The sequence below is a fragment of the Rhizobium sp. EC-SD404 genome (genome assembly GCF_902498825.1).
Lineage (GTDB): Bacteria > Pseudomonadota > Alphaproteobacteria > Rhizobiales > Rhizobiaceae > Georhizobium.
Genome location: NZ_LR701459.1, coordinates 863,159 through 920,829 on the forward strand (window position 1 = coordinate 863,159; position 57,671 = coordinate 920,829).

A 57,671-nucleotide genomic window follows, 5' to 3' on the forward strand; every position below is an offset into this window, starting at 1 on the left:
CGCAAAATGTTCGGCCCGTCCATCTGGGTGATCTTCTCGATCCATGGGAAGAACTTCTTGGGATCCATGGAGCCGGCGCGCAGCGAAACGGACTGAACCGTCGCATCGTGGATGTCCGACGCCTCGCCATGGTGGTGATCGTGACCATGATGGTCATGTCCGTGATGGTCATGCCCATGGTGATCATGATCGTGGTGGGCATGGTCGTGGTCGCAGTCCGGGCCGCAGAGGTGATCATGTTCGTGATCATGGTCCTGCTGGTCGAGGAAGTGCGGGTCGTTCTCAAGCGCGCGCTGCAGATCGAACGCGCCCCGATTGAGCACATGGGCGATGTCGATCTTGGCGCGCTCGGCGCGGTGAATGCGTGCCGACGGATTGATGGCGCGCACAGTCGCCTCGATCTTGCGCAGTTCAGTCTCGTCGACGAGGTCGGTCTTGTTGAGGATGACGACGTCGGCGAACGCGATCTGGTCTTCCGCTTCCCGCGAATCCTTCAGGCGCAGCGGCAGGTGCTTGGCGTCGACGAGTGCGACGACGGCGTCGAGCTGAGTCTTGGAGCGCACGTCCTCGTCCATGAAGAACGTCTGGGCGACCGGGGCCGGGTCGGCCAGGCCGGTCGTTTCCACAATGATCGCGTCGAAGCGACCGGGACGGCGCATCAGGCCTTCCACGACACGGATCAGGTCGCCGCGCACGGTGCAGCAGACGCAACCATTGTTCATCTCGTAAATCTCTTCGTCGCTCTCGACGATGAGGTCGTTGTCGATGCCGATCTCGCCGAACTCGTTGACGATGACGGCGTATTTTTGACCATGGTTCTCGGACAGGATGCGGTTGAGAAGCGTGGTCTTGCCTGCCCCGAGATAGCCCGTCAGCACCGTGACGGGGATCGGCTTGGCGGCAGTGGAGGTGGCAGGGTTCGAGACGGATTGCGTCGCAGCGTCGCTCATGGCGGGAACCTTTCATTCGTTGACCGGGATATAGGCCTTCGACGCGGGCTCTGCCAAGGGTACCCGGACGGAAGTGCTGCTTGCCCACCTTTCCTTTCCATCTCCGCCGTCTATCTCCCGATCGTCTGAACAAGGAGTACGACGACTTGCCGGAATTGGTGGCGACGAGAGAGACCGGGCTGAAGCGCCTGGCGGAGTTCGTTGACGGAGCCGGCGAACCATACGCCCGCGATCGCAATACCGATTTCGGCGATCCCGCACGCAATACCGTCTCCATGCTCTCCCCTTATATCCGGCACCGGCTGGTCTCGGAGGAAGAGATCATTGCAGCCGTACTCGAGCGGCATTCGCCGCATGCCGCCGAAAAATTCATCCAGGAAGTCTACTGGCGCACCTATTTCAAGGGCTGGCTGGAACAGCGCCCGCAAGTCTGGCGCGACTATGAAAAATCCCGCGACCAGGCGTTTGCCGCGCTCGAGACCAACCGGGGCCTGACGAAGGCTTATGGAGAAGCTGTCGCGGGCAGCACCGGGATCGATGCTTTCGATGCCTTCGCGCGCGAGTTGGTGGAGACGGGCTACCTCCACAACCACGCCCGCATGTGGTTTGCATCGATCTGGATCTTCACGCTGCGGCTGCCGTGGGAACTCGGTGCCGATTTCTTCATGCGCCATCTGATGGACGGTGATCCAGCCTCGAACACGCTCTCCTGGCGCTGGGTCGCCGGCTTACACACACGCGGCAAGAATTATCTGGCCACGCGCGAAAATATCAGGCGATACACCGATGGCCGGTTCGATCCGAAGGGACTCAACGAACAGGCCCCGCCGCTCGATGGACCGGAGCCCCCAAAGCCATCGAAGCTTCCGGAGGGCGAACGCCCCGCCGCCATACCGAGCGTTCTTGTCATCCATGACGATGATTGCCTCGCCCCGCCGGTAGGAGATCTGCCGAGCAAGATCGTCGAAATCATCGCAATCGATGCATCGGCCGGGCGGTCGCGCGGGGAAAAGGGTGTCCATGCAGCAGCCTTCACCCGGAACGCTCTCGCCGATGCCGTCGCTCTGCATGGGGCTGGAAACACCGCTGCCGTCGAGAATGAAATCGACCCTGTTCTTGCTCGTATCGAACGGGCGGGCGTGAAACAGGTTATTGCCCTGCACGCACCTGTCGGGCCAGCCAATGATGTCCTGAATCGCTTGGAGAGCGAACTTCGGCGGCTCGAGATCAGCCTCGTCCGCGCGATCCGCACGTATGACCGGGACGCCTGGCCGCACGCCACGAAGGGGTTCTTCGCGATGAAGAAGGCCATCCCCGATCTGCTCGCGCTGATGGTCGAGCGCAGCGCTTGATCCTCAGGTGAGGCGGGCGACGTCGAAACGGTGCACGTCTTCCAGAAGCTCGATGAACTGGGCTGCCGCGTGGTCGATGATCCGCTGGCCGGCCGCAGCATCGGCGCTCGCGGCATCGCCGACGACGCCCTGGCTGTTCAGGTCGCTCGCCTTCCAGCCAAAGGCATGCGGGCCGTAGGCACGCAGGTGTCGCATCGTGTCGACGAGCTCGCGCTGGAAGGAGGGAAAGTTTTCCGCGCGCTCCATGACGACGCTTTCCGGCTTCAAGGCCAGGATCATCGAAGTCTCGACCAATCCACCATGGATATCGAAGGACTTTTCGGCGGGCGAGATCACACCTTCCGGCAGGACAAAGCGTGTCCAACTCGTCGCCACCGCGAGCATGTTGAAGCGCACGCGGGCTTCCGTCGCGATCACTGTCATCAGCGGTGCGTTGCCGCCATGGGCATTGAGCATCACGAATTTGCGGATGCCTGCATCGTTGAGGTCGGCGGCGATGCCGAGCCAGCGCTCGATGGCCTCCTGGTATCCGAGCGTACGCGTGCCCGCCATGTCCATGTGCTCGATAGAATAACCGACCGGCTCGACGGGAAGCATGGTGACCGGAAGTTCGTCGGGCAAAAGGGCGACCACGCGCCGAGCAAGGCCGTCTGCAATGATCGTGTCGGTCTCGAACGGCAGATGCGGGCCGTGTTGCTCGTGCGCCCCGAGCGGCAGCACTGCGACCCAGTCGGCCCGGTCTGCAGGGCCCGTCGTTCGGCCCTCGACGTCGCGCATGTCGGCGCTCAGGAAGCGTTCGGGAATGGCCCCAGGAATGCCCACAGGAATGCCCATTGTCTCGCCTTCGCGCCTTGATAACATAAGCCGGCAAAAGAATGCCTGCTCGCTTGCCCTGCAATAAAGGGCCAAAGGGAGAGGATGCAAGCGGCTGAGGGGAGATCGCTGGAGATGGCGAAGAAGGACAAGCCTGAAAAGGGCAAGAAGAAGCGCGACCAGGAGGCAGTGGCCGATGGCACCCTGTCGAGCACATTGATCCAGACGGCACGCGCCATGCGCACCTTGCTCGCCCGCGATCTCGTCGACCATGGTCTCTATGCCGGCCAGGAAATGGTGATCCTGTCGCTGGCAGAAGCCGACGGCAAATCGCCCGGCGTCATCGCCGCGGAACTCGGCGTGCGGGCACCGACCATCACCAAGACGGTCAACCGGCTGATGGCTCAAGGATTTGTGGAAAAGCGCGGAAATGGAAGCGACGGTCGCCGCACGGAAATCGCCTTGACCACGCGGGGCCACGAGACGCTGGCGTCGATCAAGCATGCCACGGCGAGCGTCGAACAGGCTCTTTTGTCAGGGTTGAGCGGCAAGGAGACCCGCCAATTGGCAAGGCTTCTGAAGAAACTGGAGGAGAACCTATCCGAGAACTCTGCTTTGGAGTCTTGAACGCCGAGGTGGTGCAACGCCATTGTCGACACGCTTTCAATCTGTTTATTTAAATCCTTTAAAACTGTTCGCAGGGGTGGAGACCGGTTGGCCCAGAAGATCAAACTCTCGACGATCGCGGAATCGCTGGGCGTATCGACGGCAACCGTATCACTCGCCTTGCGCGACAGCCCCTTGGTGGCCGACACGACGCGAGAAAAGATCAAGGATCAGGCGCGCGCGCTGGGCTACATCTACAATCGCCGGGCGGCGAGCCTGCGCACATCGCGCTCCGGTATCATCGGCGTCGTCGTCCACGACATCATGAACCCGTTCTATGCGGAAATCCTGCGCGCCATCGAAAGCGAGCTCGATCGCAACCGTCAGACATTTATCCTGTCCAACCACTACGACTCGGTCGAAAAGCAGCGCACGTTTCTGGAAACGCTGCTGCAGCTCGGCAGCGACGGCGTGATCATGTCGCCCGCGATCGGAACCCCGCGCGACGATCTGCTGCTCGCCGAAAACAACGGCATGCCGACGATCCTCATCGCTCGCTCGGTGCCCGATATCAACGTGCCGACGTTCCGCGGCGATGATGCCTACGGGATCGCTCTCGCCACCAACCATCTCATCGGCCTTGGCCACCGCGTGATCGCCATGATCGGCGGCACCGACCAGACGTCGACCGGACGTGATCGCTACCAGGGCTATGTCGATGCGCTGAAAAAGGCGGGCATCGAGGTCGACCCCCAACTGCGCATCCCAGGTCCGCGCACGAAGCAGGGCGGCTTCGAAGCAGCGGTCAACTTTCTGTCCATGGCGCAGAAGCCGACGGCCGCCGTTTGCTGGAACGATCTCGTCGCCATCGGCCTGATGAACGGCATCCAGCGCGCCGGTCTGGTTCCGGGGCGCGATATCTCGGTGACGGGCTACGACGATCTCGAGGAGGCATCGATCGCGACGCCGGCGCTGACGACCGTCTGGAACGGCCAGTCCGAGGTCGGCCGCATGGCGGCGCGCGCACTGCTCGACAAGCTCGCCGGCAGCCATGCCGAAGATTATCTCCACCTGATCAAGCCAGAGATGCGCATCCGGCAATCGACGGCTCCTCTCCACCCACGTTGACATTAGACAAGAAGGAACCTGGTCCATGACACGGTCCGCCCATCGCATCCTCGTGCCCTCGCACATGCTCGATCACCTGAAGGCGCGCGTTTCCGAGCGGTTCGATGTCGTCTATGCCGACAAGCTCGATGGGATCTCGGACGAAGAAGCGGCAAGCCTCGACGGTTTCGCAGGCTGGGGCCGGATCGACCGCAAACTGATCGACCGGATGACGAATTTGAAGATCATCGCATCCTATGGCGTCGGCTACGACACGATCGATGCCGCCTATGCCGCGGAAAAGGGGATCGTCGTCACCCACACGCCGGACGTGCTGTCCGAAGAGGTTGCCGACGTGACGATCGGGCTCCTCATCAACACGCTGCGCGAACTGCCGCGCGCGGAAGCATATCTCCGCGAAGGTCGCTGGGCGAAGGAGGGCGCGTTTCACCTTTCGCCGCTCACTCTGCGCGGCCGCCATGTCGGCATCTACGGCCTCGGACGTATCGGTCTCGAAATCGCCAAGCGGCTCGAAGGCTTCGGTGTCGAGATCAGCTATCACGCCCGCTCGCAAAAGACGGGTGTGCGCTACGGCTACGCACCGACGCTGAAGGTCCTGGCCGAAGCCGTCGACACGCTGGTGATCGCGGTGCCCGGCGGGCCGGAAACGGAAAAGTCCGTGGATGCGGAGATTTTGAAGGCGCTCGGCGAAAAGGGCGTCGTCATCAATATCGGCCGCGGCTCGGTGATCGATGAGGATGCGTTGATCGCGGCGCTTCAAAACAAGACGATCGCTGCCGCCGGCCTCGACGTCTTCGCACATGAGCCGAAGGTGCCGGACGCCTTGCTGCAGCTGCCGAACGTGTCGGCCCTGCCGCACATCGCTTCGGGCTCGGTCGCGACGCGCAACGCCATGGCCGATCTCGTCGCCGACAATCTGATTGCCTGGTTCGATGAAAACAGAGCGCTTACGCCGGTGCCGGAGTGCGCCGACATCGCTGCCCGTGCGTCAGGGAAAAGCGCCTAAAGCGTTTCCAGGTGAAGTGGCAACCGGTTCACCGTTCGGAAACGCGACAAAACGACTATGCCGAGGCCTTGAGCCGGGGCGTGCCGGAAAGCCGCGCGCGCACCGCTTCCCCGAAGGCACGGAAGATCGCGCCGGAAGGTTGGTCCGTGCGGAACCAGTACTCCGGATGCCACTGCACGCCGACCGCGAACGCCTTTGCATCAATGACCGATACGGCCTCGATCGTGCCGTCGTCGGCGACTGCCTCGACGGTCAGTCGGGGCGCCAGTGCGCTGATCGCCTGCCGGTGCAGCGAATTGACGGAAACGGCACCGGCACCGACGATGTCGGCAAGGCATGAGCCTTCCTTCACCTGCACCGGGTGGCGCACAGCGAAAGCCTCGTCCGCAATGTCCGTCACCGGCTTGCGATGGTCCATGCGCTCCGGCAGCGTTTGAATTTCGGTGGCCAGCGTGCCGCCGAGCGCGACGTTGAGTTCCTGGATGCCCCGGCAGATCGCGAGCAGCGGCAGGCCGCGCTCGATGGCACCACGGATGAGCGCCAAGCTGACCGTGTCGCGCGCCGGATCGAAGGGGCCGTGCTCAGGCGTTTCCTTCTCGCCATAGAGGCTCGGATGAACATTGGTGCGCGAGCCGGTGATCAGAACGCCATCGACGCGATCGAGCACGGCGTCCACATCGATCAGCGCATCGAGCGCGGGCACGATGAGCGGGATCACGCCGGCGCCTTCTGCCGCCGCCGAGATGTACTGGTTCGGCGAAGCATGCCAGTCATAGCCTTCGAAATGGCGGTTATCGGCCGGCACGGCAACGATGGGCATCATGATGCTGATATGACTCGCTGAAAATTCGGATGATCGACGATTGGCGCGAATTTTTCTTTGGCGCAAGAGCCTTGTCCGGGCAAGCATAACGGGTACAACGAAAGCCACGCGCGCAAGGCCAGTTCGGCCGTTTTTGAATTCGGAGAAGACATGGAACGGCGCCGGTTCATCCAGATTGCAGCGCTGACGGGCGGCGTCGGCCTTGCCGCCCCGGCGATTGCGCAGACGCAGCCGCCTGTGCGCTGGCGCTGTGCATCCGGGTTCCCGGCAACGCTCGAAACGCTTTTCGGCGCCGCCCAGATGTTGGCCGATGCGGTTGCCGAAGCCACGGGCGGTCGTTTCGAAATCACCGTCGAAGAAGCCGGTTCACCGGCGCTCGAGCAACTGGATGCCCTCTCGGCTGGTTCGGTGGAGATGCTCCATACCGCGCCGCATTATTTCTCCGAGCGCGACACGGCCTTCGCCTTCGGCTCCGGTTTGCCCTTCGGCCTCAACCAACGCCTGACCAATGCATGGCTGCTCGAAGGCGGCGGGCTGGATATCTTCAATGCCTATCTCGGTGCAACGTCCATCGTGGCGTATCCAGCCGGCAACACCGGTGCGCAGATGGGCGGTTGGTTCAATCGCGAGATCAATGCGCTGGACGACCTCGCGGGCATCCGCTTCCGAATCGGCGGTTTCGGCCGGCGCATCGTCCAGGACATTGGCGTCATTCCGCAGGATACACCGCCGGAAGGACTGGTCGCGGCGTTCGAAGCCAATGAGATCGATGCCGCGGAATTTGCCGGTCCCGCCGAGGATACCGTGCTCGGCCTGCCGCGCGTGGCGCGCTATCTCTATTACCCGGGATGGTGGGAGGGCGGCGTTGCGCTCATGGCGATGATGAACCTCGATGCATTCAATGCCCTGCCAGCCGAATACCAGACGGCCCTTCGCCACGCTTCCGCAATGGTCAACACGCGGGTGATGGCCCGCTACGACATCATCAACCCGCCGGCGCTTGCAGCGCTCGAAAATGCCGGCACGATCGTCAGGCCCTACAGCAACGACATCATGGACGCCTGTTTCTCCGCGTCCGAACAGGCGTACCGCACGTTTTCGCGCGAGAACGAAGCCTTTGCGGAACTCTGGGAGAGCTATTCCGCCTATCGCCGCACCGCCTATTCATGGATGCGGCGATCGGATTACGCGTTCGACACCTACATGATGATCCTCGACCGCGGCGGCCGCCTCTGATGGCCGATAACGATCTGTCCGCTTCGTCGCGTCTGCAGGCCGCGCGCCTGTTCGACCTCTCCGGCCGCGTCGCCATCGTCACCGGCGGGACGAGCGGGCTCGGTCGCGACATCGCGGCAGCGTTTCTTGCCAACGGCGCGAGGGTGCTGGTGGCCGGCCGGCATGCAGCCGAGGTGGACAGCGCAACCTGCGCGCTTGGCGCCTGCGGAAGCGTGCTCGAAGTTGTTGGCGCGGACATCACGCACGCGGATGACGTCGCAGCCATATTTGACCGCTGCGGAGCCCGCTTCGGCCCGGCCACGATTCTCGTTAACGCCGCCGGGATCGGCTTGCGCAAACCGGCGCTGGAGACGGCGTCGTCGGACTGGACGGATATCGCAGCCATCAACACGCAGGCGACCTTCGCGGTGAGCCAGGAGGCCGCGCGTCGCATGATCGATGCCGGCACCGGCGGTTCGATCATCGGCCTGTCGAGCTTCCTTGCCGACAAGGCGGTGCGCAACACGGTCGCCTATGCAGCGTCCAAGGCAGCGCTCGAGCAGATGACCCGTTGCCTCGCGCTGGAATGGGCGCGTCACCGAATCCGCGTCAATGCGATAGCGCCCGGGTGGTTTCCCACACCCATGACGGAGCCGTTTCTCGGCGGCCGTGCCGGTGCCGTGCTCGCTGAAACGAATCCCATGCGGCGGCTCGGGCAGAACACGGATCTCGCCGGAGCGGCGCTCCTCCTTGCATCCGATGCCGGCAGCTACATCACCGGAACGACGATCACGGTCGATGGGGGCCAATCCCTCGCTTGAAAATTGTTGCTTGTCGCAGCGGTGTTGCATCCCGTTTCTGTCGGGTGCCGATCGCGTCACGACAGGAAGTTGCACCGCTGCAACGCACAATCGAAAGCGTTTGACCCCCGGCCTTCTAGCTTCACAATGCGGGACCAAGGCGCGTCGCAGGAGGGCGGCACGCTGGGGAGGATGTGAATGACGCTGCATGACGTGTCGCTCGACGACAAATACGACCTGAACAAATCCCGCATATTCGTCACCGGAACCCAGGCCATCGTCCGGGTTCTCCTGACCCGCAAGGAACTCGACCGGCGCGCCGGGCTGAACACGGGCGGGTTCGTCTCGGGCTATCGCGGATCGCCGCTTGGTGGGCTCGATCAGCAGTTGTTCGGCGCAAACCGTCTTTTGCAGGCAAACGACATCGTCTTTCAGCCGGGCCTGAACGAAGAGCTTGCCGCCACGGCAATTTGGGGAACGCAGCAGACCGAACTCGACGGGTTCGGCAAGCATGATGGCGTCTTCTCCCTCTGGTACGGCAAGGGACCGGGTGTCGATCGCTCCGGCGACGTGTTCCGGCACGCAAATCTCGCCGGCTCGTCGCGCCACGGCGGCGTTCTGGCGCTCATGGGCGACGACCATACCGCCGAAAGCTCGACCAACGCGCACCAGACTGAATTTCAGTTCGTCGACACGATGATCCCGATCCTCAATCCGGCCGGCGTGCAGGAAATGATCGACTACGGTGTCATCGGCTTTGCGCTGTCCCGCTTCGCCGGTACCTGGACGGCGCTGAAATGCGTGAAGGACAACGTGGAGTCCACCGCCTCCGTCGAAGCCGGTCTCGACCGCTTCGAGGTGGTGATTCCCGAATTCGACATGCCGCTGGGCGGCCTGAACATCCGCAGCAACGATCTCGACTTCCTCGGCCAGGAAGAGCGGATGCACCAGTACAAGCGCGCCGCCGCTGCAGCGTTCATCCGCGCCAACCGACTGAACCGCGTCGTCTTCTCCGGCGGACGGGACGCCAGCCTCGGTATCGTGACCGTCGGCAAATCCTATCTCGACGTGCGCCAGGCGCTTGCCGATCTCGGCATCGACGAGCGCGAGGCGGATCGGCTCGGCATTCGCCTCATGAAGGTTGCCGCACCTTGGCCGTTCGACCGCGAGGACATCGTCGACTTTGCTCAAGGGCTGAAAACCCTGATCGTCGTGGAAGAGAAGCGCTCCCTGATCGAAAGCCAGATCCGCGAAGCGCTTTATGGCACCGCCCATCAGCCGGAAATCGTCGGCAAGAAGGACGAGCGCGGAGACTGGCTTCTGCCCATCAAGGGTGCACTCGATCCCAACGACATCGCGATTGCGATTGGCGAGCGCGTGCAGAGCACGATCGGTTTCAATGAAGCGGTCGCGGGCCGCTTGTCGCGCCTCAAGCAGATGCAGGCGATGCTCGCAGAGACGGGCGATGTCGCGGTGCGGCGTCCGCATTTTTGTTCCGGTTGTCCGCACAATTCCTCCACCAAGGTCCCGGAAGGGTCCGTTGCGGCAGCGGGGATCGGGTGTCACTTCATGGCCCTCTGGATGGACCGCGACACGGTGGGCTTTACGCAGATGGGTGGGGAGGGCGCGCAATGGGTTGGCCAGGCGCCGTTCACGAAGCGCGGCCATATTTTCCAGAATCTGGGCGATGGCACCTACAACCATTCCGGCGTGCTGGCGCTGCGCTTCGCTGTCGCCGCAAAGCCGAACATCACCTACAAGATCCTCTATAACGACGCCGTCGCGATGACCGGGGGCCAGGCGCATGAAGGCGGCCTGAGCGTCGATGCCATCGCCCGGCAGGTGCGCGCCGAAGGCGTCGAGCGCATCGCCGTCGTCACCGACGAACCCTACAAATACCCGCCGTCGGTGAAATTCCCTGACGGCACAACGATCGACCACCGGGGCGACCTCGATCGCGTGCAGCGCGAGCTTGCAGCCATTCCAGGCGTGACCGTGCTCCTCTACGACCAGACCTGCGCGGCAGAAAAGCGCCGCCGTCGCAAGCGCGGGCTCTATCCCGATCCGGACAAGCGGGTGATCATCAACGAACTGGTCTGCGAAGGCTGCGGCGATTGCGGCGTTAAGTCCAACTGCGTTTCCGTCCAGCCGGTCGAGACGCCGTTCGGGCGCAAGCGCCGGATCGACCAGTCGAACTGCAACAAGGATTTTTCCTGCCTCGACGGCTTTTGCCCTTCCTTCGTGACCGTTCACGGAGCGAAGCTGAAAAAGGCTGAGGGCGGAGCGAAGGCGCTCGGTGATCCCTTGGCCAACGTTCCCGAGCCAAGTCTTGCACCGCTCGATGATCATGGCTGGGCGGGCATCGTGACCGGCATCGGCGGAACCGGCGTCGTCACCATCGGCGCGATCCTCGGCATGGCCGCCCATCTGGAAGGCAAGGGTTGCGGCATGATCGACATGGCCGGGCTGGCGCAAAAGGGCGGCGCCGTCTTTAGCCATGTCCGCATCGCGCAGACTCCCGAAGCCATTTCGGCAATCCGGGTTTCAGCCGGCAAGGCCGACCTCGTTCTCGGCTGCGATCTGGTCGTGACCGGTTCGCGCAAGGTGCTCGCAGCAATCAGCGAGAACCGCACCCATGTCGTCGCCAACACCGCCGAGGTCATGCCGGGCGATTTCACCAGGGATGCCGACTTCAGTCTGCCGACAGAGCGGCTGAAACGTGCCATCAAGCAGGCGGCCGGCGACGCGCATTCCATCCTTGTCGACGCGAGCGCCGCGGCCGATGCGCTGTTCGCCAACGGCCTTGCAACCAACATGCTGATGCTTGGCCTCGCCTACCAGCGCGGCGGTATCCCGCTTTCCGCGGAAGCATTGGAAAAGGCTATCGCGCTGAACGGTCAGGCGGTGGAGATGAACGTTGCCGCGTTCCGTTGGGGCAGGGCGCTTGCCCATGACCCGGCGCTGGCCGCCCGATTGGGCGCTGGTGCAAAACCCGAGATCCACGATGATCTCGCGTCCGATATCGCGCGGCGGGAGCTCTTCCTGGTCGACTATCAAAACCAGGCCTACGCGGCACGCTTCCGCCGACGGATCGACCAAGTCGCGGCTGCGGAAACGGCAATCGCCGGCGCGCCCGGGCAGGTCACCCGCCAGGCCGCCGCATCGCTGTTCCGGCTGATGGCGATCAAGGACGAGTACGAGGTCGCACGCCTTTACACCGACACGAGTTTCGAGCGGCAACTCGCCGGGCAGTTCGCAAGCTACGAACGGCTGGAGTTTCATCTGGCGCCACCGCTGCTGCCCGGTCCGAAAACCGGCGACGGACATCCGGCGAAGCGCAGCTTCGGCCCGTGGATGATGTCGGCATTCCGGGTGCTTGCCGGTCTGCGTCGCGTTCGTGGATCGGTGGTGGATGTTTTCGGTTGGACGAGCGAACGCAAGGTCGAACGCAAAATGCTTTCGGACTTCGAGGCGGAGATCGAGCACGTCGCAACGACCCTGACCCGGTTGAACCTGTCGGCGGCGGCGGAACTTCTGGCGTGGCCGCAGGCTGTGCGCGGCTATGGGCACGTGCGGGAGGAGAACATTCGAAAGGCTATTCCACGCGCGGCATCCCTGCGCACGGCTTTCGACCGATCAGGTGAAGCGTTTCCGCTCGCCGCGGAGTAAAGATATGTCAGGCCCACACAAGGTGTCCTGCGCTAATGCTAAGAATGAGAAGCCCCCAATTCTCGCGGGGATTGCGCAAGCGTTCCTTAAGCCTTGGCTGTTAGAGATTGCGAATGTGGAACGCTGAACGGCCTAAAACGGCACAGAGCGAAGAGCGATTGCCCACGGACGTCTATCTCTCGTTCGTGCGTTCGCTATACGGAAATCGCTCGACCACCGTTGCAGGCATCGCAACGCATATCATCGTGTCGCTGGCGATCTACACCAAGGTCGGCGATCCGATGTTCATCGCTTTCGCGGCGATGTTCGCCGTGGTCGGTGCCGGCCGCGTTGCGCTGATGCGTGTGTTTGACACGATCGATTTTACCGGCGCGGACCACGCCTTCATCTGGAAATGGGAATTCCGCTCGATTGTCGGCACCGCGATCGTGTCGCTCGTGATCGGATCGATGTCCGCCTACAGCTCGTTTGTTGTACGAGAATACTTCGCGGAGATAGCGTCCATCGCGATTTCGATGGCTGGAATGATTTCGGTGGTCGGCCGGAACTATGGCTCACGCATCACCGTGAACCTCATTTCGATACTGCTTTTCGGCCCGATGGCCGTCGGTCTCTTCATGACCGGAGATCCATACAGAGCGCTGCTTGCTGTACTGGTCATACCGCTCGTTCTGACGACGCGGTCCATGGCGAACGGCGTGCGCGACTTCCTTTATCAAACTGTCCTCGGCAAGCGCGCCGTTCTTGTCATGGCCGAACGGCTGGACATGGCGCTGAACAATATGTCCCATGGACTGGTGATGCTCGACGAGGACCGTCGCATCGTTCTTGCCAACAAGAAGGTCGCAAGGCTCTTCAATCTGGCGGGTCCGGAAGTCGTCCATGACCGCAAGCTGGCCGTCGTTTTCCGTCACGCCGTAAGAAGCGGAGCGATCACGCGCGAACTGTCCAGCCAGATTTTGAACAGCATAGATGAGCTTTTCAACGGCCACCGGTCACGCTGTCTGATTAAAGTTTCCGACGATCTTTATCTCGAATTTTCCGCCCGGCGTCGCTCCGGCGGCGACGGCGTCGTCTTGATCTTCGAAAACGTCACTGCCCGTATCAAGGCCGACGAGAAGATCAACTATCTGGCACGCTACGACAGCCTCACCGGTCTTCCAAACCGCTATCACTTCGCCGATCTCGTGCGCGACCAACTCGCCGGCATGGACGGGTCCGACATGGTGGCGCTGGTCGTCATCGACATCGACGACTTCAAGCATGTCAACGACACGCTCGGACATGTCGCCGGCGACCGGTTGTTGTGCGAATTGTCTTCGCGCCTGAAAATGGTGGAGCCGCATCGGATCATTTCCTCGCGCTTCGGCGGCGATGAATTCGTCCTGTTGATCCGCGACGCTGATACCGCAACGGACGTATCGCGCGTGATGGGAGCGATCTTCGATGCTCTGTCGGGCATCTACATCGTCCAGGGCAACAAACTGTTCGCCAGCGTCAGTGCCGGCCTCGTACTCGCACGCCGCTCGGGTTTCGTGCTCGACGAACTGCAGATCAAGGCCGATCTTGCGCTGCATGAGTCCAAGAAGCGCGACAAGAACACTTGGACCGTGTTCGCCGAATCGATGGACGAGAAATATCGTCTCCGTCAGATTTTGAAGAAGGATTTGCGGTTGGCGATCGAGCAGCGCTCCTTGACGCTCGTCTACCAACCGATGTTCAGTGCCGACGGTCTGCGGCTCGCGCGCTGTGAGGCGCTCTCGCGCTGGCAGCACCAGACGCTGGGCGCGATTTCGCCGGGCGACTACATCCCATTGGCCGAGGAGATGGGCATCGTCCCGCTCATCACCGATTTCATGCTGCACACTGCCTGCCGCGACGCCGCGAGCTGGCCAGGTGAACTCGGTGTCTCGGTCAACCTCTCTGCGCTCGACCTGCGCAACCGCGACATCGTGCGTCTCGTCACCGATGCCCTCGAATCATCTGGTCTAGCGCCAGAGCGGCTCGAGGTGGAAGTTACCGAAAGCGCCTTCGTGGAAGACGCGGTTGCAGCCCGCGATATCCTCAACGAACTCCGCATGCTCGGCGTCACCATCGCCATCGACGATTTCGGCACGGGCTATTCCAATCTCTCCTACTTGAACAGCCTGCCGGTCACGAAGGTCAAGATCGATCGGTCCTTCGTGCGCGACGTGACCAAGAGTTCGAAGAACTTCAAGCTTTTGAGCGGCATCGTCTATCTCGCCCGCGAGATGGATCTCGAGGTCACGGTCGAGGGCGTCGAGACCGAAGAACAGTTGCGCATGGTCTGCGCAACGGGCCATGTCGACCTCATCCAGGGCTTCATTTTCGGCAAGCCACTGCCCCAGAGCAGTATCCGCGAACTCGCAGCGAAATCCGTGTCTGACAAGAAGTTGTCCCCCGCTGCAACGTCCGCAACCAACGCTGTAACGTCCACGCGTATCGGTCGCTAAGGCATTCCAGGTTGAGAAACCCGTCCGACGACAGTGTCGTCCGCCGCGTGCCGTTAACCATAATTATTTATGAATGAGCAGGAGCTACTACTCTCACGTTGCACATATCCGTATTTTGATTAAGATTTTAAGCGAATGCGGATCATGTGAGGTTGCAATGATCGACGATATCCATTCGCGGATGCAGATGGCGACACATTATTTGGATTTGATGGATCGGATTGAGTATCGTCGCGTCGAGACCACCGAAGATCTTGAGACAGTTGGCGCACTGCGAGCCAAGGCTTATCAGGCCCACAACCTGACTACGCACAATGGGTCGATGATTGATGATCTCGACTATAAAGAAAACGCATATATATTTACTGTTTACTACGAAGAGCGACTTATATCGACGATAAGACTGCATCACATGACGGCTGATCAACGTGACAGCACGTCGATCAAATTGTTTCCCGATGTTCTCAATCCGTTGCTCGACCAAGGCATGACGTTCATCGATCCTGTGCGGCATGCCAGCGATCCTGAACTGATGGGTGAGCTGCCTCTGCCGTTCCTTACTCTTCGCCTTGGTGCAATGGCGACTGAGTATTTCGATACCAACTATTGCTTGGCGCCGGTCAGGCGTGCGCACTCCGCATTTTATCGTAGGTTCTTCGGTGCTACCCAACTTGCGGAAGAACGCAAACTTGAGGGCATTCACGACCCAATCGGTTTGTTCGCGGGAAGGCTTGTATCCAGCAACACCAGGCTAATGGATCGCTACCCGTTTTTTCGCTCAACCCCACGCGAGCGGGAGCTCCTATTCGCACCTGCCGAAAAGCTTGGCGTCACGCCGCTGACAGTGCGACCAACGGCGCGTTTCGCCCTCGCTCGAGCAAAGCGGCCTGTGGCCGCGTAAGTCACGCACCCAATCCTTGCGTTCTCTTGCCCCATCATGCCGAAGAGGGGGACGTGGCTGCATGGCGCATTGCTCTTCGATCACGCATTGTGTATGCCGTGCCCGATAAGCCTGATGGAGAGTTAGACCCATGTCCGAAGAAAAGTCCGGCCCGCTCGAAATGGGCGCCGAGATGGATTACTCCGAGCACGATCGCACCTATTCGTTTTTCCTGTCAGCCACCAAATGGGGCACCGTCTTCTGTGTGGCGCTCCTCATCGCAATGGCCTTCGGTTTCTTCACCACGGCCGGCTTCTTCTCAGCCACGATACTCTTCATCATCCTGAACGTCGGCGCGTTTTTCCTGCTGCGCTAGGTCGGGTCGCAATAGCCGCCAGTCGAAGCGGCGTTAGTTGAGCGTTCGAAGGCATCGGCGGGGACCGTGGGTGCTTCTTGCGTGATCGAGAGGGAGATTCGAGTGGCCAAGCTGCTGTTTATCGCGAAGGAAAAGGCATCCGGCGAAAGCCGCGTAGCCGGCTCGCCTGATACCGTAAAGAAACTGGTCGCCGCCGGCCTCGAGGTCGTCGTCGAAGCCGATGCCGGCAGCCAGTCACGTATTCCCGATGCAGAGTTCGAAAAGGCCGGCGCCACGATCGGCACCGCTGCCGATGCGGCGCGCGCCGATGTCGTCCTCAAGGTGCGTCGTCCCGATGCCGAGGAAGCCGCCGGCTACAAGTCGGGCGCCGTCGTCATCGCCATCATGGACCCTTACGGCCATGATGATCTGATCGCCGATCTCGGCTCCAAAGGCCTGACGACCTTCGCCATGGAACTGATGCCGCGCATCACCCGCGCCCAGTCCATGGACGTCTTGTCGTCGCAGGCCAACCTTGCCGGTTACCAGGCCGTTATCGATGCCGCGTCCGCCTTCGATCGCGCCATGCCGATGATGATGACCGCCGCCGGCACCGTTCCGGCCGCAAAGGTCTTCGTCATGGGGGCAGGGGTCGCCGGGCTTCAGGCGATCGCGACCGCCAAGCGCTTGGGTGCTGCCGTTTCGGCAACCGATGTGCGCCCGGCTTCCAAGGAGCAGGTCGCATCGCTCGGCGGCAAGTTCATCGCGGTCGAGGACGAAGAGTTCAAGGCAGCGGAAACCGCCGGCGGATATGCCAAGGAAATGTCCAAGGACTACCAGGCCAAGCAGGCAGCGCTCGTCGCCGAGCACATCGCCAAGCAGGACATCGTCATCACGACGGCGCTGATCCCGGGTCGTCCGGCGCCGCGCCTCGTGACCGCAGACATGATCGCATCGATGCGGCCGGGTTCGATCCTGGTCGATCTCGCGGTCGAGCGCGGCGGCAACGTCGAGGGCGCGGTTGCAGGTGAAGTCGTCGACAAGAACGGCGTGCGCATCATCGGCTACAACAACGTGCCGGGCCGCATCGCAGCCAGCGCATCGCTTCTCTACGCCAAGAACCTCCTCACGTTCCTCCAGACGATGATCAAGGACGGCGACGTCTCGATCAACTTCGACGACGAACTCGTGAAGGCCACCGCGCTGACGCATGGTGGCAAGGTCATTCATCCGAATTTCGGTGGCGGCACGCCATCGCCCACGCCGGCACCAGCACCGCAGGCAACCGAGGCGGATGCCGCGACGAACAAGGGAGACGCTTGATATGGCCACTCCAGCACTCGAACAGGCGCTCGACGAGCTCGACCGGGCCGCTCAGGGCGTTCGCGATGCGGCCGGCTCTGGCGTCCTCGACGCTGCGGGCGCCGCGGCGCATGGCGCGACCGGCGGCGCGATCGATCCCTTCGTCTTCCAGCTCGCCGTTTTCCTGCTCGCGATTTTCGTCGGCTACTACGTGGTCTGGTCGGTGACGCCTGCGCTTCACACGCCCCTGATGTCCGTCACCAATGCGATTTCCTCGGTCATCGTGGTCGGCGCATTGCTCGCCGTCGGCATTTCGACCAGCGGCATCGCAACGGGCTTCGGCTTCGTCGCGCTGATCCTGGCGTCGGTCAACATCTTCGGTGGCTTCCTCGTCACCCAGCGCATGCTGGCCATGTACAAGAAAAAAGAGAAGTGAGGGGCTGATCCATGTCTGAGAGTTTCGCAGCCCTTCTCTATCTCGTGTCCGCAGTGCTGTTCATCCTGGCACTGCGCGGCCTTTCTCATCCGACGACCAGCCGTCAGGGCAATACGTTCGGCATGGTGGGCATGGGCCTCGCCATCCTGACGACGCTCGTTCTGGCGGCCCCATCCTTCGGCGGGTTCATGCTGATCGTGCTCGGCCTCGCCATCGGCGGCGGTGCCGGTGCCGTGATCGCTCAGCGCATTCCGATGACGGCGATGCCGCAGCTGGTTGCTGCGTTCCATTCGTTGGTGGGTCTCGCGGCCGTTCTCGTTGCCGCCGCAGCACTTTACGCACCGGAATCCTTCGGCATCGGTCTCGTCGGCTCGATCGGCGCCACGGCCCTGATCGAAATGTCGCTCGGCGTCGCGATCGGCGCGATCACCTTCACCGGCTCGATCATCGCCTTTCTCAAGCTTGACGGGCGCATGTCCGGCAAGCCGATCATGCTGCCCGGCCGCCATGTCATCAATGCCGGTCTTGCTGCGACGATCCTGATCCTGATCGCCATCCTTGTCGGCACCGAAAGCCATTTCGTCTTCTGGCTGATCGTCATCGCGTCGCTGGCGCTCGGCGTGCTCATCATCATTCCGATCGGCGGCGCCGACATGCCCGTCGTCGTGTCGATGCTGAACTCCTACTCCGGCTGGGCCGCAGCCGGCATCGGCTTCACGCTCGGCAACCTCGCCCTGATCGTGACCGGCGCTCTCGTCGGCTCCTCGGGTGCGATCCTGTCCTACATAATGTGTAAGGGCATGAACCGATCCTTCGTGTCGGTCATTCTCGGCGGGTTCGGCGGTGAACAGGTCGCCGGCGGTAGCGACGATATCGACCGCACCACCAAGCAGGGTTCGGCCGACGACGCCGCCTTCCTGATGGCGAATGCGGGCAAGGTCATCATCGTGCCGGGCTACGGCATGGCGGTTGCTCAGGCACAGCACGCGCTGCGCGAACTGGCCGACTCGCTGAAGGAAAAGGGCGTCGAGGTGAAGTACGCGATCCATCCGGTCGCCGGCCGCATGCCCGGGCACATGAACGTGCTCCTGGCCGAAGCCAACGTTCCCTATGACGAAGTCTTCGAACTCGAGGATATCAACTCGGAATTCGCACAGGCGGACGTCGCCTACGTCATCGGCGCGAACGACGTGACGAACCCGGCTGCACGCGACGACCCGTCTTCGCCGATCTTCGGCATGCCGATCCTCGACGTCGACAAGGCCAAGACCTGTCTCTTCGTCAAGCGCTCGCTCGGCTCCGGCTATGCAGGCATCGACAACACGCTGTTCTACAAGGATGGCACGATGATGCTGCTGGCCGACGCCAAGAAGATGACGGAAGACATCGTCAAGGCACTGCACGAACACTGAGCCGCCAGTCGGCTCAACCAAAGAAAAGGCCCGCCCGGGATGTCCGGGCGGGCCTTTTCATTTGATCGAAGAGAAAGCTGCGAGGCTGCAGCTTGGGAGCTGCGTCAGATGCCCCGCGTCCGGCTGAGGCCGTCCTTTGCCGGCTGATAGTTCGGGTCGAGCTGGGCGGCGCGCGCGTAGGAACGGGCGGCGCGGTCGTTCTCGCCACGCTGTTCGTAGATCAGCGCCTGGTTGGCCCAGGACTCCGCAACGTTCTCGTCGAGCTGGATCGCGCGGTTGAAGTCCGTGAAGGCGTTGTCCTGGTCGCCGACCGCGAAATAGGACAGGCCGCGGCCATTGTAGGGCTCCGGTGAGCGCGGCGAGATCGAGATCGACCGCGAGAAATCCTCGATCGCTTCGACGTGACTGCCGCGGCGCTGCTGGATGAGACCGCGATTGTGATAGGCGCGGGCGTCGGTGGAGTTGAGCTGGATGGCGCGGTTGTAGTCGGCGTAGGCCTCGTTCAGCATGCCGGCTTGGCGATAGATGTTGCCGCGCCCGACATAGGCGGCGTCGTAGTTCGGATTGATCTGGACCGCGGCATTGTAGTCGGCGATGGCCTGTTCGCGATTGCCGAGATTGCGGTGGATCAAGGCCCGGTTTGCATAGGCCTGATAAAAGCGGGGATTGAGTGCAAGCGCCTGATCGAAATCGGCAATGGCCAGTTCGAACTGCCCACCACGGCCGTAGGCCGAGCCACGGACGTTGTAGGCTTCAGGATCCCGCGGATTGTTCTGGATGACCTGCGTCAGCGAAGCGATGTTCTGCTCGCTGCCCTGCGCGGCGTCGAGACGGATCATATCCGCGTTCGGCATGCCGGCCGACTGGCAGCTCGCGAGAACGATTGCGCTGAGAAGCGTGCCAGCGAGGGCGGCTCGTCGGCGCCCGGCGCGGGATTGAAACGAGAGTGAAGCGATGGCCAATGTCAGGATCCCTTGTCGATCGTTGGAGCCGGCAATCGAATCGCCGCGTTGATCAGCTAGCGAAGAAGCCCGGCAACATTACGGTCTGTTGGCAAAAAGAAAAGGCGGGTGCGAATATTCGCGCCCGCCCATCAAAATCTTTATCCCGGCAAAAAGATCCGGGCGTGCCGAAGCACTTTATCCGCGTGTCGGAGCGGCACGGCCGCCGAGCAGGCCTTCGCGCTGAGCGCGCTTGCGAGCAAGCTTGCGCACGCGGCGAACGGCTTCAGCCTTTTCGCGGGCACGCTTCTGCGACGGCTTCTCGTAGAAGTCGCGCATTTTCATTTCACGGAAGATGCCTTCGCGCTGCATCTTCTTCTTCAGCGCTCGCAGCGCCTGATCGACATTGTTATCGCGGACAAGAACCTGCACGTTAATCCCGTTCCTTCGTTCTATTTCGGTGGCTGACGATACTGCACGTCGTCGCATGACATTTCGTTCGTGCAGCGAGCCACCGAACGATCGGCGTGGTAACTAGCAGAAAGAATTTCGGCCGTCCAGTTGGAAAAGCACCGAAATACAGGCGTTCCGTCACTTTTCACGGCACGCCTGAAAGGCGGTACCTGCCATGAATTTGCGCGATCGACCTTCCCGCTTTACGCGTCGTTCAAGGTCGCAAAAGGACCATTGTCGACCTTTCCAATTTGACATGGCTTGGATAGGTCCAGTGCTTACGATGCGCCACAGGCCGAGGAGCATGCATGCGCAAATATTCCATCTTCGCGATCGCCCGGGAAGCCATGCGTGGCCACAAGGGTTGGGACAAGCAGTGGTCGTCGCCCGAGCCGCGTTCGTCCTATGACGTCGTGATCGTAGGTGCCGGCGGGCATGGTCTGGGTACGGCCTATTACCTAGCCAAGGAACATGGCATCAAGAACATCGCCGTGATCGAGAAGGGCTGGCTCGGCGGCGGCAACACCGGCCGCAACACGACGATCATCCGCTCGAACTACCTTTATGACGAAAGCGCCGGTCTTTATAACCACGCGCTGAACCTGTGGGAGACGCTGTCGCAGGAGCTGAACTACAACGTCATGTATTCTGCCCGCGGCGTCATGATGCTGCAGCACAATGTCCATGACGTGCAGTCGGCCAAGCGCCACATCCATGCCAACCGGCTTAACGGCATCGACAATGAATGGCTCGAGCCCGATGCGGCAAAGGCTTTCTGCCCTCCGCTCAATATCTCAAGCAATGCGCGCTATCCCGTCATGGGCGCCGCCCTGCAGCGCCGCGGCGGCGTTGCCCGGCACGATGCGGTCGCCTGGGGCTATGCGCGCGCCGCAGCCGATATGGGTGTCCACATCATCCAGAATTGCGAAGTGACGGGCATCCGTCGCGGCGCGAACGGAGACGTGACCGGCGTCGACACCGCGCGCGGCTTCATCGGTGCGAAAAAGGTCGGTGTCGTTGCCGCCGGCCATACCTCGGTGCTGATGGATATGGCCGGCATCCGCATGCCGCTCGAAAGCTTCCCGCTGCAAGCGCTGGTATCCGAGCCGGTGAAGCCGATCTTCCCCTGCGTCGTCATGTCGAACACAGTGCACGCCTATATCTCCCAGTCCGACAAGGGCGAACTGGTCATCGGGGCCGGGACCGACCAGTACACGTCCTATTCCCAGACGGGCGGGCTTCACATCATCCAGCACACTCTCGACGCGATCTGCGAGATGTTTCCGATTTTCAGCCGCATGAAAATGCTGCGCTCCTGGGGCGGCATCGTCGACGTCACGCCGGATCGTTCGCCGATCCTTGCCAAGACGCCGGTCAAGGGCCTCTACGTCAATTGCGGCTGGGGGACGGGTGGCTTCAAGGCGACGCCGGGCTCGGCCCATGTCTTTGCCCACACGATTGCCAACGACGCACCGCACAAGATCAACGAGGGCTTCACGCTCGAGCGGTTCCGCACCGGCCGGTTGATCGACGAGGCCGCCGCTGCGGCTGTCGCACACTGAGACGAGAGGCCTGAGACAGAAATGCTGCTGATCAACTGCCCCTATTGCGACGAAGACCGCCCGGAGATCGAGTTCCGCCATGCCGGTGAGGCCCATATCGTGCGCTCCGACAAGATGGCCGATCTTACGCCTGAGGAATTCGAGCGGTACTTCTTCGTGCGCGATAACCGGAAGGGCGATGTCGCCGAGCGTTGGCGCCATATCCACGGCTGCGGGCGCTTCTTCAATGCCGTGCGCAACACCGTCACCGATCGCTTCCTCATGACCTACAAGGCTGGCGAGCCGCGGCCCGTGCTTCCCGATCCGCAGGCGAAGGCAGCAGCCACGGAAGGAAGCGGCCAATGAGCGGCAACGCGTATCAGGGCGGCGCAAACCGCCTGCCGGGAAAGGGGCGTTTGACGCCGGCCAAAACCGTGCGCTTTTCCTTCGATGGCCGCACGCTGACCGGGCTTGAGGGCGATACGCTCGCTTCCGCGCTGCTTGCCAACGGCATCCATCTCATGGGCCGGTCGTTCAAGTATCACCGCCCGCGCGGTGTGCTTTCGGCCGGGGCCGAAGAGCCGAATGCGCTGATGCAGGTCTCACGCGATTCGGCGCGCTATCAGCCGAATGTCCGCGCCTCGGTGCAGGAAATCTTCGACGGGCTGCGCGCCTCCTCGCAGAACCGCTATCCTTCGCTCGCCTTCGATGTCGGCGCCGTCAACGACGCGCTGTCGCCGCTCTTTTCGGCTGGGTTCTACTACAAGACCTTCATGTGGCCGCGCGCCGCATGGAACAAGTTGTATGAGCCGGTCATCCGGCACGCCGCCGGTCTTGGTGAATCGCCGAAGGAGGCGGATCCGGACCACTACGCGCAGCGCTATGCACATTGCGATGTCCTCGTCGTCGGCGGTGGCCTGGCAGGCTTGTCGGCGGCGCTTGCAGCGGCCGAGTCGGGTGCAAGCGTCATCATCTGCGACGAACAGCCCGAAATGGGCGGCGCCCTCCATTTCGACACCAGCATCGCCGTCAACGGCGAAACCGGATTCGACTGGGCGCAGAAAACCGCAGCCCGACTCGCCTTCATGGATAATGTCCGCGTTCTGACGCGCACGACGGCGTTCGGATACTACGCACAGAATTTTGTCGGCCTGGCCGAACGCGTGACCGACCATCTTGCGCTTCCTGCGCCGGACCAACCGCGCGAGAGGCTGTGGCAGGTCCGCGCCAAGCGCGTGGTGCTGGCGACGGGCGCCATCGAGCGGCACATGGTCTTTCCGGGCAACGATCGTCCGGGCATCATGCTGGCCTCGGCAGCGCGCACCTTCCTCAACCATTACGGCGTCGCCATCGGCGCGAAAGTGGCTGTCTATACGGCAAGCGACAGCGCCTATGAGGCGGCCTTCGACCTGCAGGATGCGGGCGTTCGCATCCCCGTCATCGTCGAGGCACGCGACCGGCCGGGCGGCGCCCTTCTGGAAGAGGCACGCACGCGCGGCATCGAGGTTCTGACCCGCCATGCCATCGCCTCGACCAAGGGCAGATTGCGCGTCTCGTCGATCGCGGTTGTCCCCGCCGGCGCGTCGGGCAAGGGCCGCGACATCGAGGTGGATGCGCTGATCACGTCGGCCGGCTGGACGCCATCGGTGCATCTTTTCTCGCAGTCACGCGGCAAGGTGGCCTGGGATGCGGAAAGCGGCCGGTTCCTCCCGGGCATCGACGCTCAGGATTGCGTATCGGTCGGCGCCTGCACCGGCATGGATGATCCCGTCGCGCTCGTCGAGGAAGCGCTCGAGGCGGGCCTCGCGGCTGCTAGCGCATCGGGCTTCGACATTTCGGGACGCCCCGTCATCGATATCGATCACGAGGGCATCGATGCCGGCTCGTGGTCGGCAGGGCTCGCCGGCGCCGTTGGCGCGCCCGAATCCGGCAAGGCCTTCGTCGACTTCCAGAATGACGTGACTGCAAAGGACATTCGTCTCGCGGTCCGGGAAGGCATGCATTCGATCGAGCACGTCAAGCGCTTCACCACCAACGGCATGGCGACCGACCAGGGCAAGACGTCCAACATGCACGGCCTTGCGATCGCCGCCGAGACGCTCGGCAAGCCGATCCCGCAAGTGGGCCTGACGACGTTCCGCGCGCCCTATACGCCGGTGACGTTCGGAACGATCGTCGGCCAGAGCCGGGGCGTGCTGTTCGACCCGGCAAGAAAGACGCCGCTGCACGGATGCCTGGTCACGAACGGGGCCGTCTTCGAGGATGTCGGCCAGTGGAAGCGCGCTTGGTACTTGCCGCGCGCCGGCGAAACCATGCACGCCGCCGTCTCGCGCGAATGCCGCACGGTGCGCGAGACTGCCGGCCTTTTCGATGCCTCCACGCTGGGCAAGATCGAGGTCGTCGGCCCGGACGCGGCAGCCTTCCTCAATCTTCTCTATACCAACGCCTGGGACAAGCTGGAGCCCGGCCGCTGCAAATACGGCATCATGCTGCGCGAAGACGGCTTCATCTACGATGATGGCGTCGTCGGCCGCCTGGCCGCCGACCGCTTCCACGTCACGACGACGACGGGCGGTGCGCCGAGGGTCCTCCATCACATGGAAGACTATCTCCAGACCGAGTTCCCGCATTTCGATGTCTGGCTGACCTCGGTTACCGAGCAATGGGCCGTCATCGCCGTACAGGGACCTCAGGCCCGCGACATCATCGCGCCCTTCGTGGACGGCATCGACATTTCCGATGAGGCGATGCCGCACATGTCGGTGCGCGAGGGCAAGATCTGCGGTGTGCCGACGCGTCTCTTCCGCATGTCGTTCACCGGCGAGCGCGGCTTCGAGATCAACGTCCCGGCCGATTACGGCCAGTCGGTGTTCGAAGCCCTGTGGGAGCGCGCCGAAGCGATGGGCGCCTGCCTCTACGGCACCGAGGCGATGCATGTGCTGCGCGCCGAAAAGGGCTACATCATCGTCGGCCAGGATACCGATGGTACCGTTACGCCCGACGATGCGGGTCTCAACTGGGCAGTGGCGAAGAAGAAACCCGATTTCGTCGGCATCGCCGGTCTGAAACGCTCCGACCTGCAGCGGCCGGATCGCAAGCAACTCGTGGGGCTGAAGACCAAGGACCCGACCCTCGTGCTGGAAGAGGGGGCGCAGATCGTCGCCGATCCGAACGAGAAGATCCCGATGACGATGATCGGGCACGTCACCTCGTCCTACTGGTCGGAAAATTGCGGCCGATCGATCGCCATGGGCGTCGTCGCCGGTGGCCGCAACCGGATGGGCGACACGCTTTACGTGCCGATGCCCGACAGGACGATCGAGGTTGAAGTCACCGACACCGTGTTCTTCGACAAGCAGGGAGAACGGCTCAATGGATAGCCCCGTCGGCGTGGAACGCTTTCATCCCTTGCACGGACGGCGCGGCGGTGGAGCCGCCGTCGGCTTGACGCCGGCGCAAGCTGCCGTGCGGATTTCGCTGCGCGCCAAGCCGGACGCGGTCTCAGCACTGTCCGGCGGCCTCGGCCTCGATCTGCCGACCCGCCCGAAGACGGCCGTGGTCAACGCCGACGGCACGCGCTCCGCGCTCTGGCTCGGCCCGGACGAATGGCTGGTCATCGACGACGGCGAAAATGGCGGCGCTGCCGATCTCGTGAAAGCGCTCGCCGATACCGGCGTTCTGCATTCCGCGGTCGATGTCTCCCACCGCCAGACCGCCATCATGGTCACCGGCGAGGCGGCCGCCGAAACGCTCGCAGCCGGCTGCCCGCAGGACCTGTCGTTGAAGGCGTTCCCCGTGAATGCCTGCTCGCGCACCGTGCTTGGCAAGATCGAAATCGTGCTCTGGCGCATGGCCGACGACATGTTCCGCGTCGAGTGCTGGCGCTCCTATTCCGACTACGCCTTCGCATTCCTGAGCGAAGCTGCACGGGGCGCCGGCGCCTGAAGCTGTCGGGTGTATCATCCCGGAGCTCGACGCTGTGACGAGGCCGGCCGGAAGCACGCAATCGAATAGGTGGAGAAGCTACCCCAGGTTGCTTTCATCGGGAAAAGCGGTTGGTATGCGCCCGCCGGCATTGTTCGCAGCAGCGTTCACCGGGCGAATAGGGGGGCGTGGTGGCGGCACTTCGGATTTTTTTGCATTCGGTTCGAATGGCAATCGGCAATCTCGCAGAGGCGGTCCGGGTTTTTGGGTTACTTTATGTGCCAATAGCGGCAATGGATTTTCTCCCAGACCCAGAAGAAGGGTCAAGCGCTGCCTCATCGGTCTCATACTTCTTTTACGTGGCGCTTCCGGAATGGTTGCTGTTTCTGTTCCTGTTCAGTTGGATGGCCATCGCTTGGCATCGTTATATTTTGCTCGGCGAACGATTTAGAACGATCTTACCTCCATTCCGGCGCGATCGATGGGTCGCCTACGCACGACTCACTGTACTCCTCACGCTGATCATGGTTGTGTTGGTGGCCGCTGGGTTCGGTGCTCTTTATTCGGTTGTTGTTTGGTTCGACTTGCCCGCACTCATCATGAGCGGCGGTTATGGCATAGGACTAGTCGCTCTTGTGGTCTTCTATCGGCTCAGCATTGCGCTGCCGGCCTCTTCGGTTGATCAACCTTTGTCGATAAAGGGGCATGGAGGGCCACGCGTCGCGCAAAATGGACAATTTGCGTCGTTCTCCTTCTTGGGGCCGCGTTGGTGGTGGTTTTCGAAGGGCTTGCTATCCTTTTGGCGGCAGTTCCGGCACTATCGGTGCTGGCTGTGCCGGCACTGTCGGTGCTCTGGCAGATAATCACCGGCTGGATATTGACGGTCCTCAGCGTGACCATTCTGACAACCATCTACGGCCACTACGTCGAGAGACGGCCGATCCCCTGATCGGTGGGAAGCTCCCTGCGGGAAGTCTCGCGCGCAGTATTGAAAGGTGGACAGGTCACTCCGATCGAGGTTCCTCACCACCCCAGTGTCAGATACCATCCGGCCAGTTCTTCAGATCGAATTGCACCAGTGTCAGCCAGTCGGCGGTGAGAGCCGATTTTGGCTCGCCCTCGATCTCCACCGTGACCTGGTAGCGCAGCATCATCATCTGGTGGCCGCGTCGGCGGGCTTCGGAGAGAACGAAACGGCCGCGGATGCGCTTGCCGGCCTTCACCGGCGCCATGAACCGCAATTTCTCGAAGCCGTAATTCACGCTGAGCTGCTGGTCCTCGATGGTCGGGATGCAGTCGTAGTTCATCGCCGACAGCAGCGAGACGGTGAGGAAGCCGTGCGCGATCGTGCCGCCGAAGGGTCCTTCCGCGGCTGCGCGCTCCGGGTCGACATGGATGAACTGGTGATCGTTCGTTGCCTGGGCGAAGCGGTCGATCATCGCCTGGTCGACCGTGATCCAGTCGGACAACCCGATCTCCGTTCCGACCTGCGCGACGAGGTCTTTGAGCGAAATCGTCGTGGCCAGGACGCTGGTGTCAGTGGTCGGCATTTTCCATGATCCGTTGCATGCGCTCGGCGGCACCTCGCAATTTGGCTGCCAGTTCTTCGCGCTGATAATCCATGCGGTAGAGCGGACCGGCGATCGCCAGGCCGAACCGCCGCGTTCCATGCACCAACGGGACGCCGATGCCCATGACGTCGGGCGTGAATTCCGCCCGGTCCTCGGTCCAGCCGCGTGCAACGGCGGCGTCCAGTTCCTCCATCAGCTTCCCGGCGTCGGTGAACGTTGTCGCCTGGTGACGCACGAAGTCGACCTGCTCGAGAATGCGCGCCCGCTCCCGCTGGTCGTAGGAGGTGAGGATCGCCTTGCCGGTGGAGGTCGTATAGAGCGGGCGTCGCTCGCCGCAGCGGGCAAAATAGCGGATGGGCGACGCCGCCTCGACCACGTCGATATAGAGCACTTCGGCTCCCTGCCGTGCGGCGAGCAACACCGTTTCCCCGGCCGAGCGCGCCAGATCCTCCATCTCGCCATGGATGCGCTGGAGGAAAACGTCGCCCTCCATGATCAATGTCGCGATTTCATGGAGCCTTGGCGTCGGGTAGTATCCGCCGCGCTGTCGGGTCTCGTAGATCAGCCCGCGGGCAAGGAGCGTGTCGATGAGATTGAAAACGCTGGATTTCGGCATGCCGAGCTCGTCGGCGATGATGGTCAGCGTCAACGGACGCTTGTCACGCGCAAAAAGCTCGAACAGATCGAGCGCATTGTCCACCTGTCGCACGCGCATGCAAGCCTCCCGCTCATTCTGAAAGTTCATATACGTGAACTTTCTTCTTGCCAATTGAATTCCGTTGACACTTTGAAATACGTTCAATAGCGTCATGGTCGAGGGCAGGGAGGCTCTCGGCCGGAACCGTGTGGGAGGAACATGACGGAAGCCGCCATTCTGTCCGCGCGCGGACTCACCAAGGAATTCAAGGGATTCGTTGCGGTCAACAATGTTGACCTCGACGTGCGTCGCGGGTCGATCCATGCGTTGATCGGGCCGAATGGGGCCGGCAAGACGACCTGCTTCAATCTCCTGACGAAGTTCCTGCAGCCGACTTCGGGCGCGATCACTTACAATGGTCGCGACATCACCGGCCTGTCCGCAGCCGACATCGCTCGCCTGGGTCTGGTGCGTTCGTTCCAGATTTCCGCGGTGTTTCCGAACCTGACGGTTCTGGAGAATGTCCGCATCGCCCTGCAAAGGCGCCGCGGCGATTCCTATGATTTCTGGCGCTCCGAAACGGTGTTGCGCGAGTATGACGACGAGGCGCGATCGCACATCGCCGATGTAGGCCTGACTGCGTTCACCGACGAGCGCGCGGGCGAACTGTCCTACGGCCGCAAGCGTGCTCTCGAGATCGCGACGACGCTGGCGCTCAACCCGGAAATGCTGCTGCTCGACGAGCCCATGGCCGGCATGACTCAAGAAGATGTGGAACGCATCTCGGCGCTGATCCGCCGGATCGCCGCGAACCGCACGATCCTGATGGTCGAGCACAATTTGTCGGTCGTCGCCAATCTGTCGGACTACATTACTGTTCTCGCACGCGGAGAGGTGCTGGCGCAGGGCGACTACGCCACCGTTTCAAAAGACCCCAAGGTCATCGACGCCTATATCGGAGCGGGACATGGTTGAGCCAACGACGATGGAACGACCGATCGCGACGGCGGCCCCGATCAAGCCGCTGCTGGAGGTCAAGAACCTGCAGGGTTGGTATGGCGAAAGCCACGTGCTGCACGGCATCAATTTCTCCGTGGGCGAGGGCGAGGTCATCACCCTGCTCGGCCGCAACGGCGCCGGCAAGACCACGACGATGAAGGCGGTGATGGGCATTCTCGCCAAACGCACCGGATCGGTCACCTTCGAGGGCAACGAACTCATCAAGCTTCCCGCTCGCAAGATCGCCAAGGCCGGCATCGCCTATTGCCCCGAAGAGCGTGGCATCTTTTCCAGCCTTTCGGTGCAGGAAAACCTGATGCTGCCGCCGAAAGTGCGCGAGGGCGGTCTGTCGCTCGACACCATCTTCGAGCTGTTTCCCAATCTGAAGGAGCGGCTCTCCAGCCAGGGCACGAAGCTTTCGGGCGGGGAACAGCAGATGCTTGCGATCGCCCGGATCCTCAGGACCGGAGCCAAGACGCTGCTGCTGGACGAGCCGACGGAAGGGCTCGCGCCGGTCATCGTGCAGCAGATCGGCCGCACCATCGCGCGCCTGAAGGATCAGGGCTTCACCATCGTTCTGGTCGAGCAGAATTTCCGGTTCGCCGCCTCGGTTGCGGACCGTCACTACGTCGTCGAGCAGGGTCGTGTGGTGGACACGATCCTCAACGCCGAACTCGACGCCAACATCGACAAGCTGCATCGCTATCTCGGCGTTTAGGAAGCAATCGGCACGAAAAAACGTGTCTTTCTCGGGAGGAGAACTGCAATGATGAAGAAAATCGCACTGGCCACGTCGGCATTCGCCATGCTGGCTGCAACGCCGGGCCTTGCCCAGGACGTGAGCGTCAAGCTCGGCGTTCTGAACGACCGTTCCGGCGTCTATGCCGACCTGTCGGGCGAAGGCTCAGTCATCGCCGCGCAGATGGCGGTCGAGGATTTCGGTGCCGAGGAGAAGGGCATCACGGTCGAGATCGTTTCCGCCGACCACCAGAACAAGCCTGACGTCGCATCCAACATCTCGCGCCAGTGGTACAGCGAAGAAGACGTCGACGCGATTTTCGACGTCCCGACCTCGTCGGCCGCACTCGCCGTGCATGAGATCACCCGCGAGATGGACAAGATCTTCATGAACTCCGGCGCTGCGACATCGGATCTCACCGGCTCCGCGTGCTCGCCGAACACCGTTCACTGGACCTACGACACCTGGGCACTGGCAAACGGCACCGGTGGCGCCATGGTGGAGCAGGGCGGCGACAGCTGGTTCTTCATCACCGCCGACTACGCATTCGGCCATGCGCTCGAGCGTGACACGACGGCCTTCGTCGAGAAGTCGGGCGGCACGGTCGTCGGCTCGGTGCGTCACCCGTTCCCGGGCAGCGACTTCTCGTCGTTCCTGCTGCAGGCCCAGGCTTCCGGCGCCAAGGTCGTTGGCCTTGCCAATGCCGGTGGCGATACGATCAACGCCGTCAAGCAGGCATCCGAATTCGGCATCACCCAGGCCGGCCAGTCGCTCGCCGGTCTGCTCGTCTTCCTCACCGACGTTCATTCGCTCGGCCTGGAAACCGCGCAGGGTCTCGTCCTGACGGAAAGCTTCTACTGGGATCTGAACGACCAGACGCGTGAGTGGTCCGCCCGCTTTGAGGAACAGGCCGGCGATAAGCCGACGATGGTTCAGGCCGGCGTCTATGGCTCGGTGCTGCACTACCTCAAGGCCGTCGAAGCAACAGGCACGGATGAAACCGCAGCCGTCATGGAATGGATGAAGGCGAACCCGACCGACGACCCGCTCTTCGGTCAGGGTGAAATCCGTGAAGACGGCCGCAAGGTCCACGACATGTACCTCTTCCGCGTCAAGGCACCCGATCAGTCGGAAGGCCCATGGGACTACTACGAGCTGTTGGAAACCATCCCCGCCGACCAGGCATTCCGCCCGCTCGCCGATGGTGGCTGCTCGCTCGTCGAAGAAGCTGCCGCGCAGTAATCGCGCTTGAGGCAAGAACCGCGTCGCCTACGGGCGGCGCGGTCACCCTGAGACCGACCGTCTTCATATCTGGAACCAGCCAGCCATGTTCGAGCTTTTGGGCATACCGCCGCAGGCGCTTTTCGGGCAGCTCTTGCTCGGCCTGATCAACGGATCCTTCTACGCCATGCTGAGCCTTGGCCTGGCGGTGATCTTCGGCCTGTTGAACATCATCAATTTCACCCACGGCGCGCAGTACATGATGGGCGCCTTCGTGACTTGGATGCTGCTCACCTATTTCGGCATCAATTACTATGCAGCTCTCATCCTGGTGCCCGTGATCGTCGGTGCGACGGGCGTCGTCATCGAACGGCTGATGATCTCCAGGCTCTACCATCTCGACCATCTCTACGGCCTGCTACTGACCTTCGGCCTCGCGCTCATCATCCAGGGCCTGTTTCGCAATCAGTATGGCGTATCGGGCATCCCGTATGCTGCTCCGGCCTTGCTGCAGGGCGGGCACAATCTCGGCTTCATGTACCTGCCGAATTCGCGTCTCTGGGTCATCGTTGCGTCGCTCATCGTCTGCCTCGGCACCTGGTTCATGATCGAGAAGACGAAGCTCGGCGCTTACCTGCGCGCCGCGACTGAAAACCCGACGCTTGTCGGCGCCTTCGGCATCAACGTGCCGCGTATGATCACGCTCACCTATGGCTTCGGCGTAGGCCTTGCCGCTCTCGCCGGCGTGCTGGCGGCGCCGATCTATTCGGTCAATCCGAACATGGGCGAGCAGCTCATCATCGTCGTCTTCGCGGTCGTCGTCATCGGCGGCATGGGCTCCATCCTCGGCGCGATCATCACCGGCTTCGGCCTCGGGCTGGTGGAGGGCCTCACCCGCGTCTTCTATCCGGAAGGCTCCGCCGTCGTGATCTTCGTCATCATGGCCATCGTTCTGCTCGTTAAGCCGGCAGGCCTCTTCGGAAGGACCGCCTGACATGACCACGACCGATACCGAGACCGTCAGCCCCATCACCGCACTGCCACGCGACAAGGCAATGGGCATGCCGCGTCATCACATGATGATCTTCATCGCGCTTTTCGCGGCGATGCTCGTGGCGCCTTACGTCCTTTATCCCGTCTTTCTGATGAAGGTCATGTGCTTTGCGCTCTTCGCGGCCGCCTTCAATCTCCTGTTGGGCTTCGGCGGCCTGCTGTCCTTCGGCCATGCCGCCTATTTCGGCATGGCGAGCTACGTATCCGCCCATGCTGCCAAGGTCTGGGGACTGACCCCCGAACTTGCGATCCTTTCGGGCACGTTGGTCGCCATGGTGCTGGGTGCGGTGATTGGCTCTCTCGCCATCCGCCGCCAGGGCATCTACTTCGCCATGGTGACGCTCGCCTTCGCGCAGATGGTCTATTTCTTTGCCCTTCAGGCGCCGTTCACCGGCGGCGAGGACGGCATCCAGGCGGTGCCGCGCGGTGATCTTTTCGGCATCCTGAGCACGCGGCCCGACCGGACCTTCTACTATGTCGTTCTGGCCATCACCTTCGGCGGCGTGCTGGCGATCTATCGCATCATCCACTCGCCGTTCGGCCAGGTACTGAAGGCGATCCGCGAGAACGAGCCGCGCTCCATTTCGCTCGGCTATCACGTCAATCGCTACAAGCTGGCCGTGTTCGTCATCTCCGCTGCATTCGCGGGCATGGCGGGTGCCACCAAGGCGCTTGTGTTCCAGCTCGCTTCGCTGACCGATGTCTACTGGACCATGTCGGGTGAGGTCGTTCTGATGACGCTGCTCGGTGGGATGGGCACGGTTTTCGGACCGCTGCTTGGCGCCGGCATCATCGTTGCCATGCAGAATTATTTCGCCTCGTTTGGCGCCTGGGTACTGATCATGCAGGGCATCATTTTCGTGCTGGCGGTGCTTCTGTTCCGAGAAGGAATCATCGGCGTGCTGGCCCGCTGGATCAAAAAACCGCTCTGAGCGGTCCACTTCATCTGTCACGAGAAAGTCCACACCGGCGTCCCCAGGGGCGCCGGTGTTACATTTCTGCGACATCGCTCCTGCATTGCAGAAATGATGACCGTAAATACAGGGATGGTTGGAACCTCGTAACGATTTGATGGTTGAATTTCCGTGGCTGCGGCCACAGAAGCAAGTCCTGCCGTGAACCGGTCGGAGCGAGAAGTCCCTTCTGCCAAGGCAGGTTCAGGACAGGGTTTGCTTGATACACATCGTCCAGATCCCTGAGATCAACCAGTCGAACGAGAACAACAAAATGTCCGCAAGCCACACAAGCGAAAACGTCGCTCAGAGCCTTCGCCCGGTCGTCATGGTCGTCGTCGCTGCGAAAGTCATCATCGCATCATTTCTCTTCGCGAATGTCGCGGGCGTGATCCCATCGCCGGCAACCGCCTACGAGAATACTGCCGTCCATGTCTCGGGCGACCAGAACTGAATCACATCCTGGTTTCAATAGCCGGGATGAGTGATGTCGAAAATGCGCCGGCTGGAATTGAGCGCCGGCGCGAGGCATTTGTGAAGATCTCCGGAACTTAAATCGGAGCGCTTAGGCCGCGGTCGTCAATTGGTCGACTTGCGGTGAATTCTGAACCAGCAAGCCTGCATGCAGCATGAAATCTTCGAAGGCAGCGCGAGCGGCCTCCGTCTGTGTGCTGCCGTTCAGTGCCGAGCGGCAAGCAGCATGTGCGGCGCCATGCCGTTTATCTTTCCGCCAGCCTGGCATCGCTTCCAGATAAGACAATGCCGCCGCAGGGCTTTTGATGGCTTGAACAAAACCAAGCCCTGCGAAGACATGCACTGCACGGTCAAAGCTGTATGACGCCATCGAAAGCTCCTTTGGATGCGCGGGATGCCGCGACGATATCGTTGCGTTTGTTCGGTGTGGCTGAAGTCGTCGCCCCGATGTGGCGCGCAGCGGCAAGAAACGCGTCGCGCGCCTTCGTTGCTGGAACGAAGCCATCGATGGCATCGCGGCATGCTTGAACTGCGCGGCGATAACTCGGATTGGCGGTGATCGGCCAACCGCCCATCAGGCATTCCAGCGCTTCGAATGCGCTGTCGATGCGGCGTGAAGGGCGGCCTGGGAGGGTGACCCACACAGGCGAAAAGGGACGAGCGCTCATCTTTGCTCCTCATGAAATGGGTGCCTGAACCTATCGGCCAGGTGAGTTCCGCAAACGAGGAGAATGGCTCAGTGTTCCGGTGGCCGGCTCCGATCACGGAAATTTCACGAGCCGAAGCCTGCTCGAAGTTCGATTGACGCCAGCGAAAATCGTGGCGCGATCTGGGAACCGATCACGATGGCACGGGTTATTCGGCCAGTTCAAACACGGAGTACCATAATGAAAAAGACCGCTTCACTCGTCGCCCTTTCGATGTTCGGCTTTGTCGCCGCCGCTTCGGCCCAGGCTCCGGCCGGCCTTATCGAAATCGAATCCGATAGCCAGATGGTCAGCGAATTCAACCTGACTGTCGAGCAGCTGGAAGACATGAACATCTTGGACGCAGCAGGCGAGACGATCGGCGAAGTCGAAGAAGTGCTCGGCACCGATGACGGTACGCCGACGGCATTCTCGGCCGAAGTTGGCGGCTTCCTGGGTGTCGGTGATACCGATGTCGTCATCCCGTTCGACCAGGTCACGCTCGAAGGCGACAACCTGCAGGTCGACATGACCCAGGAACAGGTTGAAGCCTTGGATCGCTGGGAAGACTAAGCTTCGAACAGCTTTTTAAATTCAAGCCCGCATCTGAAAGGATGCGGGCTTTTTCGTGTCTGGAAATGACCGGAAAATTCCGTGGGTCGCGGTTGTCGGGGCTGGGGGGCCTGAATAACGAACCGCGACCCTGACCCCGGTTGAGACAAGGGGCCGTCGACTTTGTAGCCAGCGCGCGGCGCTCCCGCACCTATCAAATCTCGGAGATTGTTCTTAACGCCGCGCCAACCACACGACGCGATTCGACGGCTCGATCGGCGGAACTGCGCGTGACCACCGGGGGCGGTTGGCCACGCGCAGTTCCCGTCCTCCCCAGAAGGACGTCAATTCACCCTAAAACACTGATTGAACGATCGAAACGGACCTCAGTCTGAGTATCCGCCGTCGAACGTCCACGACATCCGAGCCCAAGGAACGGCTGGGCGGACAGACCGACGACCCTTGGTGCTCTATGATCCCACGCGCTATGCTTTCGCGCAGCCTCTGTTGAGGCGGCATCCCGAAACCGGTGACGGACCCGTCTGGGGCGCTCTGAATGGGTCGATCGTGCCGTGCTAAAATGCTCCTTCGGAGGGGCCATGTCGAAGCTTGCCGTCATCAGACGAGGATGGTGCGTCGCGATTGCGATCGCTTTCCTGTTTCTGTCGCAAGCCTTTCTCACATCCCCGCATTCCAGTTCATCCTTCGCCACACCGCTTCTCGATGCATTCGGCAATCCGATTTGCATCACGAGCACCGCAAGCAAGACTGACCCCGCTTCGAAGGGTAACCACGACACAGAGCGCGGATGCGATACGCTCGGGTGCGCGGCAGCACTTCAGCTTCCGCAGCACCGCGCTGCAGACGTTTCGGCATATCTGACGCCAAGCATCTCGACCGGTCTGACATTTCCGCGGCTTTTTGAGACAACGCCGGCGTTGCCTGAGCACAGTCCAGGCAGTCCCCGCGCTCCCCCGGCCTCGGTATAGCGGGAGCGCCCAGAGCCTCTGGCGCCAACCCCTTTCGATCGCGAGCCATTCCAAAATATCTTGGACTTTTTTTAGCGCGGCTGATGCGCTCCTCGCTGGATACGGCCGGGAGCAGGCATTGCCGCCAGTCGTCGAGGGACGCCATGACCGACACCACCATGGGAGCCGAGGCTTCCCAGGCAGTGACCGCTGCCAACAAATTCTATTTCATCGCCTGGCGATGGCACTTCTACGCCGGCCTCTACGTCATGCCCTTCCTGGTCATGCTCGCCACCACGGGTCTGATCATGCTCTGGATATCCTGGTTCGCCGGCGTCGGTGGCGAACGCATGACAGTCGCGGTTCAAGGCCAGCCGATGGCGGTCAGTGCATTGCAGACTGCTGTGGAGGCGGCGGTGCCCGGTGGCAGCGCCATCCAGTATGTGGAACCGCTCGCGGCCGATCGGGTCGCCGCATTTGCGGTCCAGGCCGGCGACACCACGACAGGCGTGGTCGTCGATCCCTATACGGCCGATGTCCTGCACACCTTTCCCTGGCGCGCCGGCTGGTACGATTTCGTCAACAAGATCCACGGCACGCTGTTTCTAGGCGCCTTCGGTGATCGGATGATCGAGATCGCCGCGAGTCTTGCGATCGTGATGATCGCGACTGGCCTTTATCTGCACTGGCCACGCAACGGCTCCGGTTGGCGCAACGCGCTGGTTCCGCGCCTTTCCGCGAAGGGAAGAACTTTCTGGAAATCGCTCCACGGCGTGCTCGGCTTCTGGATATCGGCCATCCTCGTCGTGTTCCTCATCTCGGGTCTGAGCTGGGCTGGCATCTGGGGTGAGCGGATGGTGCAGGCGTGGAATACATTTCCCGCTGAAAAGTGGGGTGCGCCGCTCTCCGACGCGACCCATGCCGACATGAACCATGAGGGCAGCCATCATGTGCCGTGGGGGCTCGAACAGACGCCGATGCCGGCCTCCGGCTCGCTTGCTGGCGTCGACGCGATTGCCGCCGATGTCTCGATCGACAGCGTCGCCGAGTTCGCACGCACCTTGGGCTTCGACGGCCGGTTTCAGATCAATGTGCCCGCCGACGATACCGGCGTCTGGACGATCAGCCATGACAGCATGTCGAACGACGGGCCCGACCCGGCCGCAGACCGGACCCTTCACATCGACCGCCACAGCGGCAACGTTCTCGCCGATGTGAAGTACGCCGACTATTCCGCCTACGCCAAGGCCATGGCTTGGGGCATCGCGTTCCACGAGGGCGATCTGGGCGTGTGGAATCTGGTCCTGAACACGCTGTTCTGCCTGTCGATCATGACGCTCACGGTGTCCGGTCTGGTGATGTGGTGGAAGCGCCGTCCGGAGACAGCCGCGCGTCTCGGTGCACCGCCACGTCCCCGCGACCTGCCCATCTGGCCAGTCGACCTTCCCGTCTGGAAAGCCGCCGCCGGCCTCATCGTCGTGCTGGGCGTTCTGTTCCCGCTGTCGGTTGCAGCCATCATCGCGGTGCTGCTCATCGATCTGACGCTGCTGCGCTTGATGCCTGGCGTGAAGCGGGCCCTTTCATAAGAAGAAGTGGGGGTGGTTTCGCGAGACACCGCCCTCTCACAACGGAGATCGTTGCAATGACGCAGAAACAAACAGCGCCCGAGGTTCGTCGAACCTGCCGGGCGCTGTTTGGATTTAAGCTAAGTGCTTGAAAAGGATGGTGGGCGTGACAGGGATTGAACCTGTGACCCCTACGATGTCAACGTAGTGCTCTCCCGCTGAGCTACACGCCCATCCGTGGAGCGGCATAGACCATAAATGGCTTTGCCGCGTCAATAGTGTCCAAAGCGAAATCCGCGGCTTTTCGAAAGGGCCTGAAATGGGCCTCAGGCAGCTTCGAGCATCTTGTGGATTTCGTCCACGAGATCGCGCAGATGGAAGGGTTTGGAAAGAACCTTGGCATCTTTCGGTGCGTTGGAATCCGGGTTCAGCGCCACGGCTGCAAAGCCGGTGATGAACATGACCTTCAAGTCCGGATCAAGTTCGGTTGCGCGACGGGCCAACTCGATACCATCCATCTCGGGCATCACGATGTCCGTCAGAAGCAGCGAAAACGGCTCTTCGCGAAGCCGGTCATAAGCGCTGGCGCCATTGTCGAAGGCGCGGACCTCATAGCCGGCCTTCTCCAGCGCCTTCACCAGAAACCGGCGCATGTCGTTGTCGTCTTCGGCAAGAAGAATCTTCATTCTCTGTCGTCCTGAAATGTCGTCGTCGGCTGTCATGATGAGCGCACCTCTCGCTGCCACAGAAACAACACTTGCGTAAACATCCCGTGAAGGTCGAAATGGAAGCGCGCTCGACTCATGGTGCCACAATCCCGATTTTATGGGCTATGGACACGGGTAGAGGCAACTGGCAACATGATCTGGGCAGTCGAATTCAAGGGATGCGGGGCATTTTCGCATCGTTTTCACCACCTCGATCGACAAGCAACGGAGTGCAGGCGAATTGGCAGCGCGGGTGTTCGATTCTGAACCATTCGAGGTCCGGATGGCGCCGCGCCAGAGAACGCCCCTCGTCTTCAACTCGCCCCATAGCGGGCGCGTTTATCCCGAAGCTTTCCTGGCCCAGTCTCGACTCGATGCGCGGCGCATCCGCAAATCCGAAGACTTCTATGTCGACGAATTGTTTGCCCATGCGGTGCAGGCCGGCGCGCCGATGCTCGTTGCGCACTTTCCGCGCGCCTATCTCGACGTCAATCGCGAGCCCTACGAACTCGATCCGCGCATGTTCGACGGAGCGTTGCCGCCCTTTGCCAACATATCGTCGACGCGCGTCGCCGGCGGCCTCGGTACAATCCCGCGGCTGGTTGCCGAGAACGTCGAGATATATAGTCATCGCCTGCCGGTCGCCGAAGCGCTGGAGCGTATCGAGGGCATCTATCGGCCCTACCATGCCTGCCTGCGCCGCCTGATCGCCCGCACCCGCGTGACCTATGGCATGGCCGTTCTGGTCGATTGTCATTCGATGCCGGCGAGTGTGCGTTCGCCCGCTTCCCCGGTCAGGCCGGATTTCATCATCGGCGATCGCTACGGCACCAGCGCATCGCAGGACCTGACCCGCTCGGCCGCCCTGATCCTGCAGGAAATGGGCTATGCTGTGACCCGCAACAAGCCCTATGCGGGCGGGTTCATCACCGAACATTACGGTCGGCCAGCCCATGGCCTCCACGCCTTGCAGATTGAGGTCAATCGCGGGCTCTATTTCGATGAGGAGCGGCTTGAGAAGAAGCCGGGCTTCGATCGGCTGCGCGCCGACCTGACGGACTTCGTCGATGCACTGGTCGCATTGGTCGAAAGCGACATGCTGGAAATGCCGCTCGCCGCCGAATAGATCAGCGCATAAAAAAACCGCGCCCGTTAGGACGCGGTAGAAGTCTAGGGAGGAAACGCCCAAATGGGCATTGCAGCGAACTGCACCTCGAAGCTATTGCTGCGCCGCACAAAAGTCAATCGATTAGATTGAGCCGTGTTCGCAGTCGCAACAAAGTCGCCGACAGTCGCGTCTGTCAGTAAAAAGTGGAACTCATGGCCTTACCCGATCTCGAATTCTTTCGCCGGCTCGCTGCCGCGGCGGCCGAACAAACGCTGCCGAGGTTTCGCCAGAACGGTGCTGTCGAGACCAAGGGCAGCGGTCTTTTCGATCCGGTCACCGAGGCCGACAAGGCGGCGGAAACTGCCATCCGCGACTTGATTGCGCAAACCTATCCCGACCACGGCATTCTGGGCGAGGAACACGGCGGCCACGGCACCGATCGCGAATTTCTCTGGGTCATCGACCCCATCGACGGCACCCGTGCGTTCATCTCGGGACTTCCCGTTTGGGGAACGCTCATCGGCCTCTACCAGGACGGCCGCGCCGTGATGGGCTTGATGGACCAGCCATTCATCGGCGAAACCTTCGTCGCCGGTCCTGGGCAGTCCCACTATTTCGGTCGCTCGGGGCAAGCTCCATTGAAGGTCCGCGCCTGCGAAAAGCTCGCTGACGCCACGCTCTTCACGACGTCACCGAAGATCTTCTCGGACGCCCATGTCGGTCGCTATGAGCGCGTGGAAAAGGTCGCCCGTCTCGCCCGTTATGGCTGCGACTGCTACGCCTATGCGCTGTTGGCCAGCGGCCACGCCGATATCGTCGTCGAATCGGACCTCAAGCCTTACGACATCGCGGCGCTGATCCCGATTATCGAGAATGCAGGCGGCGTTATCACCACATGGGATGGCGGCCGGCCCGAAGGTGGCGGCGATATCGTGGCCTGTGGCAGCCGGCGCGTCCATGAAGAGGCGCTGGCACTCCTCAGGAGCTGATCGAAAGCGCGTCCTGCTCTTGCTCAGCCTCGGCGCCGGGCAGAAAAGCGGTGATCGCTGCAAGAGCCGGCTCGCGATAGATGTCGCTTTCCTGAAACAGCTCGTGGCGCGCCTGGTCGACGGTGATGACCCGTCCGGCACGAAACAGCGTTCCGAGTTCCTCGATGGCACGCAGCGGGACGATCTGGTCCCCGCCTGCGGCTAGGATCAACGTCGGGATCTGGATCGCGGCGAGATGGTCCTGATGCCGTACGACATCGATCCGGCCCAGCGCTTCGCTGATCCAGCGGGCCGTTGGGCTCGAGGGCGCAAGCAAGGGTGCCGACCCGAAGATCGCCTGGTTGCGCCGAAAGCGCCGCTCGTCATGGGTAAGACGGTTGTCCGCAAAAGGCTGGTTGTGCCGATTGCGGGCGACGATCATGCGTTTCAGACCGATGCGGCTCATGACGTTCGTCAAAAGCCGGACGCCGCGTTGTCCGAGCCTCTGGCCGCCAAGTGCGATGAACGGCGCGCAAAGGACCATGCGCTCGATTCGCGTCGTCAGTCGCGGTGCGGCTGAAAGAGCCACCAGCGCACCGGCCGAATGGGCGACGAGGAAGAACGGAAGCCGCGCATCGGGCAGCACGACCTGGGTCAGGAAATCCTCAAGATCGTGTTCGTAATCGACGAAGCGCTCCACGTAGCCGGCACTGTGGTTGGGCAGAAGTCGCTCCGAGCCGCCCTGGCCGCGCCAGTCGAACGTCGCGACCCAGAGGCCGGTCTTCAGAAGATCGGAGATCGTCTCGTAATATTTCTCGATACACTCGTTGCGCCCGTGAACGAGCACGATCGTGCCCTTGGCGCGCGGCGCGTCGGCCTTGAAGAGCGCATAGCGGAGCGACTTTCCATCGCGCGTGCGGAAATAGCCGGCGACATGGCGGTTGCCGGTCGGATCGGGAAACGGGTTGTCTGGGGTCTGATAAAGGATATCTTTCATCACGCAGCGCCGGCTCAAAGCAGGCACTTAACATCGAAAGCGTCTGCCCACAAAGAACGGTGATGCGAAAAAAGAGACCGGAGGCGCGAGAGCGATATGTGGGTTTCGCGCGCCTCCGGCCGATGGCTGAAGGGAAGGGACGTTACACTCCAGCCAGTCAGGATTTCTTTGTCCCGACGCTGGCCAATATGGTCCAGTGCATCTGAACGCGATCCGAACCTGACATTCATCTCGCATTCATGTGATAACGGCCGGCAGACGCCTTTATTCCCGTGCGGGATATGGGAGCGTGATCGGTGAACGCGCGCGCCTCTTGAACGGTGATAGCGCATTTCCCATCTTGTTTTTGCGGACGCCAGAACGGGTCCGCTGGTCTCTTCAAGCCTTTCGCCGCCGAGCGGGAACAGGTGTGAGGCCAGACAATCGATCAGACGAACAAGTCGCTTCAAGGAGGACTTCCAAATGCGTCATGTAGACTTCTCCCCCCTTTATCGCTCGACCGTTGGCTTCGACCGCCTGTTCACCATGCTGGACAGCCTCGCACAGCCGGATCAGGGCCAGACCTACCCGCCCTATAATATCGAGCGCACCGGCGAAAACGCCTATCGTATCACCATGGCGGTCGCCGGCTTCGGTGAAGATGAACTGTCCATCGAAGCACGCGAGCATACGCTGACGGTCAAAGGCGAAAAGGCCGATGATTCCAGCGATGCCGGCGAATTCCTCTATCGTGGCATTGCCAAGCGTGCCTTCGAGCGCCGCTTCCAGCTTGCCGACCACGTGGAGGTTCGCGGCGCTTCGCTGAAGAACGGCCTTCTGCACATCGATCTTCTGCGCGAAATTCCCGAGGCCATGAAGCCCCGCCGGATTTCGATCCAGGCAAGCCCGGCCACCGCAAAGCAGATCGAGGCGCAAACCGCCTAAATTCGCTGAAGCCGTAGTGGCTTAATCGACGGCGCCCTCAAGAGGGCGCCGTTTTTCGTTCTTGGAGTGCCGGCTCAGAACTGGCGGCCGATCTTCGCGTCAACCGACTGGGCGTTGCCGCCGCGGATCACGAAGAAGAACATCATGGCTGCCCAGAGGATGGATTTCTCCGCACCGGAATAGCCTTCGGCCTGCACGACCCAGTGGAAATAGACCGTAACGAGAAGCACGATCATTGTGGCGAAGGCGGCGGGGCGGGTCAAAAGCCCAATTGCCAGTAGAATTCCGCCGAAGAACTCGGTCCCCGCCAGAAGCGGCGACCAGATGGTGCCGGGCACGAAGCCGAGGCTCTCGACCATCCCCACCGCGCCGAAAGGATCGGTGATTTTCGGCCAGCCATGGGTGACGAGCGCCAGGCCGGCGACGACGCGCAGCACGGTTTCTGCGAATGTGGAGAGCCCGGCATATAGCGGGCGCAGTGCGGGAATGATGAGGTTCTGATATTCCGGTTGTGCCATATGGTCGATCCTAGCCCGTTTACGTTACGCCTCCCACTGCGTCACATAGGGCATTCCCGTAAAGACGGGAACTCAGGCGACCAGATCCAGGAACCGATCCACATCATCCTCGCGCGTAGCGAAGCTCGTGACGAGGCGCGTCAGGACTTCGTCTTCACCGATCATGCCGTTGAGCGCGCGCGGCGGCGTCCAATCGTAGAACGCAGCTCCCTTGGAGCGTGCAGCCTCGGCATCTGCCTTGCGAACGATGGCGAAGACCTCGTTCGTCTGCGACGTCCAGCCAGGACGTGCGCGGTTGGACGCTTTCAATCCATTCTGCAGACGCGCCGCCATGGCGTTGGAGTGACGCGCGAGGTCGAGCCAGAGATCGTCCTCGAAATAACCGTGGAACTGAGCGGCGATAAAACGGCTCTTGGAAAAGAGCTGCGCCGCGCGCTTGCGGATGAAGGGCAGGTCGCGCGCCTTGTCGGGATCCATGAAGACAAGAGCTTCCGCGCACCAGCAGCCGTTCTTCGTCGCGCCGAACGAAAGAACGTCAATACCGCGCTTCCAGGTCATTTCAGCCGGCGTGAGGTCGAGTTCGACCAGCGCGTTGGCAAAGCGCGCGCCGTCCATGTGCAGGGGAAGAGCGTGTGCCTTGGCGATCTCCGCGATCGCGTCGATTTCATCGGCGGTATAAACCGTGCCGATCTCGGTGGCCTGCGTGATCGAAATCGCCATCGGCTGGCCGGCATGGACGAAGCCGGGTGGAAAGCGCTTCAACTCGGAGCGCAACTCGTCCGGGTCGATCTTGCCATTCCCGCCATCGACCGGCACCAGCCGGGCGCCATGGGTGAAGAATTCGGGCGCCCCGCATTCGTCCTCGATGACATGCGCCTCGCGGTGGCAGAAGGAGACGCCGCCCGGCCGGTTGACGCTGGCGAGCGCCAGCGAGTTGGCGGCGGTACCCGTGCCGACGAAGAAGACAGCGACGTCGCGCTCGAACACCTCGTTGAACTTCGCTTCGATTTCCTTGTCGAGGTCGCTCGCCCCGTAGGATGCGGCGTAGCCGTCGGAGTGGCGCTGCAAGGATTCAGCAATGCGCGGGTGGACACCCGCCCAGTTGTCGGAACTGAAAATCATGGGCTGAACTACCTTTGCGGACAATGACGATTACCTTGGCGAGAAGCCTTAAGGTGAGACAGCGAGTGCGGCAACACGGAGGCTCCAAAAAGCGCTTTCTGTCTGCTGGGATCGCATCTGCGACATAAAGTTTCACGCGAATGAGCAGACTGGCAAGGAATTGTCGCCATGCGTCATTATTTCCCGTTGCGCAACTTGCGCCGCCCGGAGCTTTCTGGCATACACCGCTGCGATAGGACAGGTTTGCTGTCCTATTTTCGGCGCGGCCACACCTGCTCGAACCGAGGCCTGTCATGGCCGCGAGACAGCACTATAATGGCCGAGATGGCGGTGCCATGCGGCCGGCGCGGGGGTGAACCGACGCACGGCCAGGTGGGCGCCCAGTCAGACGAATTGAACTGAATGAAGACGGCATTTTCGATAAAGCGAAAACGCCCGCTCGATTGACCGCCCGAGACACGTTGCCGGGCTGAATGGCAATGCAAGGAACGCCGCAGCTGCGGCAGGAGGAAGGCACGATGACGACGTTTTCGCCATCTGAAGACATGATCCCGACGAGCGCCGTTCAGACGGCTGCAACCGAGACGTCTTCGCGTGCCGAAGACAAACCGGTTGCGCCACGACGACTGCCCGCCGCGCAGGGGCTCTACAATCCGCGCAACGAGCATGATGCCTGCGGCGTTGGCTTCATCGCCCACATGAAGGGCGAAAAGTCGCACCAGATTGTGTCCGACGGCCTCGCCATGCTCGAGAACCTGACGCACCGCGGCGCCGTGGGCGCCGATCCGCTGATGGGTGACGGCGCCGGCCTGCTCGTGCAGATCCCGGATGCGCTTTTCCGTGAAGACATGGCCGCGCAGGGCGTGACCCTTCCGGAAGTCGGCAATTACGCGGTTGGCTACGTCTTCATGCCGCAGGACGAGGCGCTGCGCGCGCATATCGAGGCGATCATCGCCGACGTCGTGGAGGCCGAGGGCCAGGTTCTGCTCGGTTTCCGAGACGTGCCGGTCGACAACTCGTCGCTGTCCAAGGCGCCGGACATTGCCGCGACCGAACCGTGTCACCGCCAGGTGTTCATCGGCCGCAATCCAGAACTCGTGTCCGTGCAGGAATTCGAGCGCCGTCTCTTCATTCTGCGCAAGGTCATTTCCAACCGCATCTACGCGGAGACGAACGGCGTCGACAACGGCTTCTATTTCGTGTCGCTGTCGTCGCGGACCATCGTCTACAAGGGCATGTTCCTGGCCTTCCAGGTGAAGGCCTATTACAAGGATCTGGCCGACGAGCGCTTCACCTCGGCGGTCGCCCTCGTGCACCAGCGCTTCTCGACCAACACATTCCCGTCCTGGAAGCTTGCGCACCCCTATCGCATGGTCGCGCATAACGGCGAGATCAACACGCTGCGCGGCAACGTCAACTGGATGGCCGCCCGCCAGGCTTCGGTCTCCTCGCCGCTGTTCGGCAAGGACATCGAGAAGCTGTGGCCGATTTCCTATGAAGGCCAGTCGGACACCGCCTGCTTCGACAACGCGCTCGAATTCCTCGTTCAGGGCGGCTACTCGCTCGCTCACGCCGTGATGATGCTCATCCCGGAAGCCTGGGCCGGCAATCAGCTCATGACCGCCGAGCGCAAGGCGTTCTACGAATATCACGCCGCACTGATGGAGCCGTGGGATGGCCCGGCCGCCGTCGCCTTCACCGATGGCGTTCAGATCGGCGCGACGCTCGACCGCAACGGTCTGCGCCCCGCACGCTATATCGTGACGGACGACGACCGCATCATCATGGCCTCCGAAGCCGGCGTCATCACCGTGCCCGAGGAGAAGATCGTCAAGAAGTGGCGCCTCCAGCCGGGCCGCATGCTGCTGATCGACATGGAAAAGGGCCGCATCGTTTCCGACGACGAGATCAAGTCGGAAATCGCGACGATGCACCCTTACAAGGACTGGCTGAAGCGCACCCAGCTCATTCTGGAAGAGCTGAAGCCCGTCGAGCCGCGCGCGCTGCGCCGCGACGTGTCGCTGCTCGATCGCCAGCAGGCTTTCGGCTACACGCAGGAAGACACCAAGATCCTTCTGTCGCCCATGGCGACGACCGGCCAGGAAGCCATCGGCTCGATGGGAACGGATACGCCGATCTCGGCCATGTCGGACAAGTCGAAGCTGCTCTACACCTACTTCAAGCAGAATTTCGCGCAGGTGACCAACCCGCCGATCGACCCGATCCGCGAAGAGCTCGTCATGAGCCTCGTATCTTTCATCGGACCACGCCCGAACATCCTCGACCACAAGGGCGCTTCGAAGAAGAAGCGTCTCGAAGTGCGTCAGCCGATCCTGACCAATGGCGATCTGGAAAAGATCCGCTCCATCGGACATTCGGAAGATCTGTTCGACACCAAGACGCTCGATCTTACCTACCCGGTGGACGAGCGCGCCGAGGGCATGAAGGCGGCGCTCGATCGTCTCTGCGAGCGTGCCGAGACGGCCGTCAACGGCGGCTACAACATCATCGTTCTTTCGGATCGTCAGCTCGGTCCAGATCGCATCGCCATCCCGGCGCTGCTGGCGACGGCAGCCGTGCACCATCACCTGATTCGCAAGGGCCTGCGCACTTCGGTCGGCCTCGTCGTGGAATCCGGCGAGCCGCGGGAAGTGCATCACTTCGCCTGCCTCGCGGGCTACGGCGCGGAAGCGATCAACCCCTATCTCGCCTTCGATACGTTGCTCGACATGCACAAGCGGGGCGAGTTCCCGCCGGAAGTGGAAAGCCACGAAGTCGTCTCGCGCTACATCAAGGCGATCGGCAAGGGCATTCTCAAGGTCATGTCCAAGATGGGCATCTCGACCTACCAGTCCTATTGCGGCGCCCAGATCTTCGACGCGGTCGGCCTGTCGAGCGGGTTCGTGAAGGATTACTTCACCGGCACCGCCACGACGATCGAAGGCGTCGGCTTGGCAGAAGTTGCCGAAGAGACGACCCGGCGCCACGATTCGGCGTTCGGTCCCGATCCGGTGCTGGCGCACTCGCTCGAGATCGGCGGCGAATACATGTACCGCCTGCGCGGCGAAGGCCACGCCTGGACGCCGGATGCGGTCGCCACGCTTCAGCATTCCGTGCGCGGCAATGCCCAGGACCAGTATCGCGCCTTCGCCAAGATGGTGAATGAGCGGGAATCGCGGATGAACACGATCCGCGGCCTCTTCGCGATCAAGACGGCGGAGGCCGCCGGCCGCTCGCCCGTCCCGATTGAGGAAGTTGAGTCCGCACAGGACCTCGTCAAGCGCTTCTCCACCGGCGCCATGTCCTTCGGCTCGATCAGCCGCGAGGCGCACACGACGCTGGCGCGCGCCATGAACCAGATCGGCGGCAAGTCCAACACCGGCGAAGGCGGCGAGGAAGCCGATCGCTATCTGCCGCTTCCAGGTGGCAAGGCGAACCCGGAACGGTCCGCGATCAAGCAGGTCGCGTCCGGCCGCTTCGGTGTGACGACGGAATATCTCGTCAATGCCGACATGATCCAGATCAAGGTCGCGCAGGGCGCCAAGCCCGGTGAAGGCGGTCAGCTGCCCGGCCACAAGGTCGATGCGACGATCGCCAAGACCAGGCATTCCACGCCCGGCGTCGGCCTCATCTCACCGCCGCCGCACCACGACATCTATTCGATCGAGGATCTGGCGCAGCTCATCTTCGATCTGAAGAACGTCAATCCGGAAGCGGACATCTCGGTCAAGCTCGTCTCGGAAGTGGGCGTCGGCACCGTTGCCGCGGGTGTCGCCAAGGCGCGCGCCGACCACATCACCATCGCCGGTTTCGATGGCGGCACCGGCGCTTCGCCGCTGACGTCGCTGAAGCATGCCGGTAGCCCGTGGGAAATGGGCCTCGCCGAAACACACCAGACACTGGTGCTGAACGGCCTGCGCTCACGCATCGCGCTGCAGGTCGATGGTGGCCTGAAAACAGGCCGCGACGTGGTCATCGGGGCACTACTCGGTGCCGACGAATTCGGCTTCTCGACCGCGCCGCTGATCGCGGCAGGCTGCATCATGATGCGCAAGTGCCACCTGAACACCTGTCCCGTCGGGGTGGCGACGCAGGACCCGGTTCTGCGCAAGCGGTTCAAGGGTACGCCCGAGCACGTGATCAACTACTTCTTCTTCGTCGCCGAAGAGATCCGCGAAATTCTCGCGTCGCTCGGCGTGCGGAAGCTGGACGAGATCATCGGCCAGTCGGATCTGCTCTACAAGGACGACCTGATCGATCACTGGAAGGCCAAGGGTCTTGATTTCAACGGTGTCTTCTTCAAGCCGGACGCACCGAAGTCGGCGATCCGCTGGACCGAACGCCAGGTCCACCCGATCGATGACGTTCTCGACCGCAATCTGATCGAACAGGCGATGCTTGCGCTTGAAACCCGCAAGCCGCTCCAGTTCGAAGTGCCGATCCGCAACGTTGACCGGTCCGTGGGCGCCATGCTCTCGGGCGAAGTTGCCAAGCGCTTCGGCCACCGTGGCCTGCCGGACGACACCATCTCCGTCACCTTGCGGGGCACGGCCGGCCAGTCGTTCGGCGCGTTCCTCGCCCACGGGATTTCGTTCGATCTCGTCGGCGACGGCAACGATTATGTCGGCAAGGGCCTGTCGGGTGGCCGCATCGTGGTGCGCCCGCCTGAGAATTCGCGCGTCGTCGCCGAAAACTCGATCATCGTCGGCAACACCGTGCTTTATGGCGCGATCGAGGGCGAGTGCTACTTCCGAGGCGTCGCCGGCGAGCGGTTTGCCGTGCGCAACTCCGGTGCGGCCGCTGTCGTCGAAGGCGTCGGCGATCATGGCTGCGAATACATGACCGGCGGCATCGTCGTCGTCATCGGCGAAACCGGCCGCAACTTCGCGGCCGGCATGTCGGGCGGCGTCGCCTATGTTCTCGACGAGGACAACACGTTTGCCTCGCGCTGCAACATGGCGATGGTCGAGCTCGAGCCGGTGCCGGAAGAGGACGACATTCTCGAGAAGCTGCACCACCATGGCGGCGATATCGCCCACAAGGGCCGCGTCGATGTGTCGGGCGACATGACCCGCCACGACGAGGAGCGGCTGGTGCAGCTCATCTCGAACCACATGCACTACACCGGTTCGACGAGGGCCAAGGAGATACTCGACAACTGGGCGGACTTCCGGCCGAAATTCCGCAAGGTCATGCCCGTCGAGTACCGCCGCGCGCTCGAAGACATGGAGCGCATGCGAATGGGCGTCGCTGCCGAATAAGGCACAGCAAAGAGCGAGGATCGGGCGCGCGACAGATCGCGCCCGTCTTCCCCTCATCGATCGAATTCAAGGATTTAAGCCGTGGGCAAGGTAACAGGTTTTCTCGAGATCGACCGGCAGGTGGCGAAGTATCAGCCGGCATCCGACCGCATTCGTCACTTCAAGGAATTCGTCATCCCGATGTCGGATTCGGAGATTTCCAAGCAGGCTGCGCGCTGCATGGATTGTGGCATTCCCTATTGCCATGGCCCGACAGGCTGCCCGGTGCACAACCAGATCCCGGATTGGAACGACCTCGTCTATTCCGACAACTGGGACGAGGCGATCCGCAACCTGCATTCGACCAACAACTTCCCGGAATTCACGGGCCGCATCTGCCCCGCGCCCTGCGAAGAAGCGTGCACGCTGAACCTGGAAGATGCACCGGTCGCCATCAAGACGATCGAACAGGCGATTGCCGACAAAGCTTATGAGCGCGGCTTCATCGTGCCGCAGCCCGCATCGCGCAAGACCGGCAAGAAGGTCGCGGTGATCGGTTCCGGCCCGGCCGGGCTTGCTGCCGCCCAGCAGCTGGGCCGCGCCGGTCATGAAGTTCACGTCTATGAGCGCGAAGACAAGCCCGGCGGGCTGCTGCGCTACGGCATTCCGGACTTCAAGATGGAGAAGCATTTCATCGACCGTCGCGTCGAGCAGATGTCGGGCGAAGGCGTCACCTTCTTCTGCGGCGTCAATGTCGGCGTCGACAAGAAGGTCGAGGAACTGCGCGCGGAATACGATGCTGTGCTCTATGCGGGCGGCTCAGAAACGCCGCGCGACGCCGGCATCCCGGGCGTCGAACTGCACGGCGTCCATGACGCGATGCCCTATCTCGTGCAGCAGAACAAGCGCGTCGCGCGCCGCAACATCGACAGCATCGGCTGGCCGTCCGAGCCGGTCGTCGCCGGCGCCAAGCACGTCGTGGTCGTCGGTGGCGGCGATACGGCGTCGGACTGTGTCGGGACCGCTTTCCGCCAGGGTGCCGTGCGCGTCACGCAGCTCGACATCCGCCCACGGCCGCCGGAAAAGGAGGACAAGCTCGCCGTCTGGCCGTTCTGGGCCACGAAGATGCGGACATCTTCGAGCCAGGCTGAAGGTGCCGAGCGCGAGTTCCAGGTCGGCACGCTGGAGTTCGTCGGCGAAGACGGCAAGCTCATTGGCGTAAAGTGCTGCCAGGTCGACGAGAAGCGCGAGCCGATCGCCGGTTCGGAATTCGTCATCAAGGCCGACCTCGCCTTCATCGCCATCGGCTTCCGTGGTCCGTTCGAGGACAGCGTCGTCGGCGAGATGAACGGCCAGCTGAAGATCGGCAAGGACCGGCGCGGCGCCACATTCGTCGAGGCCAACGACCAGGACTACCGGACGTCCGTTGATAAGGTGTGGGCGGCAGGCGACGTGCGCCGCGGCCAGTCCCTCGTCGTCTGGGCTATCCGCGAAGGCCGTCAGGCAGCGCGCGCGATCGATCTGGAGTTGATGGGCGCAACCATACTGCCGCGCTGACGCAACTGCGCAGAGACACATAACAAAAGCCGGCCGCCGAAAGGTGTGCCGGCTTTTTGCGTCTGATCAGTTGGCGGTGATCGTCTCGGCGAGGCCAAGCCCGGGGTCGCCGGCGGCCTCTGCCCGCTCATCGCTGCGATCGGCGGCATCGGCCGGGGCAGGGCGGGCATCGGCGCCTTGTGGCGCTGGCGTTGCGGTGGGTGGCGTTGCGGTGCGGCGCGGCCAGCGGAAATCGTCGGCGCGCCCGGCGGGTGCCGCCGCTGCCAGACCTTCCTCGACCAACCGGTCGCGCGGCGAGCGCAGTTCCGGCTCTGCGTAGGTCTCGCCATTGCCGAGAAGTGTGGTCGCCCCATCGAGCGCAGGGTCGGTGATGCCGATAGGCGCGGTGCGGGTGACGAGCACCGGAATACGCGGTCGCTCGACCTCACGCATCAGACCCTCATCGGCGCGGATGATGTCCTCGACAGTGGCGCTGACCGTGCCTTCGAGCAGGCGGCGGATCGGCCGCTCGGCATAGAATGCGAGTTTGCGCTTGCCGGCTGCCGTCATGTTGATCCCGTCGGATCCGCGCAGGCGCACCTGTTGGCCCTGGATGTCGGACCCGGTGGTGATGAAGGCGCCGCCTTCGTCGACGAAGCCGTCCCAGATATCTACGAAATCCGCCTCGGCGGCTTCCATCTGGTCGCGGTAAATCTGGTTGATCGCCAGAATATCGGCCGACATGCGCGGCGACTGGAAGGCCGGTGCACCGACCCAGATCAGCGGCACTTCGGCTGCCTCGGCGATATCGGCGAGCGCATCGACGCGCGCCGCATATTCTCGCTTCCACCCATCGCTCAGAAGGTCGGCCGCGCCTTCGGCGGTGCTGAGCTGCTGTCGGTCGTTGGAGCCCAGCATCACGACGAGGGCCGCCGGCTGCGTGTCCTCGAGGATGGTCGGAAGACTAGCCGGCCAGCTGTAGAAATCGTCACGCACGAGGCCCGACGAGCCATTGGTGCTGGAAACGACGACCACATCGGTCGAGCTGGCAAAAGCCTCCTGCAGGCCTTCCGCCAATCCCGATGCCATGAAGTCGCCGATGACGAGCACGGTCTGCGCATCCTCGGCCTTCTCGACGATCGATGCGGCAGGGGTCGCAGCCTGGCGTGTCGGCCCGCCACTGGGCGATTGCGGCGATGCGCGTCGGCGCGCGGGTTGCTGCTGTTGCGGCGCCGGTTCGGCGCGCGGCGGCGGTGGTGGTGGGAATTCCTGCGAGCGTCGGGGTCCGAATATCAGGTCGATCACAGACCGGCGCTCGTAGCGCTCCTGAGCCGATGAGCTGGAAATCGGCATCGCGATGAGAATTGCGAGAACAATCATGACAAGCGAAAGCAGGCCGGCGGTTAAGCGCAGCCGGCTTGGCAAGGCCTGAGATGTCCGGTCCTGTCCGCCCGTCACGTAATCCTCGAATGCTCCTCAACGACAAACGGGCGCCGAGTGATCGGCGCCCGGTCGATAGATCAATCCTAGGCCGGCTGCCCCGGTCTTGCAATCGCCGCGCTACTGTCGAAGGCGCTGCAGAACGTTTTGCGATGGTTCGCCGTCCGTATCGAGGCCCATGCGTGACTGGAACTGACGAATGGCTTCCTGCGAACCGGAGCCGAGATTGCCGTCGATCTCGCCTCCATAATAGCCAAGCGATTTCAGACGCGTCTGGAGTTCGAACTTCTCTTCCATCGACAGCGTGCCGGCAGGGCGCGGCCAGCGTTGGGTCATGCCGCCGTAACCGGCGATCTGGTCGGCAAGAAGCCCGACTGCAAGCGCGTAGGAGTCTGAGTTGTTGTAGCGCTTGATGATGAAGAAGTTGCGGACCATCAAGAATGCCGGGCCATTGGCGCCTGCCGGCATCTTCAGTTCCGCATTGTCCGAGCCGCGCGGAAAGCCGCGGCCGTCGGGCCGCCGGAAGCCGAGCTGTTCCCACTGCGCGAGAGTCTTGGTCTGTCCATTGTACGCGCTGCCATTGCCCGGAGCGACCGCCTCGTAGCCCCAGGTCTTGCCGTTCTGCCAGCCATTGGAGGACAACAGGTTGGCAGCCGTCGCCAGAGCGTCGGGGATGGAGGTCCAGATATCGCGGCGGCCATTCCCGTCGAAATCGACCGCATAGGCCTGATAGCTCGTCGGAATGAACTGGGTGTGTCCCATGGCGCCTGCCCAGGATCCGCTCAACTGCTCGCGACGGATATCGCCGGTTTCGAGGATCTTCAACGCAGCGACCAGCTGCGTGCGCCCAAACTTGGCGCGCCGGCTATCCTTGTAGGCCAGCGTTGCGAGAGCCTGCGGCACGTAGTGCAGCCGCTCGGGGCGTTCCAGAACGTCGCCGTAGTTCGATTCCATCGACCAGATGGCGAGAAGCACCGAACGGTCGATGCCGAAACGCTGTTCGATCCGGGCGAGCGTCTGAGCGTGGCGCTGGGCCATCTCCTGACCCTTGCGAACGGTGAATGGATTGACGCGGCTATCGAGGTAGTCCCAAATTTCCGAGCGGAATTCGGGCTGGTAGGCGGCTTTTTCCAGGACTTCAGGGTCCGGGATCGTCACGCCTTCGAAAGCATGGTCATAGGTGGCGCGGCTGACGCCGCTTTGTTGGGCGACGCCGGCAAAATCCCGGATCCACTGCTGGAACCCTGCATCGGCACGCGCTACGGAAGGTGTCATCATTCCAAGGGCGAGCGTCAGGGCCAGGCAGGCCGACGTTTCTCTCAAAATCCGCTTCATGTCTCGTCCTCCTGAACCGTCGACTGCAACTAGCTGGCGTTTCGGCCGTTACCGCCTGATCCGTGTCTTCGATGGCCGCGAATCGCATGGTTTGCGGCAGGTTTTCCAACCGAAGGCCGAATGTTACGTCGATGAAGTCAATAAAGTCTTTACCATGAAATCTTGACCGGTCATTTTCTGCCCCGCGTCGAAGGCGACGCGAAGCAACATAGTGGCGTTTGGTCTAAGGTATTTGTTAGGCAACCGATCACGAGGGAACGAGAGTCAATGTCGACATTTAAAAAGGTCAGAAAAGCCGTGCTCCCAGTGGCGGGTCTCGGCACACGTTTCCTGCCTGCTACCAAGGCCGTGCCCAAGGAAATGTTGACCATCGTCGACAAGCCCGTCGTCCAGTATGTCGTTGAGGAAGCCGCTGCCGCCGGCATCGAGCATTTCGTGTTCGTCACCGGGCGCAACAAGGCGGTCATCGAAGATCATTTCGACATCCAGTTCGAGCTGAACGAGACGCTCGAAGCCCGCGGCAAGACAGCCGAGCTGGCCAACATCAAAGCGATGCTGCCAAAGGCCGGCTCGATGAGCTTCACCCGCCAGCAGGAACCTCTCGGTCTCGGCCACGCAGTCTGGTGTGCTCGCGATATCATCGGCGACGAGCCCTTCGCGCTGCTCCTGCCCGACATGCTGATGCAAGCCGACCGCGGCTGCCTGAGCGGCATGATGGACCTCTATGCGCAGTCGGGCGGCAACGTCGTGTCGGTCGAGGAGTGCCATCCCGATCTTTCGCACAAATACGGTATCGTCGGCATGGGCGAGGAACTTGGCGAAGGCTTCAAGATCACCGAAATGGTCGAAAAGCCGGCAAAGGGAACTGCACCGTCGAACTGGTTCATCAACGGCCGCTACATTCTGCAGCCGGAAATTTTCGACATACTGGAAACCCAGGAGCGCGGCGCGGGCAACGAGATCCAGTTGACGGACGGCATGTTGCGCCTGGCCGAGACCCAGGAGTTTGCCGGCTATCGTTTCCGCGGCAACACCTATGACTGCGGTTCCAAGGACGGGTTCATCAAGGCCAACCTTGCCTTCGCACTCGCACGCGACGATATTCGAAGCCTGATCGAAGACGATCTGAGGGCGCTGCTCGGCTGATCAGCGCCTGAGCGTAAGGCCGGCACCGATGGTGAGCGTATCGTAATCCTCGGTGCCGTCCTGCGTGGTCCGCTCGTAGGCGATGTCAGCTTCGAGATCGAGGTTGCGATTGAGAGACCAGACGAGGCCGGCCGACGCATCGTAGATATACTGATCGGCGATATCGAAGCCGTAATAGTCCCGCAGGGTGAGCCCACCGCCCAGACGCGCGAGAAGGTTGTCACGCACCGCATGGGTCAGGTTGATATAGAACCGTTGCGCCACCGATCCTGAAAGATCGGCCGTGGTCGAGCTTTCGATTTCCGTAAGCGCTCCGAATTGCACATCGGTGCCGCGCTTCGGGGACCAGTTGATCAAACCGTCGAGCGTGAAGGCGTCGATCGAGGCAAGCCGCGCATCGTCGACATCGCGGATCGCGTAACCTGCGGCGATTTCACCGAACCACTTCTCGCCGAGATCGATTTCGATCCCGCTTCGCAGACCATAGGTGGTCGCGGATCGTTCAAATCCCGACCGATCGATCTCCTCGTCGAATTCGGCGCGGCTAACTTCGCTTTCGATGAACGGCGACAGGATCGCCGAGGCCGCATAGGCGAGCCGGCTGCGCAGCGAGACACTGGTCTGGTCGCGGTCGTCGAGTGCGACATCGGAACCGTCGGCAAGCCGCGCGCTTCCATAAAGCGAGCGCACGGCATCCACATCCACCGAGCCGCGGATCAGCCCGAACTCTCGGGCGAGGCCTGCTCCTGCGGAAAACTCGTGAATGGAGGCCTGCGCATCGGCGCCGATCACTGCGTTCGGATCGGTATCGTCCTCGCGCTCGAAATCATAGCCTGCGCGCAGCGTCGCCGTCGTCGGCCCGCCGAGATCCAGGCGCAGAATCGTGTCGATCTCGGCACTGGGGTCCGTCGCTCCCTCACCACTGAGATTTTCCTGGAAGACGCCGCCGCCGATAACCGACAGCTGATGCCGCGACCAATCGGAGCGCAGGTCGAAACGACCGTCGGTCTGGGTGAAAATGCGGTCTTCGCCGCTCGATTGCTGTTCGCTGACGATGCGTTGCGTGAGCGAAGGCCGCAGAACGAAGGTTCCAAGCCGGATACCGTCGGCTTCCGTCGGCTCCGGGCCCCGCCGGCGCAATTGGCCGTTCACCGTTTCAGTGCGCGGGTTTTGCCGCCCGTCGATGCGGATCGGCTGAGCCGGCTGGGGTGGGGGTAATTCCTCCGCGATCAACTCCTCGATCGTCGGATCGTCGGTGATCTCGTCGGCGCTGTCGGTAGTGAGCGAGCTTCCAAGCGCGATGGAGGCATCGGGCGTGTCCGATACCTGTGCCCAGACCGGCGAGGAGAGCATGGTGCCAAGCAATAGGACGGCAAGCAGCGACGACCGGCGACCGACCGGCTTGCTCCGTTCTCCCGCCGCCCTTTCCGGGTAAGCCCGCATGAACCGCCTTGCATGGATAGAATGGATGACGGTCATTGCGAACCGTCACTGTGATTGCCAAATCGTAAACGCTCGTGGTTAACGCTTTCTTGCGGCTTGCCTCAGGGCGGTGTTCGCATGGACACAAGGCGCCAAACGGTCTAACGGAAACGCCATGTCGATGACCCAAACACAGGATGCTCGAAGCGAAATCACCGCTTCGGCGCTACGAACCCTCGAGATCGAACGTGCCGGCCTGGCCGCATTGCAGGCCGCGCTGGCCAACGGCCTCGGCGACCGGTTCCGCGAGGCCGTCGAGCACGTCCGAGCGGCGACGGGTCGCGTGATCGTCACCGGCGTCGGCAAGAGCGGGCACATCGGCTCCAAACTCGCGGCGACGCTCGCCTCCACGGGCACCCCCGCTTTTTTCGTGCATCCCGTTGAAGCCAATCACGGTGATCTGGGGATGATCGCGCAGGACGACCTGATCATCGCCATGTCGTGGTCCGGCGAAACGGCCGAATTGCGCGGGATCATCGCTTACGCCAAGCGCTTCCGCATTCCGCTGATCGGACTGACCTCGGGCGCGGAGTCCACGCTTGCCCAGGAAGCCGACGTGGCGCTGATCATGCCGAAAGAGCAGGAGGCCTGCCCCCACGGGTTGGCGCCGACGACCTCGACGATCATGCAGCTCGCGCTCGGCGACGCGTTGGCCATCGCACTCCTCGAAACACGGGGTTTCACCGCCAATGATTTCCGCGTCTTCCATCCGGGCGGCAAGCTTGGTTCGATGTTGACCCACGTTTCAGACCTGATGCACAGCGGCGATCGTCTGCCGCTGGTACCGATCGGTACCGGCGTTCCTGAAGCAGTCGCCAAGCTGTCCGAAAAGCGGTTTGGCTGCGTCGGCATCGTGGGCGAGGGCGGTGGACTGGTCGGCATCATCACCGATGGCGACCTTGCGCGTAATTTGGCGCGTGACCTGAGCGGTCTCCTCGTCGAGGAGATGATGACGGTCAATCCGAAGACGGTTGCGAGTTCAGTGCTTGCGGGAAGCGCTCTTGCGCTGCTCGAGGATCACAACATCAGTGCGCTGTTCGTTACCGATGAGAACCGTCGCCCTGTCGGCATCGTGCATTTCCACGATCTGCTGCGCGTCGGCGCGGCCTGACCGACACAAAAAACAGACGCTGGGCTAAGCCCGGCGCCTGTTCTTCAAATCAGTGATCATGAAGGTGCTAGATCAGATCCAGCCCTGCAACTCGCGCCGAACGACGCTCTCGAGCACCCGCATCCCATCCTCTGAATCGTTGAGGCATGGAATATGCGTGAACTTTTCGCCGCCGTGCTCCTCGAAGATCTCATGCGCCTCGCCGGCAATTTCCTCGAGCGTTTCCAGGCAGTCCGAGACGAACCCGGGATTGAGGACGGCGATGCGCTTCACGCCATCCTTGGCGAGCTGCTCGACTGTCTTGTCGGTATAGGGCTGCAGCCATTCCTCGGGCCCGAAGCGTGACTGGAAGGTCGGCCGGAACCGGTCCTTCGTCCAGCCGAGACGCTCGCGCACCAGACGCCCGGTCTTCATGCAGTGGCAGTGATACGGATCGCCGCGCTTGAAATAGGATTGCGGAATGCCGTGGAAGGAAGCGAGCACGACTTCCGGTTCCCAATCGAGCGTCGCCAGATGCTTCTCGATCGAGGTCGCGATGG

50 protein-coding genes and 1 tRNA gene (2 of these 51 running past the window's edge) are annotated in these 57,671 nt (G+C 62.1%); 33 read left to right on the plus strand and 18 right to left on the minus strand.

The window, feature by feature from the left end; all coding sequences use genetic code 11:
- Positions 1-950, minus strand: partial view of a CobW family GTP-binding protein gene (locus GC125_RS05075; RefSeq protein ID WP_151984328.1) — the 5' portion only. It extends 193 nt beyond the left edge of the window; only the first 950 of its 1,143 coding nucleotides appear in the window; its start codon is at positions 948-950; its stop codon lies off the left edge, out of view.
- An 80-nt stretch (positions 951-1,030) separates the two neighbouring features.
- Between GC125_RS05075 and GC125_RS05080 the strand changes: the two genes are divergently transcribed.
- A complete protein-coding gene (locus tag GC125_RS05080) occupies positions 1,031-2,302 on the plus strand; it encodes an FAD-binding domain-containing protein (protein WP_286165371.1) in 1,272 nt (423 codons plus the stop codon).
- 3 nt (positions 2,303-2,305) lie between these two features.
- On the opposite strand, the gene GC125_RS05085 is transcribed toward GC125_RS05080, so the two are convergent.
- Positions 2,306-3,079, minus strand: a complete 774-nt coding sequence (locus tag GC125_RS05085; RefSeq protein ID WP_151987578.1) for a creatininase family protein — start codon at positions 3,077-3,079, stop codon at positions 2,306-2,308.
- Positions 3,080-3,250: 171 nt separating this feature from the next.
- On the opposite strand from GC125_RS05085, the gene GC125_RS05090 reads away from it, so the two are divergent.
- The 3 genes from GC125_RS05090 (at position 3,251) to GC125_RS05100 (ending at position 5,855) form a co-directional block, all read left to right on the plus strand.
- Positions 3,251-3,742, plus strand: coding sequence for a MarR family winged helix-turn-helix transcriptional regulator (locus GC125_RS05090; RefSeq protein WP_151984329.1), 492 nt, complete (start codon positions 3,251-3,253; stop codon positions 3,740-3,742).
- A gap of 87 nt (positions 3,743-3,829) precedes the next feature.
- Complete coding sequence (locus GC125_RS05095) at positions 3,830-4,849, plus strand: LacI family DNA-binding transcriptional regulator (RefSeq protein WP_151984330.1); 1,020 nt, start codon at positions 3,830-3,832, stop codon at positions 4,847-4,849.
- Between the two features lie 25 nt (positions 4,850-4,874).
- Positions 4,875-5,855, plus strand: a complete 981-nt coding sequence (locus GC125_RS05100) for a 2-hydroxyacid dehydrogenase (protein WP_151984331.1) — start codon at positions 4,875-4,877, stop codon at positions 5,853-5,855.
- A 55-nt stretch (positions 5,856-5,910) separates the two neighbouring features.
- Here the strand turns inward: GC125_RS05100 and GC125_RS05105 are convergent, their stop codons facing one another.
- A complete protein-coding gene (locus tag GC125_RS05105; RefSeq protein WP_151987580.1) occupies positions 5,911-6,681 on the minus strand; it encodes a gamma-glutamyl-gamma-aminobutyrate hydrolase family protein in 771 nt (256 codons plus the stop codon).
- A gap of 147 nt (positions 6,682-6,828) precedes the next feature.
- On the opposite strand from GC125_RS05105, the gene GC125_RS05110 reads away from it, so the two are divergent.
- From GC125_RS05110 to GC125_RS05150, 9 genes are all read left to right on the plus strand, one after another.
- Positions 6,829-7,914, plus strand: a complete 1,086-nt coding sequence (locus GC125_RS05110; RefSeq protein ID WP_151984332.1) for a TRAP transporter substrate-binding protein — start codon at positions 6,829-6,831, stop codon at positions 7,912-7,914.
- The gene (locus tag GC125_RS05115) at positions 7,914-8,714 is read left to right on the plus strand and encodes an SDR family NAD(P)-dependent oxidoreductase (RefSeq protein WP_199864452.1); all 801 of its coding nucleotides are present in this window, start codon (positions 7,914-7,916) and stop codon (positions 8,712-8,714) included. The genes GC125_RS05110 and GC125_RS05115 overlap by 1 nt, the downstream gene beginning before the upstream one ends.
- Positions 8,715-8,891: 177 nt before the next feature.
- Positions 8,892-12,362 carry an indolepyruvate ferredoxin oxidoreductase family protein gene (locus GC125_RS05120; RefSeq protein WP_151984334.1) on the plus strand — a complete coding sequence of 1,157 codons (3,471 nt, stop codon included), beginning with the start codon at positions 8,892-8,894 and terminating at the stop codon, positions 12,360-12,362.
- A 158-nt stretch (positions 12,363-12,520) separates the two neighbouring features.
- Positions 12,521-14,836: a putative bifunctional diguanylate cyclase/phosphodiesterase gene (locus GC125_RS05125; RefSeq protein WP_199864453.1), complete on the plus strand. Its 2,316-nt coding sequence runs from the start codon at positions 12,521-12,523 to the stop codon at positions 14,834-14,836.
- 157 nt (positions 14,837-14,993) lie between these two features.
- Positions 14,994-15,737 carry an N-acyl amino acid synthase FeeM domain-containing protein gene (locus tag GC125_RS05130; RefSeq protein ID WP_151984336.1) on the plus strand — a complete coding sequence of 248 codons (744 nt, stop codon included), beginning with the start codon at positions 14,994-14,996 and terminating at the stop codon, positions 15,735-15,737.
- 130 nt (positions 15,738-15,867) lie between these two features.
- The gene (locus GC125_RS05135) at positions 15,868-16,092 is read left to right on the plus strand and encodes an aa3-type cytochrome c oxidase subunit IV (RefSeq protein ID WP_151984337.1); all 225 of its coding nucleotides are present in this window, start codon (positions 15,868-15,870) and stop codon (positions 16,090-16,092) included.
- A gap of 102 nt (positions 16,093-16,194) precedes the next feature.
- The gene (locus tag GC125_RS05140) at positions 16,195-17,394 is read left to right on the plus strand and encodes a Re/Si-specific NAD(P)(+) transhydrogenase subunit alpha (protein ID WP_151984338.1); all 1,200 of its coding nucleotides are present in this window, start codon (positions 16,195-16,197) and stop codon (positions 17,392-17,394) included.
- Position 17,395: 1 nt separating this feature from the next.
- A complete protein-coding gene (locus tag GC125_RS05145) occupies positions 17,396-17,809 on the plus strand; it encodes an NAD(P) transhydrogenase subunit alpha part 2 (protein ID WP_151984339.1) in 414 nt (137 codons plus the stop codon).
- A gap of 11 nt (positions 17,810-17,820) precedes the next feature.
- Positions 17,821-19,221 (plus strand): NAD(P)(+) transhydrogenase (Re/Si-specific) subunit beta, encoded by a 1,401-nt coding sequence (locus tag GC125_RS05150; RefSeq protein ID WP_151984340.1) that lies wholly within the window; start codon positions 17,821-17,823, stop codon positions 19,219-19,221.
- 104 nt (positions 19,222-19,325) lie between these two features.
- Here GC125_RS05150 and GC125_RS05155 read toward each other — a convergent pair whose 3' ends face one another.
- The gene (locus tag GC125_RS05155) at positions 19,326-20,192 is read right to left on the minus strand and encodes a tetratricopeptide repeat protein (RefSeq protein ID WP_502706086.1); all 867 of its coding nucleotides are present in this window, start codon (positions 20,190-20,192) and stop codon (positions 19,326-19,328) included.
- Positions 20,193-20,360: 168 nt separating this feature from the next.
- The gene (gene rpsU / locus GC125_RS05160; RefSeq protein WP_353617048.1) at positions 20,361-20,651 is read right to left on the minus strand and encodes a 30S ribosomal protein S21; all 291 of its coding nucleotides are present in this window, start codon (positions 20,649-20,651) and stop codon (positions 20,361-20,363) included.
- Between the two features lie 272 nt (positions 20,652-20,923).
- On the opposite strand from rpsU, the gene GC125_RS05165 reads away from it, so the two are divergent.
- The 5 genes from GC125_RS05165 (at position 20,924) to GC125_RS05185 (ending at position 27,029) form a co-directional block, all read left to right on the plus strand.
- Complete coding sequence (locus tag GC125_RS05165) at positions 20,924-22,177, plus strand: sarcosine oxidase subunit beta family protein (protein WP_151984341.1); 1,254 nt, start codon at positions 20,924-20,926, stop codon at positions 22,175-22,177.
- 21 nt (positions 22,178-22,198) lie between these two features.
- The gene (locus GC125_RS05170) at positions 22,199-22,522 is read left to right on the plus strand and encodes a sarcosine oxidase subunit delta (protein WP_151984342.1); all 324 of its coding nucleotides are present in this window, start codon (positions 22,199-22,201) and stop codon (positions 22,520-22,522) included.
- The gene (locus GC125_RS05175) at positions 22,519-25,536 is read left to right on the plus strand and encodes a sarcosine oxidase subunit alpha (protein WP_151984343.1); all 3,018 of its coding nucleotides are present in this window, start codon (positions 22,519-22,521) and stop codon (positions 25,534-25,536) included. Before GC125_RS05170 ends, GC125_RS05175 begins: the two co-directional genes overlap by 4 nt.
- On the plus strand, positions 25,529-26,101 hold the full coding sequence (locus GC125_RS05180) for a sarcosine oxidase subunit gamma (protein WP_151984344.1): 573 nt from the start codon (positions 25,529-25,531) through the stop codon (positions 26,099-26,101). Before GC125_RS05175 ends, GC125_RS05180 begins: the two co-directional genes overlap by 8 nt.
- A 748-nt stretch (positions 26,102-26,849) precedes the next feature.
- Positions 26,850-27,029 (plus strand): hypothetical protein, encoded by a 180-nt coding sequence (locus tag GC125_RS05185; protein ID WP_151984345.1) that lies wholly within the window; start codon positions 26,850-26,852, stop codon positions 27,027-27,029.
- A gap of 88 nt (positions 27,030-27,117) precedes the next feature.
- On the opposite strand, the gene GC125_RS05190 is transcribed toward GC125_RS05185, so the two are convergent.
- Together GC125_RS05190 and GC125_RS05195 are read right to left on the minus strand one after the other, a co-directional pair.
- The gene (locus GC125_RS05190) at positions 27,118-27,606 is read right to left on the minus strand and encodes a MaoC family dehydratase (protein WP_151987583.1); all 489 of its coding nucleotides are present in this window, start codon (positions 27,604-27,606) and stop codon (positions 27,118-27,120) included.
- A 10-nt stretch (positions 27,607-27,616) separates the two neighbouring features.
- Positions 27,617-28,366: an IclR family transcriptional regulator gene (locus tag GC125_RS05195; RefSeq protein ID WP_199864455.1), complete on the minus strand. Its 750-nt coding sequence runs from the start codon at positions 28,364-28,366 to the stop codon at positions 27,617-27,619.
- Between the two features lie 141 nt (positions 28,367-28,507).
- Here GC125_RS05195 and GC125_RS05200 point away from each other — a divergent pair, with 141 nt between their 5' ends.
- The 6 genes from GC125_RS05200 (at position 28,508) to GC125_RS05225 (ending at position 33,707) form a co-directional block, all read left to right on the plus strand.
- Positions 28,508-29,263, plus strand: a complete 756-nt coding sequence (locus GC125_RS05200) for an ABC transporter ATP-binding protein (RefSeq protein ID WP_151984347.1) — start codon at positions 28,508-28,510, stop codon at positions 29,261-29,263.
- Positions 29,256-30,005 (plus strand): ABC transporter ATP-binding protein, encoded by a 750-nt coding sequence (locus GC125_RS05205; protein WP_199864456.1) that lies wholly within the window; start codon positions 29,256-29,258, stop codon positions 30,003-30,005. The genes GC125_RS05200 and GC125_RS05205 overlap by 8 nt, the downstream gene beginning before the upstream one ends.
- A gap of 48 nt (positions 30,006-30,053) precedes the next feature.
- A complete protein-coding gene (locus tag GC125_RS05210) occupies positions 30,054-31,268 on the plus strand; it encodes an ABC transporter substrate-binding protein (RefSeq protein WP_151984348.1) in 1,215 nt (404 codons plus the stop codon).
- A gap of 85 nt (positions 31,269-31,353) precedes the next feature.
- Complete coding sequence (locus GC125_RS05215) at positions 31,354-32,241, plus strand: branched-chain amino acid ABC transporter permease (protein ID WP_151984349.1); 888 nt, start codon at positions 31,354-31,356, stop codon at positions 32,239-32,241.
- A gap of 1 nt (position 32,242) precedes the next feature.
- Positions 32,243-33,232, plus strand: a complete 990-nt coding sequence (locus tag GC125_RS05220) for a branched-chain amino acid ABC transporter permease (RefSeq protein ID WP_151984350.1) — start codon at positions 32,243-32,245, stop codon at positions 33,230-33,232.
- A gap of 241 nt (positions 33,233-33,473) precedes the next feature.
- A complete protein-coding gene (locus tag GC125_RS05225; protein WP_151984351.1) occupies positions 33,474-33,707 on the plus strand; it encodes a hypothetical protein in 234 nt (77 codons plus the stop codon).
- Positions 33,708-33,818: 111 nt separating this feature from the next.
- Here the strand turns inward: GC125_RS05225 and GC125_RS05230 are convergent, their stop codons facing one another.
- Together GC125_RS05230 and GC125_RS05235 are read right to left on the minus strand one after the other, a co-directional pair.
- Positions 33,819-34,097 carry a DUF982 domain-containing protein gene (locus GC125_RS05230; RefSeq protein ID WP_199864457.1) on the minus strand — a complete coding sequence of 93 codons (279 nt, stop codon included), beginning with the start codon at positions 34,095-34,097 and terminating at the stop codon, positions 33,819-33,821.
- Complete coding sequence (locus GC125_RS05235) at positions 34,078-34,395, minus strand: DUF982 domain-containing protein (protein WP_151984353.1); 318 nt, start codon at positions 34,393-34,395, stop codon at positions 34,078-34,080. The genes GC125_RS05230 and GC125_RS05235 overlap by 20 nt, the downstream gene beginning before the upstream one ends.
- A gap of 219 nt (positions 34,396-34,614) precedes the next feature.
- Here GC125_RS05235 and GC125_RS05240 point away from each other — a divergent pair, with 219 nt between their 5' ends.
- Positions 34,615-34,986, plus strand: a complete 372-nt coding sequence (locus GC125_RS05240; protein ID WP_199864458.1) for a PRC-barrel domain-containing protein — start codon at positions 34,615-34,617, stop codon at positions 34,984-34,986.
- Between the two features lie 1,111 nt (positions 34,987-36,097).
- A complete protein-coding gene (locus GC125_RS05245; protein ID WP_151984355.1) occupies positions 36,098-37,519 on the plus strand; it encodes a PepSY-associated TM helix domain-containing protein in 1,422 nt (473 codons plus the stop codon).
- Positions 37,520-37,656: 137 nt separating this feature from the next.
- Here GC125_RS05245 and GC125_RS05250 read toward each other — a convergent pair.
- A tRNA-Val gene (locus tag GC125_RS05250) sits at positions 37,657-37,731 on the minus strand.
- A gap of 93 nt (positions 37,732-37,824) precedes the next feature.
- Positions 37,825-38,184, minus strand: coding sequence for a cell cycle two-component system response regulator CpdR (cpdR, locus tag GC125_RS05255; protein WP_126011893.1), 360 nt, complete (start codon positions 38,182-38,184; stop codon positions 37,825-37,827).
- 304 nt (positions 38,185-38,488) lie between these two features.
- Here cpdR and GC125_RS05260 point away from each other — a divergent pair, with 304 nt between their 5' ends.
- Positions 38,489-39,331 (plus strand): N-formylglutamate amidohydrolase, encoded by an 843-nt coding sequence (locus GC125_RS05260; RefSeq protein ID WP_151984356.1) that lies wholly within the window; start codon positions 38,489-38,491, stop codon positions 39,329-39,331.
- Positions 39,332-39,525: 194 nt separating this feature from the next.
- Positions 39,526-40,302: a histidinol-phosphatase gene (gene hisN, locus GC125_RS05265; protein ID WP_151984357.1), complete on the plus strand. Its 777-nt coding sequence runs from the start codon at positions 39,526-39,528 to the stop codon at positions 40,300-40,302.
- Here the strand turns inward: hisN and GC125_RS05270 are convergent.
- A complete protein-coding gene (locus tag GC125_RS05270; RefSeq protein ID WP_151984358.1) occupies positions 40,292-41,278 on the minus strand; it encodes an alpha/beta fold hydrolase in 987 nt (328 codons plus the stop codon). The two genes, hisN and GC125_RS05270, sit on opposite strands and share 11 nt — an antisense overlap.
- A 462-nt stretch (positions 41,279-41,740) precedes the next feature.
- On the opposite strand from GC125_RS05270, the gene GC125_RS05275 reads away from it, so the two are divergent.
- Complete coding sequence (locus GC125_RS05275) at positions 41,741-42,202, plus strand: Hsp20 family protein (protein ID WP_151984359.1); 462 nt, start codon at positions 41,741-41,743, stop codon at positions 42,200-42,202.
- A 74-nt stretch (positions 42,203-42,276) separates the two neighbouring features.
- On the opposite strand, the gene GC125_RS05280 is transcribed toward GC125_RS05275, so the two are convergent.
- Both GC125_RS05280 and GC125_RS05285 read right to left on the minus strand, forming a co-directional pair.
- On the minus strand, positions 42,277-42,720 hold the full coding sequence (locus tag GC125_RS05280) for a DoxX family protein (RefSeq protein WP_151984360.1): 444 nt from the start codon (positions 42,718-42,720) through the stop codon (positions 42,277-42,279).
- Positions 42,721-42,792: 72 nt separating this feature from the next.
- Positions 42,793-43,842 (minus strand): threonine aldolase family protein, encoded by a 1,050-nt coding sequence (locus tag GC125_RS05285; RefSeq protein ID WP_151984361.1) that lies wholly within the window; start codon positions 43,840-43,842, stop codon positions 42,793-42,795.
- Positions 43,843-44,360: 518 nt separating this feature from the next.
- On the opposite strand from GC125_RS05285, the gene gltB reads away from it, so the two are divergent.
- A complete protein-coding gene (gene gltB / locus GC125_RS05290) occupies positions 44,361-49,103 on the plus strand; it encodes a glutamate synthase large subunit (protein WP_151984362.1) in 4,743 nt (1,580 codons plus the stop codon).
- A gap of 81 nt (positions 49,104-49,184) precedes the next feature.
- Positions 49,185-50,639 carry a glutamate synthase subunit beta gene (locus GC125_RS05295; protein WP_151984363.1) on the plus strand — a complete coding sequence of 485 codons (1,455 nt, stop codon included), beginning with the start codon at positions 49,185-49,187 and terminating at the stop codon, positions 50,637-50,639.
- 66 nt (positions 50,640-50,705) lie between these two features.
- Here the strand turns inward: GC125_RS05295 and GC125_RS05300 are convergent, their stop codons facing one another.
- On the minus strand, positions 50,706-52,076 hold the full coding sequence (locus tag GC125_RS05300) for an SGNH/GDSL hydrolase family protein (RefSeq protein ID WP_151984364.1): 1,371 nt from the start codon (positions 52,074-52,076) through the stop codon (positions 50,706-50,708).
- 102 nt (positions 52,077-52,178) lie between these two features.
- Positions 52,179-53,393, minus strand: a complete 1,215-nt coding sequence (locus tag GC125_RS05305; RefSeq protein WP_151984365.1) for a lytic murein transglycosylase — start codon at positions 53,391-53,393, stop codon at positions 52,179-52,181.
- A gap of 267 nt (positions 53,394-53,660) precedes the next feature.
- On the opposite strand from GC125_RS05305, the gene galU reads away from it, so the two are divergent.
- Complete coding sequence (gene galU / locus GC125_RS05310; protein WP_151984366.1) at positions 53,661-54,539, plus strand: UTP--glucose-1-phosphate uridylyltransferase GalU; 879 nt, start codon at positions 53,661-53,663, stop codon at positions 54,537-54,539.
- Here the strand turns inward: galU and GC125_RS05315 are convergent, their stop codons facing one another.
- Positions 54,540-56,018 (minus strand): outer membrane beta-barrel protein, encoded by a 1,479-nt coding sequence (locus GC125_RS05315; RefSeq protein WP_151984367.1) that lies wholly within the window; start codon positions 56,016-56,018, stop codon positions 54,540-54,542.
- Positions 56,019-56,142: 124 nt separating this feature from the next.
- Between GC125_RS05315 and GC125_RS05320 the strand changes: the two genes are divergently transcribed.
- Complete coding sequence (locus tag GC125_RS05320) at positions 56,143-57,132, plus strand: KpsF/GutQ family sugar-phosphate isomerase (RefSeq protein WP_151987587.1); 990 nt, start codon at positions 56,143-56,145, stop codon at positions 57,130-57,132.
- A 72-nt stretch (positions 57,133-57,204) separates the two neighbouring features.
- Here GC125_RS05320 and hemH read toward each other — a convergent pair whose 3' ends face one another.
- On the minus strand, positions 57,205-57,671 hold the end of the coding sequence (hemH, locus tag GC125_RS05325; RefSeq protein ID WP_151984368.1) for a ferrochelatase. 598 nt of this gene lie beyond the right edge of the window; the window shows 467 of its 1,065 coding nt (coding positions 599-1,065); its start codon lies off the right edge, out of view; its stop codon occupies positions 57,205-57,207.

What these genes read in the sequence shown, in the direction of transcription:
- GC125_RS05085 (WP_151987578.1), bottom strand. Translation starts at nt 3,079, where the DNA reads ATGCGCGACGTCGAGGGCCGAACGACGGGCCCTGCAGACCGGGCCGAC.
- GC125_RS05090 (WP_151984329.1), top strand. Translation starts at nt 3,251, where the DNA reads ATGGCGAAGAAGGACAAGCCTGAAAAGGGCAAGAAGAAGCGCGACCAG.
- GC125_RS05100 (WP_151984331.1), top strand. Translation starts at nt 4,875, where the DNA reads ATGACACGGTCCGCCCATCGCATCCTCGTGCCCTCGCACATGCTCGAT.
- GC125_RS05110 (WP_151984332.1), top strand. Translation starts at nt 6,829, where the DNA reads ATGGAACGGCGCCGGTTCATCCAGATTGCAGCGCTGACGGGCGGCGTC.
- GC125_RS05115 (WP_199864452.1), top strand. Translation starts at nt 7,914, where the DNA reads ATGGCCGATAACGATCTGTCCGCTTCGTCGCGTCTGCAGGCCGCGCGC.
- GC125_RS05120 (WP_151984334.1), top strand. Translation starts at nt 8,892, where the DNA reads ATGACGCTGCATGACGTGTCGCTCGACGACAAATACGACCTGAACAAA.
- GC125_RS05130 (WP_151984336.1), top strand. Translation starts at nt 14,994, where the DNA reads ATGATCGACGATATCCATTCGCGGATGCAGATGGCGACACATTATTTG.
- GC125_RS05135 (WP_151984337.1), top strand. Translation starts at nt 15,868, where the DNA reads ATGTCCGAAGAAAAGTCCGGCCCGCTCGAAATGGGCGCCGAGATGGAT.
- GC125_RS05145 (WP_151984339.1), top strand. Translation starts at nt 17,396, where the DNA reads ATGGCCACTCCAGCACTCGAACAGGCGCTCGACGAGCTCGACCGGGCC.
- GC125_RS05150 (WP_151984340.1), top strand. Translation starts at nt 17,821, where the DNA reads ATGTCTGAGAGTTTCGCAGCCCTTCTCTATCTCGTGTCCGCAGTGCTG.
- rpsU (WP_353617048.1), bottom strand. Translation starts at nt 20,651, where the DNA reads ATGCGACGACGTGCAGTATCGTCAGCCACCGAAATAGAACGAAGGAAC.
- GC125_RS05165 (WP_151984341.1), top strand. Translation starts at nt 20,924, where the DNA reads ATGCGCAAATATTCCATCTTCGCGATCGCCCGGGAAGCCATGCGTGGC.
- GC125_RS05170 (WP_151984342.1), top strand. Translation starts at nt 22,199, where the DNA reads ATGCTGCTGATCAACTGCCCCTATTGCGACGAAGACCGCCCGGAGATC.
- GC125_RS05175 (WP_151984343.1), top strand. Translation starts at nt 22,519, where the DNA reads ATGAGCGGCAACGCGTATCAGGGCGGCGCAAACCGCCTGCCGGGAAAG.
- GC125_RS05180 (WP_151984344.1), top strand. Translation starts at nt 25,529, where the DNA reads ATGGATAGCCCCGTCGGCGTGGAACGCTTTCATCCCTTGCACGGACGG.
- GC125_RS05195 (WP_199864455.1), bottom strand. Translation starts at nt 28,366, where the DNA reads ATGCGCGTGCGACAGGTGGACAATGCGCTCGATCTGTTCGAGCTTTTT.
- GC125_RS05200 (WP_151984347.1), top strand. Translation starts at nt 28,508, where the DNA reads ATGACGGAAGCCGCCATTCTGTCCGCGCGCGGACTCACCAAGGAATTC.
- GC125_RS05205 (WP_199864456.1), top strand. Translation starts at nt 29,256, where the DNA reads ATGGTTGAGCCAACGACGATGGAACGACCGATCGCGACGGCGGCCCCG.
- GC125_RS05210 (WP_151984348.1), top strand. Translation starts at nt 30,054, where the DNA reads ATGATGAAGAAAATCGCACTGGCCACGTCGGCATTCGCCATGCTGGCT.
- GC125_RS05215 (WP_151984349.1), top strand. Translation starts at nt 31,354, where the DNA reads ATGTTCGAGCTTTTGGGCATACCGCCGCAGGCGCTTTTCGGGCAGCTC.
- GC125_RS05220 (WP_151984350.1), top strand. Translation starts at nt 32,243, where the DNA reads ATGACCACGACCGATACCGAGACCGTCAGCCCCATCACCGCACTGCCA.
- GC125_RS05230 (WP_199864457.1), bottom strand. Translation starts at nt 34,097, where the DNA reads ATGGCGTCATACAGCTTTGACCGTGCAGTGCATGTCTTCGCAGGGCTT.
- GC125_RS05235 (WP_151984353.1), bottom strand. Translation starts at nt 34,395, where the DNA reads ATGAGCGCTCGTCCCTTTTCGCCTGTGTGGGTCACCCTCCCAGGCCGC.
- GC125_RS05240 (WP_199864458.1), top strand. Translation starts at nt 34,615, where the DNA reads ATGAAAAAGACCGCTTCACTCGTCGCCCTTTCGATGTTCGGCTTTGTC.
- GC125_RS05245 (WP_151984355.1), top strand. Translation starts at nt 36,098, where the DNA reads ATGACCGACACCACCATGGGAGCCGAGGCTTCCCAGGCAGTGACCGCT.
- cpdR (WP_126011893.1), bottom strand. Translation starts at nt 38,184, where the DNA reads ATGAAGATTCTTCTTGCCGAAGACGACAACGACATGCGCCGGTTTCTG.
- GC125_RS05260 (WP_151984356.1), top strand. Translation starts at nt 38,489, where the DNA reads ATGGCGCCGCGCCAGAGAACGCCCCTCGTCTTCAACTCGCCCCATAGC.
- hisN (WP_151984357.1), top strand. Translation starts at nt 39,526, where the DNA reads ATGGCCTTACCCGATCTCGAATTCTTTCGCCGGCTCGCTGCCGCGGCG.
- GC125_RS05270 (WP_151984358.1), bottom strand. Translation starts at nt 41,278, where the DNA reads ATGAAAGATATCCTTTATCAGACCCCAGACAACCCGTTTCCCGATCCG.
- GC125_RS05275 (WP_151984359.1), top strand. Translation starts at nt 41,741, where the DNA reads ATGCGTCATGTAGACTTCTCCCCCCTTTATCGCTCGACCGTTGGCTTC.
- GC125_RS05280 (WP_151984360.1), bottom strand. Translation starts at nt 42,720, where the DNA reads ATGGCACAACCGGAATATCAGAACCTCATCATTCCCGCACTGCGCCCG.
- GC125_RS05285 (WP_151984361.1), bottom strand. Translation starts at nt 43,842, where the DNA reads ATGATTTTCAGTTCCGACAACTGGGCGGGTGTCCACCCGCGCATTGCT.
- gltB (WP_151984362.1), top strand. Translation starts at nt 44,361, where the DNA reads ATGACGACGTTTTCGCCATCTGAAGACATGATCCCGACGAGCGCCGTT.
- GC125_RS05305 (WP_151984365.1), bottom strand. Translation starts at nt 53,393, where the DNA reads ATGAAGCGGATTTTGAGAGAAACGTCGGCCTGCCTGGCCCTGACGCTC.
- galU (WP_151984366.1), top strand. Translation starts at nt 53,661, where the DNA reads ATGTCGACATTTAAAAAGGTCAGAAAAGCCGTGCTCCCAGTGGCGGGT.
- GC125_RS05315 (WP_151984367.1), bottom strand. Translation starts at nt 56,018, where the DNA reads ATGACCGTCATCCATTCTATCCATGCAAGGCGGTTCATGCGGGCTTAC.
- GC125_RS05320 (WP_151987587.1), top strand. Translation starts at nt 56,143, where the DNA reads ATGACCCAAACACAGGATGCTCGAAGCGAAATCACCGCTTCGGCGCTA.